Annotated in this window: 48 protein-coding genes and 1 tRNA gene (2 of these 49 only partly in view); 26 read left to right on the forward strand and 23 right to left on the reverse strand. The window is 60.2% G+C overall.

The genetic code is table 11. From position 1 onward, the window contains the following. From BJ985_RS07245 to BJ985_RS07255, 3 genes are all read left to right on the forward strand, one after another. On the forward strand, positions 1-3,002 hold the 3' portion of the coding sequence (locus tag BJ985_RS07245) for a bifunctional proline dehydrogenase/L-glutamate gamma-semialdehyde dehydrogenase (protein ID WP_179387054.1). Its footprint begins 442 nt before the window's first position; 3,002 of the gene's 3,444 nt are visible here — the last part of the coding sequence; the start codon falls outside the window, past its left edge; it ends in the stop codon at positions 3,000-3,002. 119 nt (positions 3,003-3,121) lie between these two features. After that, the gene (locus BJ985_RS07250) at positions 3,122-4,495 is read left to right on the forward strand and encodes an AI-2E family transporter (RefSeq protein ID WP_179387055.1); all 1,374 of its coding nucleotides are present in this window, start codon (positions 3,122-3,124) and stop codon (positions 4,493-4,495) included. A gap of 204 nt (positions 4,496-4,699) precedes the next feature. Then, on the forward strand, positions 4,700-5,227 hold the full coding sequence (locus BJ985_RS07255; protein WP_179387056.1) for a hypothetical protein: 528 nt from the start codon (positions 4,700-4,702) through the stop codon (positions 5,225-5,227). Here the strand turns inward: BJ985_RS07255 and BJ985_RS07260 are convergent. Next, positions 5,224-5,814: a nucleosidase gene (locus BJ985_RS07260; protein WP_179387057.1), complete on the reverse strand. Its 591-nt coding sequence runs from the start codon at positions 5,812-5,814 to the stop codon at positions 5,224-5,226. The two genes, BJ985_RS07255 and BJ985_RS07260, sit on opposite strands and share 4 nt — an antisense overlap. A gap of 23 nt (positions 5,815-5,837) precedes the next feature. Continuing rightward, positions 5,838-6,821, reverse strand: coding sequence for a hypothetical protein (locus tag BJ985_RS07265; RefSeq protein WP_179387058.1), 984 nt, complete (start codon positions 6,819-6,821; stop codon positions 5,838-5,840). 764 nt (positions 6,822-7,585) lie between these two features. Here BJ985_RS07265 and BJ985_RS07270 point away from each other — a divergent pair. The 4 genes from BJ985_RS07270 to BJ985_RS07285 all read left to right on the forward strand — a co-directional run bounded on the left by BJ985_RS07270 (position 7,586) and on the right by BJ985_RS07285 (position 10,184). Next, the gene (locus BJ985_RS07270) at positions 7,586-8,179 is read left to right on the forward strand and encodes a hypothetical protein (RefSeq protein WP_179387059.1); all 594 of its coding nucleotides are present in this window, start codon (positions 7,586-7,588) and stop codon (positions 8,177-8,179) included. Positions 8,180-8,302: 123 nt separating this feature from the next. Beyond that, positions 8,303-8,992, forward strand: a complete 690-nt coding sequence (locus BJ985_RS07275) for an LppP/LprE family lipoprotein (RefSeq protein ID WP_236587123.1) — start codon at positions 8,303-8,305, stop codon at positions 8,990-8,992. A gap of 102 nt (positions 8,993-9,094) precedes the next feature. Beyond that, a complete protein-coding gene (locus BJ985_RS07280) occupies positions 9,095-9,796 on the forward strand; it encodes an LppP/LprE family lipoprotein (RefSeq protein ID WP_179387060.1) in 702 nt (233 codons plus the stop codon). A gap of 199 nt (positions 9,797-9,995) precedes the next feature. Then, the gene (locus BJ985_RS07285; protein WP_179387061.1) at positions 9,996-10,184 is read left to right on the forward strand and encodes a hypothetical protein; all 189 of its coding nucleotides are present in this window, start codon (positions 9,996-9,998) and stop codon (positions 10,182-10,184) included. Here BJ985_RS07285 and BJ985_RS07290 read toward each other — a convergent pair. The 3 genes from BJ985_RS07290 to BJ985_RS07300 are packed head-to-tail and all read right to left on the reverse strand — an operon-like array spanning position 10,181 to position 13,148. After that, positions 10,181-11,464: a sulfate adenylyltransferase subunit 1 gene (locus BJ985_RS07290; RefSeq protein ID WP_179387062.1), complete on the reverse strand. Its 1,284-nt coding sequence runs from the start codon at positions 11,462-11,464 to the stop codon at positions 10,181-10,183. The two genes, BJ985_RS07285 and BJ985_RS07290, sit on opposite strands and share 4 nt — an antisense overlap. Next, positions 11,464-12,363, reverse strand: coding sequence for a sulfate adenylyltransferase subunit CysD (cysD, locus tag BJ985_RS07295; RefSeq protein ID WP_086588811.1), 900 nt, complete (start codon positions 12,361-12,363; stop codon positions 11,464-11,466). Before cysD ends, BJ985_RS07290 begins: the two co-directional genes overlap by 1 nt. Further along, positions 12,363-13,148: a phosphoadenylyl-sulfate reductase gene (locus BJ985_RS07300; protein WP_179387063.1), complete on the reverse strand. Its 786-nt coding sequence runs from the start codon at positions 13,146-13,148 to the stop codon at positions 12,363-12,365. Before BJ985_RS07300 ends, cysD begins: the two co-directional genes overlap by 1 nt. Positions 13,149-13,320: 172 nt before the next feature. Between BJ985_RS07300 and BJ985_RS07305 the strand changes: the two genes are divergently transcribed. Further along, entirely contained in the window at positions 13,321-13,740 is a 420-nt protein-coding gene (locus BJ985_RS07305) for a methylenetetrahydrofolate--tRNA-(uracil-5-)-methyltransferase (RefSeq protein WP_179387064.1), read from the forward strand. A gap of 205 nt (positions 13,741-13,945) precedes the next feature. Here the strand turns inward: BJ985_RS07305 and BJ985_RS07310 are convergent, their stop codons facing one another. Genes BJ985_RS07310 through BJ985_RS07320 form a run of 3 tightly spaced genes read right to left on the reverse strand, consistent with a single transcriptional unit; the run spans position 13,946 to position 15,571 of the window. Then, positions 13,946-14,539, reverse strand: coding sequence for a hypothetical protein (locus BJ985_RS07310; protein WP_179387065.1), 594 nt, complete (start codon positions 14,537-14,539; stop codon positions 13,946-13,948). Next, positions 14,539-15,003: a DUF6114 domain-containing protein gene (locus tag BJ985_RS07315; RefSeq protein ID WP_179387066.1), complete on the reverse strand. Its 465-nt coding sequence runs from the start codon at positions 15,001-15,003 to the stop codon at positions 14,539-14,541. The genes BJ985_RS07310 and BJ985_RS07315 overlap by 1 nt, the downstream gene beginning before the upstream one ends. Further along, positions 14,993-15,571 carry a DUF6230 family protein gene (locus BJ985_RS07320; RefSeq protein ID WP_179387067.1) on the reverse strand — a complete coding sequence of 193 codons (579 nt, stop codon included), beginning with the start codon at positions 15,569-15,571 and terminating at the stop codon, positions 14,993-14,995. The genes BJ985_RS07315 and BJ985_RS07320 overlap by 11 nt, the downstream gene beginning before the upstream one ends. 244 nt (positions 15,572-15,815) lie before the next feature. On the opposite strand from BJ985_RS07320, the gene BJ985_RS07325 reads away from it, so the two are divergent. The 5 genes from BJ985_RS07325 to BJ985_RS07345 all read left to right on the forward strand — a co-directional run bounded on the left by BJ985_RS07325 (position 15,816) and on the right by BJ985_RS07345 (position 23,179). Next, positions 15,816-18,575, forward strand: a complete 2,760-nt coding sequence (locus tag BJ985_RS07325; RefSeq protein ID WP_179387068.1) for a (Fe-S)-binding protein — start codon at positions 15,816-15,818, stop codon at positions 18,573-18,575. Between the two features lie 34 nt (positions 18,576-18,609). Continuing rightward, positions 18,610-19,887: a cation:proton antiporter gene (locus BJ985_RS07330; protein WP_179387069.1), complete on the forward strand. Its 1,278-nt coding sequence runs from the start codon at positions 18,610-18,612 to the stop codon at positions 19,885-19,887. A gap of 57 nt (positions 19,888-19,944) precedes the next feature. Further along, positions 19,945-20,586 (forward strand): DUF1707 SHOCT-like domain-containing protein, encoded by a 642-nt coding sequence (locus BJ985_RS07335; protein ID WP_236587124.1) that lies wholly within the window; start codon positions 19,945-19,947, stop codon positions 20,584-20,586. A gap of 55 nt (positions 20,587-20,641) precedes the next feature. Beyond that, on the forward strand, positions 20,642-21,871 hold the full coding sequence (locus BJ985_RS07340) for a pyridoxal phosphate-dependent aminotransferase (RefSeq protein WP_179387070.1): 1,230 nt from the start codon (positions 20,642-20,644) through the stop codon (positions 21,869-21,871). Between the two features lie 144 nt (positions 21,872-22,015). After that, on the forward strand, positions 22,016-23,179 hold the full coding sequence (locus tag BJ985_RS07345; protein ID WP_179387071.1) for a YibE/F family protein: 1,164 nt from the start codon (positions 22,016-22,018) through the stop codon (positions 23,177-23,179). Positions 23,180-23,250: 71 nt separating this feature from the next. Here BJ985_RS07345 and BJ985_RS07350 read toward each other — a convergent pair whose 3' ends face one another. After that, positions 23,251-24,573: a UDP-glucose dehydrogenase family protein gene (locus BJ985_RS07350; RefSeq protein ID WP_005329402.1), complete on the reverse strand. Its 1,323-nt coding sequence runs from the start codon at positions 24,571-24,573 to the stop codon at positions 23,251-23,253. A 42-nt stretch (positions 24,574-24,615) separates the two neighbouring features. After that, entirely contained in the window at positions 24,616-25,179 is a 564-nt protein-coding gene (gene dcd / locus BJ985_RS07355; RefSeq protein ID WP_005329405.1) for a dCTP deaminase, read from the reverse strand. Between the two features lie 65 nt (positions 25,180-25,244). Here dcd and BJ985_RS07360 point away from each other — a divergent pair. From BJ985_RS07360 to BJ985_RS07370, 3 genes are all read left to right on the forward strand, one after another. After that, positions 25,245-25,318: transfer RNA gene (locus BJ985_RS07360), tRNA-Gly, on the forward strand. A 47-nt stretch (positions 25,319-25,365) separates the two neighbouring features. Further along, the gene (locus BJ985_RS07365; RefSeq protein ID WP_005325457.1) at positions 25,366-25,554 is read left to right on the forward strand and encodes a hypothetical protein; all 189 of its coding nucleotides are present in this window, start codon (positions 25,366-25,368) and stop codon (positions 25,552-25,554) included. Between the two features lie 107 nt (positions 25,555-25,661). Continuing rightward, complete coding sequence (locus BJ985_RS07370) at positions 25,662-26,591, forward strand: class C sortase (protein ID WP_005329407.1); 930 nt, start codon at positions 25,662-25,664, stop codon at positions 26,589-26,591. Positions 26,592-26,675: 84 nt separating this feature from the next. Here BJ985_RS07370 and BJ985_RS07375 read toward each other — a convergent pair whose 3' ends face one another. The 7 genes from BJ985_RS07375 to BJ985_RS07405 form a co-directional block, all read right to left on the reverse strand. Beyond that, positions 26,676-30,185 (reverse strand): DUF6923 family protein, encoded by a 3,510-nt coding sequence (locus BJ985_RS07375; RefSeq protein ID WP_179387072.1) that lies wholly within the window; start codon positions 30,183-30,185, stop codon positions 26,676-26,678. After that, positions 30,185-31,036 (reverse strand): SpaA isopeptide-forming pilin-related protein, encoded by an 852-nt coding sequence (locus BJ985_RS07380; RefSeq protein WP_083312490.1) that lies wholly within the window; start codon positions 31,034-31,036, stop codon positions 30,185-30,187. Before BJ985_RS07380 ends, BJ985_RS07375 begins: the two co-directional genes overlap by 1 nt. Positions 31,037-31,040: 4 nt before the next feature. Continuing rightward, complete coding sequence (locus BJ985_RS07385; protein WP_049378962.1) at positions 31,041-31,949, reverse strand: class C sortase; 909 nt, start codon at positions 31,947-31,949, stop codon at positions 31,041-31,043. Positions 31,950-32,142: 193 nt separating this feature from the next. After that, on the reverse strand, positions 32,143-33,627 hold the full coding sequence (locus tag BJ985_RS07390; RefSeq protein WP_005325453.1) for a SpaH/EbpB family LPXTG-anchored major pilin: 1,485 nt from the start codon (positions 33,625-33,627) through the stop codon (positions 32,143-32,145). Positions 33,628-34,272: 645 nt separating this feature from the next. Continuing rightward, positions 34,273-36,054 carry an ABC transporter ATP-binding protein gene (locus BJ985_RS07395; protein WP_005325452.1) on the reverse strand — a complete coding sequence of 594 codons (1,782 nt, stop codon included), beginning with the start codon at positions 36,052-36,054 and terminating at the stop codon, positions 34,273-34,275. Between the two features lie 3 nt (positions 36,055-36,057). Continuing rightward, the gene (locus tag BJ985_RS07400; protein ID WP_179387074.1) at positions 36,058-37,743 is read right to left on the reverse strand and encodes a VanW family protein; all 1,686 of its coding nucleotides are present in this window, start codon (positions 37,741-37,743) and stop codon (positions 36,058-36,060) included. A 34-nt stretch (positions 37,744-37,777) separates the two neighbouring features. Further along, positions 37,778-38,938, reverse strand: coding sequence for a glycoside hydrolase family 3 N-terminal domain-containing protein (locus BJ985_RS07405; protein WP_179387075.1), 1,161 nt, complete (start codon positions 38,936-38,938; stop codon positions 37,778-37,780). A gap of 58 nt (positions 38,939-38,996) precedes the next feature. Between BJ985_RS07405 and BJ985_RS07410 the strand changes: the two genes are divergently transcribed. Genes BJ985_RS07410 through BJ985_RS07420 form a run of 3 tightly spaced genes read left to right on the forward strand, consistent with a single transcriptional unit; the run spans position 38,997 to position 42,794 of the window. Further along, the gene (locus BJ985_RS07410; protein WP_005329423.1) at positions 38,997-39,503 is read left to right on the forward strand and encodes a universal stress protein; all 507 of its coding nucleotides are present in this window, start codon (positions 38,997-38,999) and stop codon (positions 39,501-39,503) included. Positions 39,504-39,525: 22 nt separating this feature from the next. Beyond that, positions 39,526-39,723: a DUF2613 domain-containing protein gene (locus BJ985_RS07415; protein WP_005325448.1), complete on the forward strand. Its 198-nt coding sequence runs from the start codon at positions 39,526-39,528 to the stop codon at positions 39,721-39,723. A 2-nt stretch (positions 39,724-39,725) separates the two neighbouring features. Beyond that, entirely contained in the window at positions 39,726-42,794 is a 3,069-nt protein-coding gene (locus tag BJ985_RS07420; RefSeq protein WP_236587125.1) for an alpha-(1->3)-arabinofuranosyltransferase domain-containing protein, read from the forward strand. Here BJ985_RS07420 and BJ985_RS07425 read toward each other — a convergent pair. Then, positions 42,715-43,875, reverse strand: a complete 1,161-nt coding sequence (locus BJ985_RS07425) for an acyltransferase family protein (protein ID WP_179387076.1) — start codon at positions 43,873-43,875, stop codon at positions 42,715-42,717. The two genes, BJ985_RS07420 and BJ985_RS07425, sit on opposite strands and share 80 nt — an antisense overlap. A 9-nt stretch (positions 43,876-43,884) precedes the next feature. Here BJ985_RS07425 and BJ985_RS07430 point away from each other — a divergent pair, with 9 nt between their 5' ends. Both BJ985_RS07430 and BJ985_RS07435 read left to right on the forward strand, forming a co-directional pair. Next, positions 43,885-45,039: a PorA family protein gene (locus BJ985_RS07430; protein WP_179387077.1), complete on the forward strand. Its 1,155-nt coding sequence runs from the start codon at positions 43,885-43,887 to the stop codon at positions 45,037-45,039. Beyond that, positions 45,029-46,447: an MmpA family trehalose lipid delivery protein gene (locus tag BJ985_RS07435; RefSeq protein ID WP_179387078.1), complete on the forward strand. Its 1,419-nt coding sequence runs from the start codon at positions 45,029-45,031 to the stop codon at positions 46,445-46,447. Before BJ985_RS07430 ends, BJ985_RS07435 begins: the two co-directional genes overlap by 11 nt. Here BJ985_RS07435 and BJ985_RS07440 read toward each other — a convergent pair. After that, entirely contained in the window at positions 46,362-47,471 is a 1,110-nt protein-coding gene (locus tag BJ985_RS07440) for a glycosyltransferase family 4 protein (RefSeq protein ID WP_179387079.1), read from the reverse strand. The genes BJ985_RS07435 and BJ985_RS07440 overlap by 86 nt on opposite strands. A 24-nt stretch (positions 47,472-47,495) precedes the next feature. On the opposite strand from BJ985_RS07440, the gene BJ985_RS07445 reads away from it, so the two are divergent. Continuing rightward, positions 47,496-48,263, forward strand: coding sequence for a class I SAM-dependent methyltransferase (locus BJ985_RS07445; protein WP_179387080.1), 768 nt, complete (start codon positions 47,496-47,498; stop codon positions 48,261-48,263). On the opposite strand, the gene BJ985_RS07450 is transcribed toward BJ985_RS07445, so the two are convergent. The 4 genes from BJ985_RS07450 to BJ985_RS07465 all read right to left on the reverse strand — a co-directional run bounded on the left by BJ985_RS07450 (position 48,244) and on the right by BJ985_RS07465 (position 53,249). After that, complete coding sequence (locus tag BJ985_RS07450; RefSeq protein ID WP_179387081.1) at positions 48,244-48,897, reverse strand: ABC transporter ATP-binding protein; 654 nt, start codon at positions 48,895-48,897, stop codon at positions 48,244-48,246. The genes BJ985_RS07445 and BJ985_RS07450 overlap by 20 nt on opposite strands. A 4-nt stretch (positions 48,898-48,901) precedes the next feature. Beyond that, positions 48,902-50,866 carry a bacteriocin-associated integral membrane family protein gene (locus tag BJ985_RS07455; protein WP_179387082.1) on the reverse strand — a complete coding sequence of 655 codons (1,965 nt, stop codon included), beginning with the start codon at positions 50,864-50,866 and terminating at the stop codon, positions 48,902-48,904. Positions 50,867-50,932: 66 nt separating this feature from the next. After that, complete coding sequence (locus tag BJ985_RS07460) at positions 50,933-51,298, reverse strand: lactococcin 972 family bacteriocin (RefSeq protein WP_005325431.1); 366 nt, start codon at positions 51,296-51,298, stop codon at positions 50,933-50,935. 127 nt (positions 51,299-51,425) lie between these two features. After that, entirely contained in the window at positions 51,426-53,249 is a 1,824-nt protein-coding gene (locus BJ985_RS07465; protein WP_179387083.1) for a phosphoenolpyruvate carboxykinase (GTP), read from the reverse strand. 349 nt (positions 53,250-53,598) lie between these two features. Between BJ985_RS07465 and trmB the strand changes: the two genes are divergently transcribed. The 4 genes in view from trmB to BJ985_RS07485 are tightly spaced (at most 12 nt apart) and all read left to right on the forward strand, a layout consistent with a single transcriptional unit that may run on beyond the window. Beyond that, the gene (gene trmB, locus BJ985_RS07470; protein WP_005325428.1) at positions 53,599-54,375 is read left to right on the forward strand and encodes a tRNA (guanosine(46)-N7)-methyltransferase TrmB; all 777 of its coding nucleotides are present in this window, start codon (positions 53,599-53,601) and stop codon (positions 54,373-54,375) included. Continuing rightward, positions 54,376-54,969, forward strand: a complete 594-nt coding sequence (locus tag BJ985_RS07475) for an NYN domain-containing protein (protein ID WP_005325427.1) — start codon at positions 54,376-54,378, stop codon at positions 54,967-54,969. It abuts the gene before it with no gap. 12 nt (positions 54,970-54,981) lie between these two features. After that, the gene (locus BJ985_RS07480; protein ID WP_179387084.1) at positions 54,982-57,135 is read left to right on the forward strand and encodes an MMPL family transporter; all 2,154 of its coding nucleotides are present in this window, start codon (positions 54,982-54,984) and stop codon (positions 57,133-57,135) included. Beyond that, a protein-coding gene (locus BJ985_RS07485) for a lysylphosphatidylglycerol synthase transmembrane domain-containing protein (RefSeq protein ID WP_179387085.1) crosses the window boundary here: on the forward strand, positions 57,136-57,671 show its 5' portion. It continues 481 nt past the right edge of the window; only the first 536 of its 1,017 coding nucleotides appear in the window; it begins with the start codon at positions 57,136-57,138; its stop codon lies off the right edge, out of view. It begins immediately after the preceding gene.

Consider the following 57,671-nt stretch of genomic DNA (forward strand, 5'->3'; position numbering starts at 1 on the left):
AGCTCAACCTCAACCTGCTGGGTGAGGCCGTGCTCGGTGAGGAAGAGGCGAAGTCCCGCGCGGAGCGCACCCTCAAGCTCATCCGGAACCCACGCGTAACCTACGTTTCGGTCAAGGCTTCCTCCATGGTGGCCCAGCTTAACCACTGGGATATCGATGGCTCGGTAGAGCGCCTCAAGGAGCGCCTGCGCCCGCTGTACCAGGCTGCGGCCGACCGCACCGACAAGGTCTTTATCAACATGGACATGGAGGAATACCACGACCTCCACCTGACCATCCGCCTGTTCAAGGAGCTGCTCAGCGAGCCGGAATTCCTCACTCTGGATGCCGGCATCGTGCTGCAGGCTTACCTGCCCGATACCTTTGATGCGCTCAAGGATATCGCTGACTTTGCTAAGGAGCGCGTGGCTAAGGGCGGCGGCAAGGTCAAGGTGCGCATCGTGAAGGGCGCGAACCTGTCCATGGAAAACGTGCAGAGCGAGGTCCACGATTGGCCGCTGGCTACCTACACCAACAAGCTCGACGTAGACGCTAACTACTACCGCCTGCTGGATTTCATCCTGCGCGAGGAGTACGCCGGCAGCATCCGCATCGGTGTAGCAACCCACAACCTCTACACCGCCGCAATGGCCTACGAGCTGGGCAAGAAGCGCGGCGTGCTGCACATGATGGATTCGGAGATGCTGCAGGGCATGTCCCCAGCACAGCAGGCAGCGGTGCGCAAGGTCTTTGACGGCCGCCAGATCCTCTATACCCCGGTTGTCCACGCAGAAGACTTCGACGTCGCCGTGTCCTACCTGGTACGCCGCTTGGAGGAGAACTCCGCGCCGCAGAACTTCCTCTACGCCCTCTTTGCCCCAGGCGAGGAGCCGCTGGCGGACCAGGAAGAGACGTTCCGTCGGGCCGTCGCCAAGCGCTGGGACACCTTCGCTGGCGCCCGTCGCACCCAGAACCGCCTCGAGGAGGACGGCCGCCAGGCACCGCGCACCGGCCGCTTTACCAACGAGGCCGATACTGACCCGGCTCTCGCCCCGAACCGCCAGTGGGCGCAGGAAGCGCTCAAGCGCAATCCGGGCGAGCACGGCATCGCGGAGGTTACCGACCCTGCCGCGGTCGAAGGTCACATCGCTCGCGCCAAGGAGCTGGGCACCGAGTGGGGCAAGCGCCCTGCCGCCGAGCGCGCCGCCGCACTAGAGGCCGTGGCAGATCAGATTGCGTCCCAGCGCGGCAAGTTCATCTCCGTGGCTGCGTATGAGGCCAATAAGACTGTTACCCAGACCGACCCTGAGGTCTCTGAGGCGATTGACTTCTGCACCTACTACGGCCAGTCCGCGCGCCTGCTGGAGGAGTCCTACTCCGAGTTCACCCCGCACACCGTCACCGTGGTAACCCCACCGTGGAACTTCCCCATTGCCATCCCGACTGGCGGCATTGCGGCATCCTTGGCGGCGGGCTCGGCGGTCATCGTCAAGCCTGCACCGCAGGTGGTTCACTGCGGCAAGCTCGTGGTGGAGGCCTTCCGCACCGCCCTCGAGGCACAGGGCCTAGATCCGGACCTGGTGCAGCTGGTGCTGACTGATGAAGCCGCGGCCGGCAAGGCCCTGCTCTCTCACGATGACGTGGACAATGTCATCCTCACCGGCGCCTCCGATACCGGCGCGCTCTTCCGTTCTTGGAAGCCGAAGATGAACATTATGGCGGAGACTTCCGGCAAGAACGCGCTCATCATCACCCCAGCCGCGGACCCGGATCTGGCCATCGATGACCTCTACAACTCCGCCTTTGGCCACTCCGGCCAGAAGTGTTCGGCGGCCTCCCTGGTTATCTTCGTCGGCGCGGCCGGCAAGTCCGAGCGCCTGCGCACCCAGCTGCTGGACGCGGTCAAGACCCTTAAGCCGGGCCCGGGCTTCGATATCACCACCACCATGAACGGCCTAGCGGAAGAGCCGAGCGAGAAGCTCCTGCGCGGTTTGACCCAGCTCGAGCCGGGCGAGAAGTGGCTGCTCAAGCCGGAAAAGCTCAACCAGGAAGGCACCCTGTGGTCCCCGGGCATCCGCGATAATGTGCAGCCGGGCTCTTGGTACCACAAGAACGAGTGCTTCGGCCCCGTCCTGGGCATCATGTACGCCGATACCTTGGAAGAGGCTATTGCCTGGCAAAATGACACCGGCTATGGCCTGACCGGCGGCATTCACTCGCTTGACGACGCCGAAATTGAGTACTGGATCGACAACGTTGAGGTGGGCAATGCCTACGTCAACCGCGGCATTACCGGCGCGATTGTCCAGCGCCAGTCCTTCGGCGGTTGGAAGAAGTCCGTCATGGGACCGGGCGCCAAGGCTGGCGGCCCGAACTACGTGGCACAGATGGGTGAGTGGGCCGATGGCGAGCTCAAGCCGCGCAACGTGGATATCGCCCCAGCAAGCCTCGCCGCGCTGCACCGCCTGCGCGATAACCTCTCTGGCAAGCTCACCGAGGAGGACATCACCTGGCTGTGGCGCGCCGCGGAGCTGGACCAGGTGGCGTGGCAGGAAGAGTTTGGCCGCAACCACGACCGCACCGGCCTGGTCTCTGAGGCCAATATCTTCCGCTACCGCCCGCTTTTGACCAAGCTGCGCGTGCGCGTGGGCGAAGGCTACGAGCTGCGCGAGGTTGCTCGCCAGGTGCTGGCCGCCGCAATTACCGGCACCGCCACGGAAATCTCCGCCACCCCGGAGGTTGCCACCCAGCTGCAGGACCTCGGCTTCGACGTCAAGGCCATCACCGACGAGGCTTTTGCTACCGACGTGGCCAATGACGCCTCCTCCCGCGTGCGCGCCCTAGGCACCGTGCCGGATTCCATCTACGAGGCCGCGGTGCGCTCCAACTCCGTGGTGCTGGACCAGCCCGTGCTTGCCGACGGCCGCCGTGAGCTCATGCCTTACCTGCTTGAGCAGGCAGTTTCGGTTACCATGCACCGCTTCGGCATTATCCGCAACGTAGGTAACCTGCGTGACGAGTAATTCTCGGCCGCGTCAGCGGACGCGTTAAAGGTACTGAAGGGAGGTAGCGCCCCGCCCGTGGGCCGCTACCTCCTTTTTCGTATATGCGCTGCGAGTTTTATGTGGCATAGTGGTAGACAATGTCTACGTCACATAATTCGTCTTCCCGCGACGAGGCCAAGCGCCCGTCTGCGCAGGAAAAAGGCAACGCAACACAGATCCAAAAGCCGGGCGAGGAAGATTCGCATACCCTCGTCGCTTATGATGATGCGCACCTTGGTGCAGAGGCTGCCAGCGAGCACCCTGCCGAGCGCGACGATAAATCCGCCGTCTTGGCCAAGGATTTCCGCACCATGGCCAAGGTCTCGGTAGTCTTCATCCTCATCGTCGCCGGCCTAGCGCTGGCCGGCTACCTGCTCAAGTTCATTTGGGTAGGCCTGCTGCCGGTCTTGCTCGCCGTCCTCGTCTCCACGGTGCTCTACCCCATCAGCGCGTGGCTGCGCAGTAAGGGATTCCCGCGCTCGCTCGCGGCGGTAAGCACCTTGCTCGGCCTCATCATTGTCTTCTGCGGAGTCTTTGCCGCCATGGCGCCCGTAGTCACGAGTCAAAGCCAAACGCTCATTAATCAGGCCGAAGACGGCATCAACCAAATCACGGAGATGGTGGAAAAGTCCCCCATCGATATCCAAAGCGACCAGCTACAGTCCGTGCTCGAAGACGTGGTTAAGTTTGCCAAGGGCCAAGCCTCTACCATCGCCACCGGCGTTATCTCTGGTTTCTCGATGGCCAGCTCCATCGTCGTGGCCGCGCTGATCATGCTCTTTGTCACCTTCTTCATCATTAAAGACGGCGACAAGTTCCTGCCGTGGCTGCGCAAGTACACCGGCAATTCCACCGGCTGGCACATCACCGAGCTGGGGGCGCGCATCTGGAAGACCCTGTCCGGCTTTATCCAGGCGCAGGCCGCGGTGGCCATGGTGGACGCAGTCCTCATCGGCCTTGGCCTGTGGGTGCTGCAAGTTCCGCTCGCGCTCGTCATCGCCGTGGTGACGTTCTTCGCCAGCTTCATCCCGATCATCGGTGCGGTCACCGCTGGTGCCCTCGCCATCATCATCGCGCTGGTCTCCAATGGCCTGACCAACGCGCTGCTGGCGCTTGCACTTATCATCATCGTCCAGCAGGTGGAAGGCAATGTCCTCCAGCCGATGCTGCAGTCCAAGGCAATGGGCCTGCACGCCGCCGTCGTCCTGCTTTCCGTGACCGTCGGCTCCACCCTGGCGGGCATCGTCGGCGCCTTCCTCGCCGTCCCCGTGGCCGCAACCATCGCCGTTGTGGTGCGCTACCACGCCGAAATGGCTGCGCTGCGCTCCGGCGAAGTCGAGCCCTCCGATATAGACATCATCACCGGCTCCAAGGACGATCCTGAAGACTTCAGCGACTTCACCTACGAACACGATGAGACCCCACGCGACAAGGTAGAGCAGCTCTACCAGTCCATGAGCCCGCTGAGCTAAGACTCAGCCACCACTAGCAGCGCGCCGGCCCTCCCCGGCGCGCTTTTATTTTCCCCGACACACTTACCCCTAAAAGAGTGCAATTGGGCTGCGCACAAGACATTTCCTCCGCTTGCAGTTGCGGCCGCCTCCCGTGAAATTAGCATTGTCAACGGGCCCAAGAAGACGCCCATTTCTCTTTCTATTTCATATCAAGGAGTATTCATGCGTAAGCAATTTGCAGGCGCTCTCGCCGCCGCTCTCGTAGTATCGTCCATCGCTGTTCCTGCCGCACAAGCAGATACGTTCGAGCGGGCGAACGGCGGCTGCTGGGCAATTTCGGAGAACGATGAATTCGTAGTTCCCGAGGAGCTGATCGGCCAGCCCATCGAGTGGGGCCCAGACAAAGAAAAGAACTTCCTCAGCGATGATTACATGCGCTGGAATATTAGCAAGCACGACGATCTCATCGGTTGGTCCAATAAGCAGATCGCTACCTACCAGCGCAATGGCGTAACCCCTGACGAGCAGCGCCGCATCGACCGTATTAAGATTTTCCGCGGTCAGCTGCAGACTCAGCGCAATGATATGAACGCCTGCCTGCGCGCTGGCGCCAAGGATCCGATCTCTCAGCTGTCTTCGCAGTTCGGCCTGCCGACCATCGCTCAACTGCAGGCGCAGTTTGAAGCGCAGATCCGCCAGGCTGAAGCACAGCTGCGCAAGATGGCTGCGCAGTTCGGTATCAAGTTCTAGCGCAGAAAGCCTAGGTCCGTAGCGGCCGAGGCGAGCTGGCGCGCGCCACGGTCAAGCACGTTGGCCCAGGTGCCCTTAGATTCCTCATTGGCGGAATCGGACACCTGCTTAAGCAGGGTGCAGGGCACATCGAAGCGCTGGCATACTGCGGCGATGGAATAGCCTTCCATGTCGCACAGCTGCGAATTCTTGGCCAGCTCGGTGCGCAGGGCGGTATCGGAGACAAACATGTCGCCCGTGGCCAGTCCGCGCACCGGCAGGCGGCCGGAGGTCCCTAGCTCGATGGCCTCTGGCAGCAGGTAGCGGTTGATATCGGTAAGCACTTCTAGCTTGAAGTCATGCTTGGTGACCTTATTGACTTCGAAGACGCCGGCCATGCCGTCGACAAGCGCGCCGGCCGTGCCGATGTTAACCACGCGATCGGGAAGGGCGCCGTTCGCGCGGGCGTCGGCAAGAGCTTCCGTCAGCGCAATGGCCGCCGGAACCGTTCCGATTCCGGTGATGAGCAGGGGTTCGCCTTCCGGAATGTGGGCGGCTTCCGCATCCACGGCGGCGACGAAAAGGGTGCGTCCGTTGAGATTCTCCATGCCTGCGAGAATACCTGCCCGCCCTAGTCAAAGTTCAATGTGCGGTTCTTTTGGCGCAGGCGAATCGTAATGTTTTTCTGTCCGGCGCCGAGCGCAATCATTTTCCCGCTGAGCACTCGGGCGACAGCCAGGTCCTCTTCCGTCGGTGCTTCGGCCGCGACCCGCGCCGTAGGCAGCCAGGCGTCGTGCGGGTCTGGCGCGCCGAGGTGAATGAGCCGTTCGCGCTCCACGTCGATCCAATAGCCCTCCGTGGCCATGAAGCGGTCGTGGCTCCCTTCGAAGGAATCGCGGCGCCACCCACCCTCGGCCACGCGGAAGACAAAGGGGCAATAGCCAAAACGCGAAGGCACGATATAACGCGTCTGGGGGCTGACGCGCCAATGGCCGCGCGCGGAACTCCACACCTGGCGGTATGTATCGGCCAGGCTCATGCCCAACCGCAGGCGCTGCTGCCGGTCCTCCTCTAGGCCAGCATCTTCTACCTGGGTATTTAGCTCACCAAGCCGCGTGGCATCGGCCACGTACATGCCCAGCCACGCCTCCTCCGGAGTGGTGTACGGGCCGGTGATATCACGGTGAAAGGAATCCGGCACGGCCCGTTCCGCGTCCTGGGGCAGGCGCTGACGGGCGGCAAAAGCCCACAGGCGCGGATGTCCCATGCGGTACAGCATCACCGTCGCCCGCGGCAGGCGGTCGTGCACCTGCTGGCGCGTCAGATAATCCCCCGCGCTGATGCGCCGCAGCAGCTGCTTAGCGACGTCCCCCTCTACCTGCTGCTCCACACCCGGCGCGACCTCCAGCTCCGGCAGCTGGCTCAGCAACATCAAATCGATGATGTCTCCCAAATCAAAGACCTTGCTCAATTCCGTCTGCGCCTCTGGGCCAAAAGCCTCGATGGCGTGATATCCCAGCGCACCGCCCAAGCGGCGGATGAGATCCGGGGACACGCTCACTCGGTTGCGGGTCGCATGCAATTCCGCGGCGTTGAGATTACGGTCTAGGCCCACGAGGGCTCCTTTCTCCCCCTCATCGGGGATTTAATTCTTGGTCATGCTTGGGATTAAGCCGGACATTGGTCTTACCCGGTGTCCTTCATTGGAGTCTTGTCGCGGAAAAGGGCGTCAGATAGAAGCCCTTCTAGGAGATTTTGGGACTCCTCAACTTCGTCGCTGTTGGTTCTCGGTCACGCAGCTGATGACGTTCTTAATCCCTACGAGTTACATCGAAGAAAAGTAGCGCGTTACAAATACCCCTTTCATAGTCCCATTCGAGAGAATTCTTGCAACTCTTATGCCTATAGTATGACGCGGAATGATTCTTAATCATTCCCTTTCTTTCGCATTTCTCTTTCTGGACAGCGCACAAAGGAGCCTCCCCTTTGAACGACAAGAATTCTTGGGGTTCATCTGACTCAACCCCATATTCAGATTCGAACGGACCTGCATCCCCTATGCAGGACTCCGGTACTGAAACCAACGCAGAATCTTCGGGCAAAGGCACGCGCACCGCCATTATTGTCGTTGCGACCCTCGCCATCATTGCGCTTATTGGCGGTGGTACCTGGGCACTAACGGGAAACAAAGATTCTGATGAATCGAGCAGCGCTGAACCGAATTTTCATTCTCAAGAAAACAGCAGCGAGGAAACCACCGAAAGGGCGACTTCTGAGAAAGAATCCACGCCTGAGAAGAAAGCTGCGACTACACAAGTTAAGGGCTCTAGGCCTGGACCTTCCGCAGAGGAGAAGTGCGGAACTCTAGCCAATAACAAAATGGACGCGCCTGGTGACACGCTTCAGCTGTTTTGTGACGGCACCTGGCTGTACCTCGCGCAAAAGAATTCCTCGAATTACGGACTTTTCTATTGGACCGATAATGAGTGGAAGTTGTACCGGCCTGACAATACGACTGGAGACTCCGTCAATCAGTGCTACGACAAGGGCAAGTTGGACAAGGCAGGCGCTCCGAGGGAGCTGACCAACCAGCTCCAACTCTGCGACTCTCAAGCAACGCCAACCCCCAAGGTCCGCGACAAGCCTATTACCGCCGAGGAGGAATTTCCGCCCGAAGATTATTGGTATGGCGAATGCGATGGTAGCTACGTGCTCATCGTGGAATCGGTCATCATCCCGCCGGCAACTGATCCGATTTCTGAGCCCTACCGAGTGCACAAGAAGTACCCAGGCTCCAAGATCATCCGGGGCGGCGCATGTAGTTCCCTGCGCAGCCACACTGAAAGCGGCCCTATCTATGCCATCATCTACGAAGCCGGCCACAGCGTGGACAAGGTCTGCGAGCTTAAGGCCAAGTACGGCGGCAATGCCCGTTCCCTCAATAACGACGCGGATTTCTCTGACCCCTGCTAACCCAGATTCCGCGCTCAATTCCCTGTCACTCCCCTTCTGCTGCGTTGACTCCCTACCCCGCTACAACGCAGCGTGCGCCCCTTTGACCTTTCATCTACCGCCTCAATGTGAAAGCAATATTTTATGCCTAAATCATCTGCCCACCTAGGCCGAATTAGCCGTATAAGCATTGCGGCGAGCGCCGCCCTCATTAGTTTCTCCCTGGCTTCCTGCGATGACGAAACATCGGATACAACCGCACAGGAGTTTTCAGTTGAGTCGACGACACTGTCCACTACAGAAGTAAACAGCGATGCCAAGCCGGAAGAATCGCCCACTGACTCTGCTGCGACGGAAGAAGAACCTACTCGGCCGGTGCCACCGAACGTCGTGATGGATGACGAGCAGCCGAGTCCAGAAGCCGACACCACTTCGTCGTGTGGCGCAGCTGATGCCCAAACAGCATTCACTGAGGGAGTATCCCAAGTCGCTCCGTGGGGCACCATTGGATGGGAGCTCTTTGACTCCTCCGGCTATGACCCCTGCGCATCCCTATCGTGGGAAACCCTGATGATTGAGGGAGGAACCAGTTCTTCGCCTTTCCACATCATGCTGTTTAATCACGGCGAATACTTAGGCACCGCAACGGCAAAGCCCTATGGATTCGCCCCCACTATTGAGCGCGTGAGTGATTCCGAGATCGCGGTAACCTACCACTGGCCGCGCGAAGGTGAAGGCAATGCCAACCGCTCAGGCACAACCAACGCAGGCTTCCGCTGGGATGAAGGACAGCAAAAGGTCATCATGTCCGGCGACGTACCGCCAACGGGATAAAGAATCTAGGATTGCCATTTCGGCTTTTCTTGGCCAGCGCTGTTGCTATTGTCGGGTTTGACTCGGCTTCCTGCTAATAGTCCCGCGAAAGGAAACTCGACCATGCTCAACAGCCTCGACCATTTCTTGCTTCAACTGCGTTCCGCAGCAGCAGTGGCTAGCGCCGGTGTTCTCTGCCTTTCCTTAACAGCCTGTGGAAGTGATTCTGCGGATCCAGAAGATTCGCCTTCTTTCTCTGCTGCAAAGGAAAGCGCTCCAGAAGCGAATCAAGCTCCCTCTTCCGCCGACGGAAATACTGAAGAAAAGCCCGCACAAAAGACCACTACCGTAGTCGAAACTCCTCCAGAGAAGAAGCAGGACGAGAGTGCACCTAGCCGGGGTCAAGACAATGGTGGCTCTTCTGAGTGCAGCTCCGACAATGACGAGAGTGCCTATGAAAAGGCAATCGCTCAGGTCGAACCATATCCAGGACTTGATAGGCCGTGGAGGCCTTTTGACTCCAATTTTGACCCGTGCGCAGATCTTTCGTGGATAACCGTCACGCTTGAAGGAGCGACCGCTTCCTCGCCATATCACATCCTGCTTTTCCACAATGGCGAATACCTAGGAACGGCCACTGCAAAGGCATACGGGTTTTCGCCAAAGGTCAGCCGAGTGGATGATTCCGAGATTGCAGTCACCTACCGCTGGCCAAAGGAAGGTGAGGGCAACGCTGAGGCATCGGGGACAACACAAGCCGGCTTCCGCTGGGATGAAGGTGCGCAAAAGGTAGTCATGTCCGGCGACGTACCGCCTATGCAATAGCTCGATGTAAAACAAGCACGTTTCGCTAAAATTTCACCAGTTAGGCGGCGAAACGTGCTTGTTTTGTGCGCTGCGTGACGCCAAGCGACTGTGGGGCATCAAGGGGGTGCGGGAAGCCAAGAAATGGCCGCGTTCTAGGCTTTCGCGGGGAGCCAGGGGCGGTTATCGTGGCCGTAACGTAGCCGAAGGAGAGATAGGAATGAGCGAGAAGACGTTTCAGCAGAAGTTCGGAGCTTTCGCGCTGGTGGCGGCGGTTATCCTGCTGATCGTGAACTTGACCGTAGTAGGGCCTACGGTGTTCGGTATCTCCACGCCGCTGCTGCTCGGCATCACGGGCATCATAATGATGCGCGGTGAGAGTAGCAGCAGCGGTGCAAAGGGTGATTAGCGCAGGCGGTGGCCTACGAAGCCGGCGGCAAGGGTGTTGCCGGAGGATTGATCGATGAGCAGGAAATTGCCCACCGCACCGCGGGCGGCATAGTCCTCGACGGGGAGCTCGGCCTGGGTCTGGATGGTGATGTGGGCGATGTCGTTCATGGCGACGGACTCGGGGTCCTCGGCATCGGAAACGCCATCGAGATCCAGGGTGCGGGTGACAGCGGCAACGCGGGCCTTAACCAGGGAAGAGCCATAGCGCAGCTTGAGCATCTGGCCGGGCTTAATGTCCTTTTCGGTCAGGCCTACAACGGTGGCGTCGAATTCGCGAGTGGCCGCGGGGCGCTGGGGGCCGGTGAGGAGATCGCCGCGGGCGAGATCGACGTCGTCGGCAAGCAGGAGCGTCACGGAGTCACCGGTGGCGGCGGAGTCGGCTGGGCCGTCAGCGGTGTCAATCTGGGTGATGGTGCTGGTGCGGCCTTCAGGGAGGCGGACCTCGTCGCCCACGGAGATGGAGCCCGCCTTTACGCGGCCGGCGTAGCCGCGGTAATCGGAGGCGTGCTCGCGGATGACGTACTGGATGGGGAAACGGAAGTCCAGCTCATCGGCGCGGCCGGTGGCCACGGGGACGGTCTCGAGAACCTCGAGGACGGTCGGGCCGGTATACCACGGCATAGTGGTGGAGCGCTCGACCACGTTATCGCCCTTGAGGGCGGAAATCGGCACCACGGTGGTATCGGTGATACCCAGGCGGGTGGCGATCTGGTTGAACTCGGACTCGATATCGCGGAAGACCTGCTCGTCGTAGTCCACCAGGTCGATCTTGTTCACCGCGAGGACCACGTGGCGCACGCCGAGGAGGGCGGCCACGTTGAGGTGGCGGCGGGTTTGTTCGACAACGCCATGGCGGGCGTCGATAAGAAGCACCACCACCTGGGAGGTGGACATGCCGGTGACCGTATTGCGGGTGTACTGCACGTGGCCGGGGGTATCGGCGAGGATGAAGGTGCGCTTATCCGTGGCAAAGTAGCGGTAGGCCACGTCGATGGTGATGCCCTGCTCGCGCTCGGCACGCAGGCCGTCGACAAGCAAGGAAAGGTCCATACCGTCGAAGCCGCGGTCGGTGGAGGTGCGCTCCATGGACTCGACCTGGTCCGCGAGCACGGACTTGGTGTCATAGAGCAGGCGGCCGACGAAGGTGGACTTGCCGTCATCAACGGAGCCGGCAGTGCACAGGCGCAGGGTATCGCGCTGCTTGAGGGCGCCAACATTGGGCGCGAGGGTCGTGGTCATCAGAAGTAGCCTTCCTTCTTGCGGTCCTCCATGGCGGACTCGGAAAGTTTGTCATCGGCGCGGGTGGCGCCGCGCTCGGAAAGGGTGGAAATGGAGATCTCCGCGAGCACCTCGTCCGGGGTCGAAGCGGTAGATTCCACGGCGCCGGTGCAGGACATATCGCCCACGGTGCGGTAGCGCACGGTGCGGGTTTCCAGCTCCTCGCCCTCGGCCGGGCCGCCCCATTCGCCAGGCGCTAGCCACATGCCATTGCGCTTGAATACCTCGCGCTCGTGGGAGTAGTAGATGGAGGGCAGCTCTAGTTCGCGGGCGCCGATGTATTCCCAGATATCGGACTCGGTCCAGTTGGAGATGGGGAAGACGCGGACGTTTTCGCCGGCCATCTTGCCGCCGTTGTAAAGGTCCCACAGCTCGGGGCGCTGGCGGCGGGGATCCCAGCCGCCGAAGGAATCGCGGATGGAGAAGATGCGTTCCTTGGCGCGGGCACGTTCCTCATCGCGGCGGGCGCCACCGCATACGGCGTCATACTCGCGCTCGGCGATGGTCTCTACCAGCGGCACGGACTGCAGCGGGTTGCGGGTGCCATCGGGGCGCTCTTGCAGGTCGCCGCGGTCGATCCAGTCCTGGACGCGGGCGACGTGGAGGCGAGCGCCGGATTCTTCCACGAGGCGGTCGCGGAAATCGATGACCTCAGGGAAGTTGTGGCCGGTATCGACGTGGAGCAGCTCAAACGGCACCGTGGCCGGGGCGAAGGCGCGGCGGGCTAGCTCGAAGACAACGACGGAGTCCTTGCCGCCGGAAAAGAGGATGCCTACCTTGTCGAACTGCCCAGCCACCTCGCGCAGGATGTGGATGGACTCGTTTTCTAGGTCTTTTAGGTGTGGAGAAAGTGTGCTCATTATTCGTGTAACCCGCATTCTGTCTTGCCGTCTGCAAATACGCGCCCGGACCGGGCATCTTCGCCTTCACCAACCGGGAAGGTCAGCGGGGCGCAGCCGATGGAGCGGTATCCCTGCAGGGTGAGTGGGTGGATGATGAGGTCGTTGTCCTCGATATAGCGGTCCGTATCGTCTAGATCCCAGGTAATGATGGGCGAGATCTTCAGCCGACCGGTGCGGTCGAGACTCAGCGCCGGGGCGGTGGCGCGGTGCTCGGAATCGGCGCGGCGCAATCCGGTAACCCAGCCGGCATAAGGATCCATGGCCATGTTCAGCGGCTCGACCTTGCGCATGCGGTTATAGGCCGCGGTATCGCGGGCGTAGAGGCGCGGGCCGTATACCTCGTCTTGTTCTTCTGGGCTGAGCAAAGGCAGCACGCGAACAAGGGGCAGGTCCGGGTAGCGCTTTTCTACCTCGTCGGCTACCTGCAGTGTTTCCTGGAAGTGCCAGCCAGTATCGATGAAAAGCAGGTCTGCATCGAGCCCGGCGCGGTGGGCGAGCTCGGCCAAGACCGTGTTCTCCATGGACATGGTCACGGCCAGGCGGCCGGGTGCGTGCTCGGCGGCCCATTCGGTAATGGTTTCCGCTGAGGCGTCATAAAGCTTATCCGCCCACTGGTCCACCAATTGCTGGTTGCGCGCGGCTACCTCGGCGTCCAGCGGCGCGGTATCGCGCGTGCCTTCCGGGGAGATGCTGGGGTCGCGGTAGTTCTTGCCACCGTCCAGCAGGTTCGTCGTTGGGTTCATGCCGTCACACATTAGGCAAAACCCCGAGGCGGCGCAGCGGATTCTGGGCGAAAAGCCGCTGAGCTTGGCGGGAGGTGCGAATAAAAAGTTTCCAATCCGTACCAAGCGGACTAGATTTACAGACAAGACAGTCTATTGCGGGTGTGCGCGCCCTACACAAGGAGGCACTTTCATGCAGCGTATAGCCATCATCGGGGAGGGCCCGGCAGCCCTATCCACCGCCGAAAAGCTTATCAGCGCTGGCATGTGTGTGGACCTTATTACTCAATGCACCGCACCATTCGGTCTACTCCGCCGCTTTGCGGGCTTGGCTGGCGTGCTGGGCGACGCCGTCACGGGCTCCCACTGCGGCCCCGGCACCACTCCCCGCTTGCGCCTTATCGGCAACGTGCGGGTAGGACCAGACGGCGATATCACGCATAACGAGATCCACCGCCTAGCTTCTTCTGGCGACCGCGAGCTGCTCTTGCTCGAGCTCAAGGCCCGGGGCGTGGCCGTTACCACTTGGGAAGGGCTGTGCGCTCCCCTCGAAGACTTTGAGGATTGGCACAGCGTCATCACCCGCGCGCAGCTGGCTCACGTGGGGATTTAGCAGCATCCACCGACCAGCTCCCCAACCAAAGCATGTCAGAGGGCGCAGGTCCATGGATCTGGTTCACATTCTTATTACCCGGTTTGGAGCTGCCTGCGCGTGCACTCGATAAGGCTCGCACCACAAGCGCCTTGCGGCTCAGGGAGCGTACTGGTGCCTGTATCAGTCCCAGTTCGCTCAAGGGTAGACCTTCCCCGGCGGCGAGCTACTCCAGCCCTACCGTCACGGTCGGCGCGTTGAAGTGGGCGCCCTTGAGGTTCACCAGCTCAAGGGTGACATCGCGCAGCTCAATGTGGTCCATGATTACGTCGGGCACCTCCGCATCGGGGACGGGGTGCGACTCTGGAACACCGAGCTTGTCCAACACGGCATTGATATCGTCGCGGCTTAAATCGATTTCCGCCCGGGGTGCAGAAACCTTACCCACCGCCGGGGTGGCCTTAAGCTCGGTAGCCATAATGGTCACCGGTCCGCCGCGTACCTCGGTGGTATCCCCGCCCGTGGTCAACATGCCATCGCCATAGCGGCCAGGCAGCGTAATGGCGAGGTTGTCGATGTCGAGGTTTTCGCCCTTCAGCTCCAGGACCCGCACATCACCGCTGGCGGTGGGGAAAGTACCCAAAGATACGGTGACATTCTTCGTCAGCGTCACCTTATCCGCAAAGACGGTACTGAAATACGGAACCGCCGGGGCATTTTGCGCATTAACCCGTTCGGAACCGCTCACACCGCCAACCGCCAGCGCGCAGGTCAGTACGGCCAAGCAGCTACGCGCCGCCCGCGGCATCGCCCTCGTCATTATTCCGCCGCTTCCTTGGTGCGGCGCTTTTTCTCCCCCGGCTGCCACGCAAAGGTAAAGGCCCCACCAATGATGCCGAGGAGGGAGCCGATGATGAAGCCGCCCAAATTGGACGTCGGCAAGGCGATAATGGCCACGATGATGCCTAGCACACCGACATAATTCGAGGTTGCCGGCTGGAACCAAGCGCCAAGGCCGAACATAGCCAGCAACACGCCGATAAGCAGCGTAGAGACGCCAGAGATGGTGGAAATCATGACCAAAAGGTCAGAGATGCGGATGGTGATATAGGCCGGCGCGGCAATGATGATGCCGGACAAAATAAGCAATAGCCCGGGAAGGAAGGGCCGACCACTGCGCCAGCGGCGGAAGCGCTGCCACAGGCTGGGCTTAGATTCCTCCTCGCCCGTTACCTCCGCCGTCGGGAGGGTCTGTGTTTCTTCCGCGGTGGACTCAGCAGCCATTATCGGACCCCCTCCTCACCGTCACTCCCACATTCTTGGCAGAAAGGCGCTGCGCGCCTACGGAGGTGGCCTTGACATCATCCGCCTTGAGGGAGACCTGCTTGGAATACAGGCCCCACGCGCCAGGATCCGCGGTATCGCTGAGCTGATTCGCATCGATGCCCACGTTGACATCCTGCATGACCAAAGAACCATCCACGTCGGTCGCACCGACCAGCAGGCTATCGGACTCCACGCTACCCTCGCCCTCAGCCTTCAGCGCTAGGGTGGCCTCCCCACCAACGCCGGGGACCTTGGGAACCGTCACCGAAAGGCAAAGATCAGAGACCTTGGCGTGGTCCAGCTTGATGCGGGCGACGGGAAGGTGCTCTTCGGCCTTTTGATCATCATCAACAAAAAGCGAAAAGCCTTCTCCATCCAAGTGCCCCATGGTGATTTTAAAGAAGCTACCGGAAAGGGCCAGGTTCGCGGTCAAGCCGCCCTGCGCCACGGCGAATCCAGTAACACCAAAGGCAGCAAGGCCTGCGGTCAAGGCCACCGCGGCCTTGGTGATATTGGTTTTGCCCATGGCGGTTTACCCTTTCTGCGGCAGTCTCGGTCTTCTTCTTGCCCGGCCACATTACGGACGCCGACACTGTATTATTCCGCCGCCGTGCACAGCACGTTTAGCAGAATATGGCGGCCGAGTTTCTCATCTTGACAGTGTACAGCCCACCCCGCCGTGATACCGCACTGAATGCAGACTCTCTGATTTCCACCCCTAGGCTTTAAGGTAGATAACAACGTGGAGCATCAGTATTAAAGGAGCACGCATGACCACCGTGTTCGGTTGGATCGCTGTAGCCGCATCGATTCCGGTGTGGCTGTACTTTTTCACCCGCGTATGGGCCCTCTTTAAGTTCATCCGCTCCGGCGGACCCACCCAGCTCAAGCGCACCGATAGCCTAGGCAAGCGTTTATGGCGCGTTATTGCGGAAGTCTTTGGTCATTCCCACTTCAAGGGTAAACCGCTGGTCAATGCCGCCCACTGGCTGGTGATGGTGGGCTTCCTTTTCGGCATCCTGGTGTGGTTTGAGGCCTATATCCAAACCTTCGCGCCGAATAAGGGCTGGCCGTGGCTCAGCCACTGGCCGGTCTACCACTTCGTTGAGGAAGTCTTGGGCATCGCGACGGTCCTAGGCATCGGCTTCCTCATCAGTGTGCGCCTCAAGCTTGGCGATACCGAGCGCGGCAGCCGCTTCTTCAATTCTCAAACCGCCTCGGCGCGCTGGGTAGAGTTCATTGTCTTTTCTGAGGGACTCGGCATGATCCTGGTGAAATCCACCAAGATCGCCACCTACGGCGGCGGCTCCGCCTGGGCGGATTTCTTGAGCATCCACTTGGCCAAGCTCTTCCCCGAGTCACCGGCGCTGGTGAGCTTTTTCGCGCTATTCAAGCTGCTATCCGGCATGCTGTTTATCGTCTTCATTTCCCGCAATTTCCAGTGGGGCGTGATGTGGCACCGCTTCACCAGCTTTTTCAATATTTTCTTCCAGCGCAACGCCACCGGTGAAAAGGCATTGCAAGAACTGCCCACCCCGGACTTAGAAGAAGACATCACCCCGGGTAGCTGGAAGATGCTGCTGGATTCCACCTCCTGTACCGAGTGCGGCCGCTGCCAAGAACTATGCCCGGCGTGGAATACCGAAAAGCCGCTGAGCCCCAAAAAAGTCATGATGGACCTGCGCCAGGGCGCACTGGATAACTACAACCCGCACGAGGGCCTGGACGTGCTGTCCATGGCCGGCGTTATCGATGATGACGTGCTCTGGTCTTGTACCAACTGCGGTGCGTGCGTGGATCAGTGTCCTACCGATATTGAGCACATCGATCACATTGCGGACCTGCGCCGCTTCAAGGTGCTTGCGGAATCGGACTTCCCTTCCGAGCTCACCGGCTTGTTCAAGAATATGGAAAACAAGGGCAATCCATGGGGCCGGAATAACTCTGAGCGCCGCGCCTGGATCGATGAGGCCCGCGCCGATGGCATCGACGTCCCCATCATTGGTGAAGACGAGGCCGATTTCTCCGATATGGAATACCTGCTCTGGGTGGGCTGCGCCGGTGCTTATGATGACGATGGCCGCCGCACCACCCGTGCCGTAGTAGACCTGCTGCATACCGCAGGCGTGAAGTTTGGCGTGCTCTCCACGGGTGAGACCTGTACGGGTGACCCTGCCCGCCGCGCCGGCAACGAGTTTCTTTTCCAGATGATGGCGCAGCAAAACGTAGAGACCCTCAACAACGCCTTCGACGGCGTACCGGAGGGCCAGCGCAAGATCATCACCACCTGCCCGCACTGCTTTAACACCATCCGCAATGAGTACCCGGACTTTGACGGGCACTTCGACGTCTTCCACCACACCCAGCTGCTCAACCGGCTGGTCCGCGAGGGCTTGCTCAAGCCGGTGCCACGCACGCCGGAGAACCGCAAGCCCATTACCTACCACGATCCGTGCTTCCTCGGCCGCCACAATAAGGTCTTCGATCCTCCGCGCGAGCTGCTCGAGGCCACCGGCGTGGAGCTGCGCGAGATGGACAAGAACCGCGACGAGGCCTTCTGCTGTGGCGCCGGCGGTGCCCGCATGTTCATGGAGGAAAAGCTCGGCACCCGCATCAATGACTTCCGCACCGAGCAGGCCCTAGAGACCGGCGCGGAAGAAATCGCCACCGGCTGCCCCTTCTGCAATGTCATGATGACCGGCGGCGTGAAGTCCTTGGCGCAGGATTCCACCCCCACCACCAAGGTCAATGACGTGGCGGTTATGCTGCGCAATTCCATCGCGCTCGACGAGTCCGGCACCCTGCCGGAGCCCCACCCCAAGGCGTTCCTGGCCACCCCTGTGCGCCACCAAAAGTCCGAGGGCACCACTGACGCCCCGCTTGCCGACGCCCCTACTTCCGCCACCCCAAACACCACCCACACCCCGGCCGCATCGGCACCAGCACCAGCCCCCGCCGCTCCTGCAGCACCAGCCGCACCCGCAGCGCCGGCTGCACCGCAGACTCCCGCGGCACCAAGCGCACCCACCCCGCCAAGTGCTCCAGCAGCACCTGCGCCCAAGGCACCAGCAGCTCCAACACCGCCTAGCGCACCCACAACGCCCGCGGCCCCGGCCGCACCAACTGCGCCACAAGCTCCCCAGCCACCAGCAGCACCAGCGCCCAAGGCACCAGCAGCTCCAACACCGCCTAGCGCACCCGCAACGCCCGGGGCCCCGGCCGCACCAGCTGCACCGCAAGCTCCGCAAGCACCAGCGGCTCCAGCCGCTCCCGCTGCACCGAGCGCACCCACCCCGCCAAGTGCCCCAGCAGCACCTGCACCCAAGGCGCCAGCCGCACCGACGCCGCCTGCAGCGCCAGCAGCTCCGGCAGCACCAGCCGCACCGGCGGCCCCGAAACCTCCACAGGCTCCTGCTGCGCCCACCCCGCCAAAGGCTGAGCCGCCAGCCGCACCAACCCCGCCAGCACCTCCGGCGGCTCCGGCACCACCGGCGTCGGAAAGCGTGCCAAAGCCACCTGAATCTGAGTAGGCGCGCAGGGGCATTGGTGCGTACGCTGTAGTCCATGCATTTTAATGCGGGACTCCCCACCGATGCCCTGCTGCTGGCGGCAGGCGCGACCGAAAATACAAATTCCCTCGTCTCTTTCGCCTGGATTATGGCCGCGGCTCTACTCGCGCCGCTGGTCTCTTATATGTTGGGCTACCGCCTGCCGTCGGTGGCCCTTTTGCTGATTTTCGGCATGATTATTGGCCCTTCCGTCCTCGACCTCGCGGCCGAGGATGAAGGCATCGAAATGCTCAAGGAGCTCGGCGTGGGCGCGCTGTTCCTCCTCGCGGGCTTTGAGATTCAAATCTCTACCCTAAAAACCAAAGAAGCCGGGACGGCACTATCTACCTGGATCATCTGTGCCCTCGCCTGTGGCGTGGGCGCCTACTTCTTGGTGGATAACGTGCCCGGTGCCATCGTCGTTGCCTTGGCGCTGACATCAACGGCGCTGGGCACGCTCACGCCGATGCTGAAACAGGACCGCATTCTGGGCACCAAAGTGGGCAACTCCGTGATGATTCACGGTGCTATTGGCGAGGTCGCCCCCATTACCGCCATGGCGCTGTTGCTGGGTACTCGTTCCACGCTGACGACGATGATCATTTTGTTATTCTTCATCATCATCGCCGTTGCCGTCGCCGTCATGCCAGCGGCCATCGCCTCGGCCATCCCTTGGGTGAAGACCGCCTTTATCTCCGGTGCGGGCTCCACCAACCAGACGATCTTGCGTCTTATCATCCTGATTCTGGCCATCCTCATGGCGGTTACGGCAGTCTTTGAACTCGATATCGTGCTCGGCGCCTTTGCCGCTGGCATTATTTTGAACCGCATCATCCCGGATGAATTCCACCGCCGCCTTGAACACCGCCTCGATGTGGTGTTTTATTCGATGCTTATCCCAGTCTTCTTTGTGGTCTCCGGCATGAGCATTAGCTGGGATACCATCGCCAACAATCCGTGGAAGGTGCTGGGCATTCCAGCCCTTATTCTGGTGACGCGTGGTCTGCCGGTCTTCCTGCGCGAAAATGTAGCGCATACCGGATCCGATATTGAAACCATCCGCGAGCGCCTCCAAGTGGGCTTGTATTCCGCCACCGGTCTGCCGATCATCGTGGCGGTGACCACCTTGGCGGTGAACTCCAAGATTATGGAACCCGAAATTGCCTCCATCTTTGTCTCCGGCGGCGCACTTACCGTCGCCCTCTTCCCATTCCTCGCCAGCCTGGTGGGCGGCAAGAAACAGCCCGAGAAGAAAGACGAGGCGAACTCCACCACTGAGCCCAAGGACCTATAGGCAGCGTTCGCTAAGAGCACGTCCCTAGCAGGGAGGAAATTTCCTAAACTGGGAAGCGTGAGTAATAGCTTTGGTTCTTCCCCTATCAATCGGACGATGCGCCTGTCCGATTCCGAGCGCAACGATGCCATCAATGACCTCGCCCGCGCCGTGGGTGAAGGCCGGTTAACCATGGAAGAGTTCGAGGATCGCTCGGACGACGTCATGCGCGCTAGCACCCACCAAGACCTCGTGCCCGTCTTTCAAGACATTCCGGCGCGTGGTTCCCACGAGGTCAAGGTTTATTCTCGCGGTGAGGTCACGCGCGCCCATAATGCGGGCAAGAAGCCAAAGTTTGCGACCGCTCTGTCCGGCTCCGTGGTGCTTGCCGTTGCCAGCCCAACGCTTATCGTGATGAGCGCGACTTTAAGCAGCCCATGGCTTTTGCTGGGAGGCGCGGTAGCAGCCGCGCTCATCCCTATCCTGTGGATTCTGCTCTACGTTGCCAAGGTGGGCCCTTCCTCGTGGCACGCCCCATCCGTGCGCCAAATTGAAAAGGAGCAATTACGCGAGATTCGCGCGCTCACGGCACATGAGCGCGCACAGCAAAAAATGATCGAAGAAAAGATGTGGGCCGATCGCCGCATGCAAGCCGGCGAAATTACCGGACAGGCTATGGATCTGGCCAAGCGCAAATTCAGCGAGTGGAATAAAAAATAGTCATCTCCGCTGTTAAAGCGTTTTGTGTGGCTGTGAATCGTGGCACAATATTCCCATGACTTCTCCGAAACACCGCATCTTTGACCAGTCCGACAAACTCAAGGGCGTCGCGTATGACATTCGCGGCGAGGTCTCTGCGGAAGCGGAACGCATGGAGCTCGATGGGCACACCATCTTGAAACTCAACACCGGTAACCCAGCCGTCTTTGGCTTCGAGGCTCCCGATGTCATCATGCGCGATATGATCGCTGCCCTGCCTACTTCCCAGGGCTATTCCACCTCCAAGGGAATCATTTCTGCTCGTCGGTCCATTGTTACCCGCTACGAGCTTGAAGATTTTCCGCCCTTTGATATCAACGATGTCTTCTTGGGCAATGGCGTCTCCGAGCTCATCAGCATGACCACCCAGGCGCTGCTTAATAATGGCGATGAGGTTCTCATTCCGGCGCCGGATTATCCGCTGTGGACCGCAGCTACGTCCCTGGCAGGCGGTACCCCAGTGCACTACCTGTGCGATGAGGAGGACGACTGGAACCCATCGATCGAGGACATCGAGTCTAAGATCACGGATAAGACCAAGGCCATTGTGGTCATCAACCCGAATAACCCAACGGGTGCTGTCTACTCACGCGAAGTTTTGCAGAAGATTGTCAACATCGCCCGCGAGCATAACCTGCTCATCTTGGCTGATGAGATCTATGACCGCATTCTTTACGACGGCGCGCAGCATATCTCCATTGCTTCGCTCGCCCCAGACCTGCTCACCATCACATTTAATGGCTTGTCCAAGGCCTACCGCGTGTGTGGCTACCGCGCTGGTTGGATGGTGCTCACCGGCCCTAAACACCACGCCCGTGGCTTCATCGAGGGATTGGAGCTTCTCGCCGGAACGCGCCTGTGCCCGAATGTGCCGGCGCAGCACGCTATCCAGGTGGCGCTAGGTGGCCGGCAGTCCATCTACGAGCTCACCGGTACCGGCGGGCGCCTTTTGCGCCAGCGCAATATTGCCTACGAAAAGCTCAACGAGATTCCGGGCGTTTCTGCGGTAAAGCCCATGGGCTCGCTCTACCTCTTCCCGCGCTTGGATCCGAACGTGTATGAGATTCATGATGATGCCAAGCTCATGCTGGATATTTTGAAGGCAGAAAAGATCCTCATGGTGCAAGGCACCGGCTTTAACTGGCCGAACCCGGATCACTTCCGCGTGGTGACGCTGCCGTGGGCATCCCAAATCGAAAACGCCATTGAGCGCCTAGGTAACTTCCTAGTGAGCTACAAGCAGTAGTTTCCCACCAGTTGCTAACGATAGTGATAATCCATAACAATATGGTGCATGGGAAGACATTCTGCGGGACCTAAATCTCAGCCGACCCCTAGTTCATGGCGTCGGCTCTCTGCTTCGATAACTCAGCATCCATGGCGATTAACTTTGCTCGGTGTGCTCGTCACAGCGCTTATTGCCACCATTGCGGGCATGGCATTGCTGTGGCCTCAGAGTCCAGCTTCCGAGCACACCTCCACTGAGTTTCAGCAAACCTATGCCCTCAACCACCCACAGGTGGAGGGCACGGTCGATACGACAGACCACTCGGCTTGCCAATCGGAACTTACTGGTCAGGCCTTCGATACACCGCCACTTATTCCTGGGACTGAGGAAGTGCAGTGCGACCGTGCCCTGGTCAACATCACCTCCGGCGAGGACGAAGGACGCATGACCCAATTGGTCACCTACGGCAATGCCGGCGATCCGCAGCTTAAACCGGGCGACAAAATTGTTCTTTCCAAAGCAGATGACCCTTCCGGCGCTGCGTCCTATGCTTTTGCTGATTATCAGCGCACCAGAAGCCTAGCTCTGTGGGCAGTTATCGTGGCCGTCGTCATTATCGCTTTTGCGGCCTGGCATGGCGTGCGCGCCCTTATCGGCTTGACGCTCAGCCTAGGCGTGATCTTTGCGTTCCTCGTCCCCGCTCTTATCGACGCCCATAACCCCCTCTGGTCCGCCCTTGTTGCCTGTTCCGCCATCATTCTGTTCGCCGTTCCTCTCGTCCATGGACTGAATTGGAAATCGGCATCGGCGGTGGGCGGCTCCCTTATCGCTCTCATTCTTGCAGCAGCGTTAGCGTGGGCCGCTATCGATAGTTCGCAGCTACAAGGCTATAGTTCCGAGGACAACCTGAAGCTACTTCTTTATATGCCCAACGTGTCCATCGTGGGCGTGCTCTTATGCGGTTTTGTGGTCGGTGCCTTGGGCAGCCTTGCCGACGCCGCCGTGGCCCAAGCATCCACCATTACCGAACTCCACGGAGCGGACCCTGATGCTCGCCCTTCACAGCTTTTCCTCTCCGCAATGAAGGTGGGCCGCGACCATATTGCCTCAATGGTTTATACGCTAATTCTGACCTATACCGGTGCGACCTTGCCACTGCTCATGTTGATCACCGCAGCGGAGCGCCCCGCAGGCCAGATTTTAAGCAGCGATCTCGTCGCAACGGAGCTGCTGCGTTCCGGAGTAGGTGCGATGGCATTGACCCTCGCGGTTCCCATCACTACAGCCATTGCAGCTTTCACAGTGCCACAGCGCGCACAATCTTAGGGCCCTTATGCAGAACGCTGAGCAGCGCAATAATCACGCTGCTCAGCCTTTGTATCTCAGAAGTAGAGGACCTAGAGGGTGCGCCCCAAGGCCTCGACCTTCCAGCCCGCCTGCTGCCAGTCTGCGACAGGCAGCACATTGCGGCCATCGATAATGTGCTTATTGTCCACAAGCTGGCCCGCCTGCTGCGGATCCAATTCTTTGAACTGCTTCCACTCGGTAGCCAAAATCACCAGTTCAGCCTCGCGCAGGGCATCATCAGTGTCCGCGGCGTAATCCAAGGTGGGGAATACCTTCTTGGCGTTGTCCATGCCTTCTGGGTCATAGACGGTTACTGCCGCGCCAGCCAGCGACAGGGAACCGGCTACGGCAAGGGCGGGCGAATCGCGCACGTCATCGGAATTCGGCTTAAACGCACAGCCCAACACGGTCACGCGGTGGCCAAGCAGGGAGCCATTGAAGGCTTCCTTGGCTAGGTCCACCACACGGTCGCGGCGGCGCATATTGATAGCGTCCACCTCGCGCAGGAAGGTCAGCGCTTGGTCGGCGCCAAGCTCGCCGGCGCGGGCCATGAAGGCGCGGATGTCCTTGGGCAGGCAACCACCACCAAAGCCGAGGCCAGCGCCCAGGAACTTGCGGCCGATGCGCTCGTCGAGCCCAATGGCGTCGGCAAGAGCGGTAACGTCCGCGCCTGCAATCTCGCAGATTTCGGAGACAGCGTTGATAAAGGAAATCTTGGTGGCCAGGAACGCATTAGCGGAGACCTTGACTAGCTCGGCGGTCTGCCAATCCGTCACGATGAATGGGGTGTCCTGCGATAGCGGCTGCGCATAAACCTCGCGTGCTACCTCTTCGGCACGGCTTTCGCCCTCGCGCACGCCGAGAACAATGCGGTCTGGGGTGATGGTGTCCTTGACGGCGTAGCCCTCACGCAGGAACTCTGGGTTCCACGCGATTTCCACGGTGGTGCCTTCTGGGGCAAGCTCATTGGCTAGCTCTTGGAGCTCCGCAGCCGTTCCCACCGGAACAGTGGACTTACCAAAGATGATGTGATCACCCTTGAGCTTGGGCACCAGATCCGTGATGACGGCCTTCACGTAGGTCATATCCGCTGCGTAGGAACCGCGGCGCTGCGGGGTACCTACGCCCAAAAAGTGCAGGTTGCCGAACGCGGCTGCTTCTTCATAGTCCGTGCTGAAGTCAAGACGGCCGGCCTCGATATTGCGCTCGAGAACCTCCGGTAGGCCCGGTTCATAGAACGGAACCTTGCCCGATTTAAGAGCGGAAATTTTATTGTCATCTACGTCCACGCCTAGTACTTCATGGCCGAGCTCGGCCATGCAGGCAGCATGGGTTGCACCCAAATATCCGGTGCCGATTACAGTCATACGCATAAAGCCCCATATTAGAGGCTCTATGTGAATGCCGGTTTAAGCCTATCGAAAATTCAGGTAAGACTTCGATGGCGTCGGGCCGCGCTGCCCCTGGTACTTCGAGCCCAGCGAGCCGGTGCCATATGGGCTTTCCGCTGGTGAAGTCATCTTGAAGATTGCCAGCTGACCCACCTTCATGCCCGGCCACAGGGCGATAGGCAGGTTGGCGGTATTAGAAAGCTCGAGCGTGATGTGGCCGGAAAAACCTGGATCAATAAAGCCCGCGGTGGAGTGGGTCAACAATCCCAGGCGGCCGAGGGAAGACTTGCCCTCCAAGCGACCGGCCAAGTCTGCCGGCAAGGTGAATTTTTCCAGCGTGGCACCGAGCACGAACTCGCCTGGGTGGAGGATGAAGGACTGATCTTCTTCTACCTCCACCAAGGTGGTGAGGTCCGGCATTTCCTCTTTGGGGTCAATATGCGTGTACCGCGAGTTATTGAAGACTCGGAAATACTTATCCAGGCGCACATCTACGGACGAGGGCTGGATAAGTTCGCTGTCGAAGGGCTCGATGCCCAGTTCTTCGGCGTCAATGGCGGCACGGATATCACGATCTGAAAGAAGCACGGCCCCAATTCTACTCATGCCGAAGGCCGCGGTGTATAGTAGGCCGGAGCGTGCAAGCGCGCAGTGCCGACGTAGTTTAATGGTAGAACTGCAGCTTCCCAAGCTGCTGGCGCGGGTTCGATTCCCGTCGTCGGCTCCACTTGTTTTCCCATTTCATGGACTAATTTCATACCTACAGGATGGACCATGACAGCCCCTATCTTCACGCCTAAAACCACAGCGGATCTTCGCGCTGAGCGTGAGCATGTACTTCAAGATCTTGCGCCCCGCACAATCGATGAGCTCCACGAACAGCGCGCGGTTGATCAAATCTTGGTCATCGACGAGGCAACTCTGAATCGGTATGAAGCCCTGTGCTTTGTTATCGGCGACTAGACAGACACGTTTTCTCTCAGAGCTACATCGTCCCTAGCCTGAGATTCAAAAACTACCCCCACGTCAGTACCAGGGCGTGCGGTCACAAACCCCACAGGCAGGACACAATGGGCAAGCACGAACCAGCGGAAATCATCGACGCACCCAAGAAGAAGCGCGTCAACCCCAACGCCATCATTGCGTTAATTCTGATCCTCGTCGGCCTCGGTGTCTTGCTCTACCCCGTCGTGGCCACGCAGTGGAACAACCACACCCAATCCCGCGCCGCGGAGGAATACGCCAAGCTGGAAAAGCAAGCCCCGCCTGAGGTACTGCACACCGCGTGGGACGAGGCGCAGTCTTACAACGCGCAGCTGGGCCAAATCAGTGTGGAAGACGCTTGGACCACCACCGATGACGAAGACTCCCCCAAGTACCAGCGCTACCGCCAATACCTGTCTGTGCTGTCGGAGACCGATGCCATGGGCCGCATTGTTATCCCCTCCATCGATTCCGATCTGCCCATTTATCATGGCACCTCAGAAAAAGCACTCTCCCGCGGCGCTGGCCACCTCTACGGCACGGACCTACCTGTCGGCGGCGTCGGTGGTGGAGAGGGCCGGCACGCAGCACTTTCCGCTCACACTGGCCTACAAAATGCCACGCTGTGGGACAACCTCACCAAGGTCAAGAAGGGCGATGCTTTCTACATCGCCGCCGGCGGCGAGAAGCTCAAGTACGAGGTGCACGATATTCGGGTCGTCGAGCCTGCGGACACCAGCTCGCTCCACCGTGAGCCAGGCCAGGACCTCGTTACGCTCATTACCTGCACCCCCTACGGTGTAAATACCCACCGCTTGCTCGTCACCGGCCACCGAGTGCCAATGGATCCGGAAGACGAGGCCGCATTCAACAGCTCTGGTATTCACTGGCAGTGGTGGATGTGGGCCATTCTGGCTGCCGCTGCCATCATCGTGCTTCTTCTCATCTACTGGTGGCGCAAATATGTGGGCAACGGCAAGGGCGCCGCGCTTGACGACGACCCGCAGGACTCCTAACCGACAATGAGCATGCAATAAGGCCCGCCCTTCCCTGGTTATTGGAAAAGCGGGCCTTTTCTAAAGTTGCCGCAAGCGGTGGTTCTATGCCCAGCGGCGTCGCAAAGCGAGGCACCCTGCCGCGACAATCGCGCCACCAGCGAGCGCCCACAGGCCTACGCCCTCACCACCGGTCTTGGGCAGTGCACCCTTGGTGATGTCAGCGACCTGAAGGACGCCGATTTTCTTCACACAGTTGGCAGAGGTGTCAGATTCAGCGCACCTATTACTGGTGATCGCGGTCCCCCCGGAGAGCACCTTGATGACTGCATTGCCATTCTGATCCCACTCCGTCGAGAACTTGATCGGCGCGGGCAGCAGATTATAGCCGTTCGGTGCCTTGGTCTCGATGAGGTAATAAACGCCAGGGGCGTCCAAGCCTTCGAGCTTGACGCGGCCTGTGGTGGTGGTCGTGGACTGCTTCACCACGGGGTTAGCATCAGCGTTGACGCTGCCATCCGCGTTTAGCTTCAGGTTGCCGTTAGCATCACCGCGGTGGACGGTGAACTGCGCGCCGCCAAGCAACCCGTCGGTTTGGATCTCGTCCGGGTTGTCCGGATTATAGCTCGCCTTTTCGAGCAGGACGTCCATAGTTTCCTTGGTCTCCAGCGGGATACAGTCAGTATCCTTCCAGCCGCCTATTTCTGCCTCGTTCATGAGTCCAAAGTTGGGCTCGTGCAGGCCATCCTTGGTGTAGCAGCGGGTGTTTCCTGCAGGTTGGCTCGGGTACCCGGCGGGTACAGAGGTGCTGTCCAGCTTTGAACGATCCAGCTTGAAACGCACCGTCACCTCGTAGACATGCTGCCCTGTACTTCCGCCAACACCCTTGGATTTAGGTTTAATGATCTTCGGAGTGTCATTCTTGTTGAGTTCGTACGGACCGGCGCCCAGGTACGACTGCGGCTGGCTGGTCCTGTTGAACTCATCCTTGAAGACCACAGTGGCTCCAGTCACCGTGGCAGCACCAACGAACTTCGGGGTGTCCGTGAGCTTGCCGTAGATCACGTCGTTGGTGTCGAAGCCAGGTGCGTCCGGTGCCTCAACTACGACGTTGTACTTCGCAGTGTATTCATTCACTGCACCAAGAACAGGTTGCGGTGTGTTGTCGACAGCAACCTTATTCAAGCAGGCTTCAGTAGCAACGTTGTCATCTTCAGCCGGGCTCGACTCCCCGTCCGTGGCCTGGAAGGCCACCTTGTTGGGACTACACACCGTCTTGAGGTTGCCGTTCTCATCTTTTCGCACCGGCGCAGAGACGACATACTCTACCTTCGCGTGTCCGGGAAGGGTACCCACGTAACCCTTCATGTACCCCACCTCACCACTTGTGGCTGACGGCACGTCCATCCCGGCGTAAATGCCGCTCTCAGGTTTGATCTCATTGGGCCCCGGACCACGGCCGTTGACCACGGTAGATCCCGGACCAAAGCCCTCAAACTTTGCCGTGGGGTCGGTAGCGTTCACACCATAGTGAGTATCCGTTGGTAGGTATTCCCAGAACGTACCACCCGAGCTGGCATTGTCCGTAGTGTTTTCCACGGAGATAGTCCAAAAAGTCCGCACCTCACCGTCCACCACCTTGGTCTCGGAGCGTTGCTTCTTCACCGCAATGTTTGATTGCAGCGCTGGCGGTGGCGGAACTAGGTCGGAGGCCGCGTCCGTGTTAAATGAAGCAGGCAGGTTGTTCATTATGTTGACCAGCTCGAACTTCGGGCTATCATCATCTGGGTTGGTGATCTTTAGCTCAAAGCCCAGCTGATTCGCATTCGCACTACCCGAGCCAAAGCCCAGGTTTCCATTGGAGTAGGTCCACGCCTTGCCCCAAGAAGCAGAGGGGTTCGAGATCGTGCGCCCATCGAAGGTCTTGATGCCGGTGAGATCCCAGGTCCTGATGTCGCCGGTCTGTGTGTCAATGCGTTCAAGGATAAGCTTGTCGCCTGCCTGAGCCTTACTCTGGAAACCCCACATATACTTCTGGGCCTGCGGGAGCACCGCCCAGTCCTCCGAGTAGGACTTCTGGCTTCCTAGCACGCGTTGAGCCGTGACTTTGTCGACGTCGACCTTATAAAGGTGACGGCTACCAGAAGTGGACGTGTTGGCCACAAAGAATCCCTCGCTGGTGTACACGCCAGCGTTGAGGACATCCCGGTCGCCGCTCGTTTCAAACGGGGTACCGGTACTTCCGGCCTTTAAAATAGGCCCAAGATTATATACTTCACCGGTTGCCGGATTGATCTGAAGGAGATTTCCTGCCGGGTAGCAAGGATCACCATTTCGGCCGCGACTCTGGCTCACCGCATAGAGCCAGTTATCACTCGAATCAAAGGCTAGAGCATTGTACACCCAGGGAGTGGACTCTCCCACCTGGCGAAAGTCTCGGCCTTGGTTGACTTGACGGCTCAGAATGGAAGTGTCTCGGCGAAGATCCTTAGGTTCACTGGTTACAACGTAGACAGGGCTACCGTCGGCAAATTCAGCTGGGGTGAGATCGCGCTTTGGCTGTCTGCTTGTAACCGGATCTTGGCACTCCTCTTTCGCAGGAACGGTGAAGGAAGCTGTAAACACTGTATCGGCTGGCCCGCGGTGAACACCCTTAAACTGAATCTGTGCGGTGCCACCAATAGTAATCTGCGGCAGGATGACTTGGTATTCCTTGGCGCTAATCCTTTTGTAGGTCACCTTCGCCTCATACCAACCTCCGTTGGCACCGGTGTAATAGATCGTCAGGTCATCAGGGTTAGTCGATAAATAACTGTTAACGCTGGATTTGAGGGTAACCACCGTGCCTTGCGGAATGGACAGCTGGCCGCCAAAAAGCTCACCGGCCGGAATCTTAAAGTTCGGGATATAGCGGCTTCCCTTGAGCACGTATCCATCGTTTACCATCGTGATGGTGCGGTCGCCTGCAGCGTACGGGGTAATGTTCGGCGCCGCCATCAGACGGGCTGGGGCCGCGTCAACGTCAGCAATATCAAGCGGCTCAGTCACCTCCGAAGGGGCTTCTAAGGCTTCGCTGGATTCAGGTGATGACGTGCTGGTAGTCTCCTCGGCTACTCCACGCACGTCGACGGACATCCCGCTCAGTTCGGATTCCTCTGCGACCGCTGGGATCTTCAGTGAGAAAGCTGCCCCTGCTGGCACGTCAGTAGAAAGGCCAGCGATTCGGAAAGTCACTGAAGAACTGGTTGATTTTACAACGAGGTTGTCTCCTTCGCGGACGGGGATCACTTCGCCGTCGATAGTCAGTGTGTAGGCCGAGCCGTCGAACTCCAGTCCTGCAGTCTCAACAGTGAATTCCAACTCCTCCACGGTTCCGGCGTCAACAAAGTGGCCTTCAAATGTTGCGGAGTCGCCAACAGTCAGGCTCAGTTGGTCTGCGGAATCGAGCTTGGTGCGCAGGGTTGTGGTTTGTGCTTCGGCTACGGCACCAACGATTCCGGGCAGAGCAGCCGGTGCAGCAACACCAACAACGAGAGCCAGTGCAGCAATGAACGCCGCAAGAGCACGCCAGCGGTACACAACCGGCTCGACCGGATGAGAATCTGTCCAGGACATTAGCGTCCCTCGCTTTCTGAATTCTTCCTACGGCTAAAGGCAATCATCACGAAACCAGTGGCAATCAATGCCAACGCTGCGGCTACTACACCGATTACCTGTGCACCGGTCATCGCCAATGAGCCACCATTGCCCGACGACGTTACTGGGGTTGAGGTCTTACCGGCACTTGGAGTACCCGGCGGCGTTGTCTCGGGTTGGTGAGGTGGCTTCCCTGGTTTAGTCGGTGGATAGTTCGGAGGTGTTTGCGGGGTATCCGGGCGTGACGGCGGAGCGCTCGGAGCAGATGACGACGTGGGTGGCGTCGGCGTTTCACCCGGTTTGTGGGTCTTAGCCACGATTACTCCTGGTACTGGTTTCGGGTTATCTACCACCGTGTGGAATGGAACCGCCACCACAAACGGGTTTATCTCTCGGTAGGAATCATCCGGCGCTGTAGACGTCACCACATAGAAGCCATGAGCTAGACCATCAAACGTCACCTCGCCATTGGCATTGGTGACCAGATCCACGTGCACATCGGTGCGCCAATCACGAACCTCGTCGAGATTCGCGTTCCGTACGCGGGCTGCGTCGTCAGCGTTGGTCGGGTCCAAGCCGGCAAGCCGGTCCAGATGAATTGTGACACCTTGGATTTTTCCCGAGGGCGGCTGGCCATCGTCGTTGGGATTGCCTTGTGTCAGCCGGATTGTCACTGTATCCGTAGCCGAAGTGCGTTCCGCACCAGTGGACTGCTGCCCGGCAACCTGCACCGCTTCTGCAGCAACGACGCCCGGCCCTGCGAACGCAACCGCACACGCTACTCCGACGGCAACCACTCGGGCCGACCATGCATTTGTCAACCTCTTCATCGCCTTACTCCCGCACGCTACTTTCCTTATTAATAACTTCTTGCACCCCGGTAGCCGCCTTCTGGCGACGCAGCCACCACACCAGCCAACACCCAATGACAATCACCGCAGCCAACAGCGCGTACATCCACCATTGCCAGCCCGGACCATGGGAGTTTTCAAACACCGACTCCTCCCCAGGCTCCATAGGAACCTGATGGCCACGCACCAGCAAGCGATGCGTGTTGATCCCGTACGGGGTGCACGTAATCAGTGTGACGTAATCCTGATCAGCGACTGGCCGTAGGCCATCTACCTCGCTCGGCAGCACAACTTGAATGTCGTCTACGACGTACTTCAATTTGTGGCCAGCAACCTGGATATAGAACACATCTCCCTCGGTGGCAGAGTCGAGGTGATCAAACATCGTCGAATTTGCCAGACCCGTATGCCCCGTAATGACGGAATGGGTTCCTGATCCACCGACCGGCAGGTCAGAACCATACAAATGCCCCAAACCACGCTGCAGTGTCTTATCTGCGGTGCCATGAAACACCGGAAGATCAACGTCTACTGCTGGGAACACGAGGCGGGCCATCGCTTCGGTCTCACCCAACTGCTTCAAATAAGCCTCATAGTCGGGATTGTCTACCCCGATACGGTTCAGCCACGGATCCAAGATCGGACCCGACGTATGTTCTTCGTTGTATGCATGTGCAGCATCCCACACCGAATCCTGCACCTGCGCCGGTGTCTCTTTATCCAGTCGCGCATATTCCTGCGCCACTCTTGAGGCGTTCCAATTGTTCCATGCGGTCGAGACCACTGGGTACAGCATCACCAACAACCCAACGACAACGATTACCGCCGGAAGGACTAGGCCTCCACGGCGCCTGTGCCGTCGGCCTGCATTTTGGCCTACCACCGTAGTCAACGACCCGCACCACCCAAAACAATACCCCACGCGCTAGCGCAGCGCGACCGGGATTACAACGAAAGAGAATGAAGGGGACTGAAGTCTATACCTAGCCCAGTCCCCTCACTGGGTCGAGCACCATATTTTGATTACCCGACCCGCAGCGCAGACCATCATGGACAGTCTGCGCCACCGGAACTACGCCCGGCTATTAGTTGCGCGCGGTACGACGAGCGAACCAAGCACCAGCAGCAACAATTGCTGCGCCAATAGCAGCCAGGATGCCCACACCGGCACCACCGGTCATCGGCAGGTTCGGGGTGTCGCGCTTGATGTTTTCAATTTCAGAAACAAGGGTGACGGCGTCGTCACCCTCGAGCTCACCAGTCTTCGCGATGTTCTCGCGGGTGAACTCAATTTCGGTAACAGGGTTTTCCGGCAGTGCGTAGCCCGCTGGAGCCTTGGTTTCCTTCAGACAGAACTTCTTGATGTCGGTGACCTGTGCGTTATCTGCGAAGTCGGTGACGTGCAGTCCGTCGATGGTGATGGTGCCGTCAGCACCGGTGGTCCACTTGTCCTGCTCCTTGACGGTCAACTTACCGCCCAGCTTATTTGCCGCGGTGCACTGGTATAGCTCGAACTCAGCACCTTCCAGGACCTTACCGTCCTCCTTGCCGTCCTTCTTCACAACCTTCAGCTTGCCGTGGTAGGTCACGACCTCATTGGTCTTGTTCTTGACCTCGTTGCCGGTGTTCGGGTTGTTGAAGATGACGTCAGCCTGGTTCTTCAGCTCAGTGGTGTCGCCCACTTCCTTGCGCTTGACCTCGAAGGTCAGAGACATCTTGTCACCGGACTTAACCTTGGCAAGGCCCTGGTCGGTCAGCTTAACGACGAGCTTGTTTCCGTTCTCAGCCGGATTGTTGACCTCGTAGTCACCGGCACCCAGAGCGGTCTCTCCAGCCTTGACCTCGGTGACCTTCTGGAAGTCCAAACGCTGGTCCAGCTGATCCTCGAAGCGGAAGGCGGTCAGGCTCTTACCCGCACCCCAGGTCGGAGCATCCGCGTTGATGGTGTAGGTGTACGCGTCCTGGATGTTCTGATCTGCATCCTTGACAGTCTTCTTGGTCTTGGTTTCCGTGTTCTTCGGGTACGCGATGACGTCGTAGTTCCAGGCATCCGATGCCTCGTTAACCATCGGCACCGACACGATGAACGGAGCACCGGCAACGATGCCGTCCGGAGCGTTAGTTTCCTCTACCAAGTAGATGCCCAAAGGCAGATCAGTGAAAGCTGCCTTGCCATCAGTGCCGGTGGTTTCTTCCTTGGTTTCCGCAGTCTTCTTGTCGCCCTTGACGTCAGCAGCCGACTTCGGGAACGCCGCCCAATCATCCTTCTGCAGGTCGTAATCGAGCTTGGTGATCTTGTAGGTCACGCCAGACAGAGCCTCACCCGGAACGCCTGCCATTTCCTTACCGGTAGCCGCAGTACCAGACTCAGCACCCTTCTTCTTGAAGAGGGTGATAGAGCCCTTTTGGTTGAAATTGATGTTTGCCTTGTTCACGGCGCCCTGCTCAGCAGCAGGCTGTGCATCGACAGCACCGTCTTGCGCCAGGGCCCCCGGAGCGGAGATACCCATAGAGAGGCCAACGACGGCAGCGAAAGTAACCGAACGAGCGGTACGAGAGATCTTGTTCACGGAAACTGGTCCTTTACACGAGTTCTGAAATGAGGCACCGCGCCTCATTGGCTGTGTGCAATCCATTCCCCACGGTTCACGCACCATGACCTGACTCGTTGCTAAGAATCTTTCGCCTGCCGAGAGTAGGAGTAGTTTTCAGGTGGAAACGTCTACGCAGGCCCCAACCTTAACTAACGATAGCCTGTGGATTACATAACTAGATTCTACCCCAGCGTGTTGGGCAAAGTCCCCGACTAAAGCTCCTCCCCCGCAAAACCGGCTAAACTTCTCAAGAATCCGCACGGTCCACCCAAACGTGAAGACTCCTTCTGCAGTTCAACTAATGCTTTCGAGACGTCATCTAGTTTTGTGTGAAACTGAACACATTGCCCCTTTAAGGGGGTAAGCCTGCTCGATTTTACACCCGTTACATAGAATGCAAGCTTCACGCAGGAGAGTAGCTTCCCAGAGAGCACCTTCCAACGACGACGAAACGAACCATATATGCTGCCAATACCACCAGGTAGAACATCCCCTTTGATGACCCATAAAAGGAAGCGTCACCAAGAGCGCTCAAGGTACCCTGAACTCATTTAGATTCTCAGCCTTCAACAGCCCACGTACCAAAGAGTTAATAGCGTTAAGATTCCTGACAAGAGCTCTCTACGTACTCTGAGCCTCGTCGACAGCACGAAGAAGCGCCGCATAGGCACCGCCGCACGCAAGCAGCTCGGCGTGGGTGCCGCGCTCGACCACGCGGCCAGCGTCGAGGACGATGATCTGGTCGGCATCGCGGATAGTGGACAGGCGGTGGGCGATGACCAAGCGGGTAGCATCCGCGCCAAGCACTGCCTCCTGGATGGCGCGCTCCGTCTCGTTGTCGAGGGCGGAGGTGGCCTCATCCAAGATGAGCACCCGTGGTTGGCGCAGCAACGTGCGGGCAAGCGAAAGGCGCTGCTGCTCACCGCCGGAGAAGCGGTAGCCGCGCGAGCCCACCACTGTGTCCAGACCTTCCGGCAGCGCGGCGATGACCTCGTCCACGCGCGCGGCGTTAAGCGCCGCCCACATCTGTTCCTCACTCGCATTCGGCTGCGCGAAGAGGAGGTTCTCCCGCACCGTGCCGTGAATCAGGTAGGTCTCCTGGGAGACCACGCCAATGACCTCCGCGCGCTGCTCAGGTGGAATATCGCGCAGGTCGACCCCGCCCAGGTGCACGGTGCCTTCGGTCGGATCGGCAAGGCGCGCAAAAAGTGCGGCCACCGTGGACTTGCCGGACCCGGTATGCCCCACTAGCGCGGTGGTGGTGTGGGCGGGGATGGAAAGGGAGACGTCGGAAAGCGCGTCGGTGTCGGTGCCGGGGTAGCGGTAGGAGACGTGCTGGAGGGTGAGGGAGGCGTCGGCAAGCTGGGCGGGCTGGGTGGCCTCGGTGAGTTCGGGCTCCAGGTCCAGGTACTCGAAGATGCGGCTAAACAGCGCCATCGACGCCACCCACTGCGCGCCCACGTTGAGCAGGCCGGTAATGGGACGGAAGATCTGGGTCTGCAGGGTGGAAAAGGCGATGAGCGTGCCAATCGTAATGCCCGGGCGCAAGCCGGCCGCCAGGTAAATCAGGGCCGGCATCACGCCGAAGATGATTTGCGTCAGCGCCATGCGCCAGCGCCCGGCCAACTGCGATTCCAGCTCCAAACGGATGAGGGAGCGGGAGGTTTTCTCAAAGCCGTCATAGACGCGCTCCTGCGCACCCAGCGTGGCCGCCAGGCGCATGCCGGACACGGACAGGTTCTCCGAAATGGTCTGCTGCAATGTTGCCTGCGCGCGGCTGTTTTTCTCCATGAGGCTGCGGCGCAGAACGGCGGCGCGGCGGGTCAGCCACACTGCAGGCGGCAGTACCACCAGGGACAAAAGCGAGAGGGTAGGCGAAAGCGCCACCATCGCCACCAACGTAGCCACAGTCATGGTGAGGTTGCTGGCCACGGATGTCGCGGTTGTGGTCACCATGCCGCGCATCGCCGCGATGTCATTGGTCAGGCGCGACTGAATCTCACCGCCGCGGTTATTGGTAAAGAACTGCAGCGACTGGCGCTGCAGGTTGGCAAAGACCTGCGTGCGCAGCTCGTGCATGATGGTGTGCCCCACCCGCGCCGACAGAAAGGACTGGATAACGCCGATGGCCTGGGAGACCACGGTGATGGCCAGCATGCCGCCGACGAGCCACAGCAGCAGCGCGGTGTCGTGTTCAGGAATGGCCTCATCCACGGTGCGGCGCACCAGGAAAGGCTGCACCACCGTCAGCCCGGAGGTGGCGATGATGAGTGCCACCACCAGCAACAGCGTGCCGCGGTGCGGGCGAAACAGGCCGGCGACGCGGCGGAAGGCAACCGGGTGCTGGGCCAGCTGATCGATGTCCGCCGGGTCCTTCACCGCGGTGTGCATCGGCCGGGTCATGGCTTAACCGCAGGTAACGATGGGCTGCGGGTCGTAGACCGTGGTGGTGGTCTCCCGGGAGATCTCCTTGCCGGAGAGGTCCTTGATCACGCGGGTATCCGAGGTGGTGAAGCCCGGCGCGCCAGACGACGGCGAGCAATCCTCGCTCACCGACTTGCGCTGCGGCTCCGTCTTGGCCCAGCGGCCGTTGTTCACAGACTCAACGTCGACGGTCTTAGTGCCCTTCAGGCGCACGGTGATCTTGCCGCCACCAAAGTCGGTCTCAATGCGGACTGGGGTATTGAAGGTATTGGTGAACTGCAGGTCGATGGCGCCCTCGTACACGGTGGCCTCGCGGCCGGCTGGGTAGCGGGAAATGTAGTACGAGTGCGGGGTGTGGGCGGTGTCTTCCATGCCCGCAAAGTAGGCAGCGTTGTACAAGGTGGTGGCGAACTGGGAGATGCCGCCGCCCACGGCGGAGCCGGAGTGGCCATCGATAATGATGCCGGACTCAACGTAGCCCTGTGCCGTGCCGCGAGGGCCCGTGTGGCCGTTGAGGGAGAAGGTCTCGCCTGGGTTGACCACGGCGCCGTTGACCTGTTGGGCTACCAGCTCGATATTCTTGCCGGAGGCAGCGGAGTAGCCCTCAGTGGTGAACTCGCCCACGGTGTCGTTGAAGGTCGCCTTCTTGGCATCGTCGGTGGTGAACTCTGCTGGGTCCGGCTTGTAGGTAGCATCCCACTCGCGGTCGTCGCCGGTCACGCGCTTGTCAAAGTCCTTCATGGTCGGCTCCCAATCGATGATCTCGCCATCTTCGGACGGGGTGATCTGCTTGTCGTTGCCGTTGAAGGAAATCTTGGCATTTACGCCGGGGACATCGGCGCCCTCGGAGCGCTCGGCCAGCAGCTCCTGCGCGCGGTTGGTATCCACGGCGAGCTTAAGCTTGCCGTCCTTCTTTTCAATGCTGGTGAACTGGGAGATTTCCGGCTTATTCAGGGTAGCGCTGACATTATTCTTGGCCTTCAAGGTAATGGGATTATCCAGCGCCTTGGCGGCATCGCCGGTGCGCATGGCCTCGATGGCTTCATCATTGATGGCTGGTTCTACCTCTTGTGGGTCCACGTCTACGCCCTCGGAATCGAGCCAATTATCCGTAACCGCATTGTGCAGGGCGCCGGCATCCACGGTTTGGCCAAGCTTGGGGTCGGTGACCTTGAGCTCACCATTGTTGAGCTCCAGCATGCCATCGACTGGATCGGTAGAGAGATCTTTCTTCACGCGGTCCAGGGCCGGTTGCAGCTGGGCCTCATCCACGTTGGTCTCCACCGGAATATCCCGGGTGGAGCGGAAGAAGCTATACAGGCGGGTAAAAGGATTAAGGGAAGGCTCCTCAATATTGTCCACGGCGCGCTGGTTATCCAGGGCGAGGCCCGACTCGGAGGGAACGAAATCGGTGTGCAGGTCGCCGGAGGTAACGCTCACGGGCTCGGTTTCTACGCCCGCAAGCTCGTCTTCGAGCTTCTCCACGGCGGCGGTGCGATCCATGGCGGAGATATCCACGCCGTTGACGGAAACGGCGCGCGGAATCTTGTCCTGGTTTGCTGCGACATCCCAGGCATAAGCAATGCCCGCGATTAGGACAAGGCCGACCAATACGCCGAGCGCGATGAGCCAGCCTTTAGCACCGTTTTTTCCTTCTGCCTTTTTCACGCCTTAAAGGTTAACGGTTTTAGTGGCATTTTTCCTAGTCCTGTGCGGGCTCGGGTGCAGCGCCGGCCGGGGGAGCGCTGACATGGCGGGCGGCGTCCGCAAGTCGTTCGAGTGGCAGGCGGCCTTGGTCGACGGCGCCAACAACGGCGTCGATCACCGCATTAATGTCACTTTCGGTGGACCACAGGGGCATGTCGGCACCGGCATTGAGGGAGGCCACGACGGCGTCGGCAAGCGGGAGCGAATCCGCAATCGCCTTCATGCCGCCGATATCATCGGTATAGATGGGCCCGTCGTACTGCAGGGTCTCGCGGGCTAGGCCATAGGCTTCCGGCAGGATGGAAGCAGGCGTCTGACCATCACCCAGGCCGGGCACGGCGAGGTGGCCCATCATGAGCGCGGCATTGGGCGCTTGGGGAAGAGCGGTTTTAAAAGGAATGAACTCGTGGCCTTCTAGTTCTTTCAACGGCGGGGTAACGGCCTCGGCCAGGTGGGTATCACCAGAGGCGCGGCCGTGGCCCGGGAAATGCTTGAACACGGCCTTGACCCCAGCGGAATCCAGCCCGCGTGCAAAGGCCGCGCCATACTCGCCTGCTTGGACCGGGTCGGTGGAAAATGATCGATCGCCCACAACTTCTAGGCCGTTGCCATCGACGTCGAGCACCGGTGCAAAGTCCACGTTGATACCGTGCACCTTGAGGCTCGTGCCAATCTCGTGCGCGAGCTGCTCCACCTCTTGTGGGGAACGCTCGGCCGCCATCTGTTGCGGCGCGGGATACTCGCCCAGGATCTCCGAGAAACGTTGTACGCGCCCGCCCTCAAAATCGATGGAGACCTCAAAGTCGCGGCCCACCTCCTGGCGCAGGGCATTAATATCGCGGCCCTCTTCCTGCAGCAGGTTTGGATCCGCCCAGCTAGGGATAAAGATTCCGCCCACACCGGCCTCCAGCTTGGCCTTAGCGTCGTCGTAGTTGGTGACCGGCGGCATCAGCACCGAGGCAGCCATGGCGCGGATGTCCTGCTGCGGGGCCTCTTCCTGCGACGTCTCTTCGTGCGTCTCGTGCGTCGCGGCAGCTGAGCTCGACGCGGCCGCGGTGGTGGAGTCCTGGCTCTCATTGTCCTCCTGGGTGGAGGTAGAGCAGGCGCCCAAGGCCGTCACGAGGGCGAGGCTGGCAAGGATGCGCGGAGTTTTCATGCCTTCTAGTGTGCAATATTCCTCGCGTTCTGTCGCAAGCGGTGGGTAGACTAGTGACATGAGTAACGGCGAGACAATGCTAATTGCCTACGATGGCACCGAACGAGCCGGCCGCGCCCTCGAGTACGCGGCCCAGCTGCTGCGCCCCACCACGGTAGAAATCCTCACCGCCTGGGAGCCGGTAGCCCGGCAGACCGCCCGCGCCGTCAGCCGCACCGGAATACACCAGTCCACCGTCTCCCCGGATGGCGTCGAAGAGGATCCGGCCTATGAAGAGGCGCTAAAGATTTGCCGCCAGGGCATCGAGCTGGCCGAAAGCCTGGGCCTAGCCGGCCGCGCCCACTTGGTGGAATCCGCCACCACTATTTCCTCCGCCATCATTGATGCAGCACACGAGCTGGACGTGGATGTCATCGTGACCGGCACCCGCGCCCTGACCGGTTTCCGCGCCTGGTGGACTAACTCCACCGCCGATCAGATTGTGCGCAATGCCGGCCTTCCCGTCTTTATCGTGCCGCAGGAAAACGAGGATGACGCGGACGATGATGAGGCAGAATACTTCTAAATAGCTGCTAGTATCTTTAGCCATGGCTCTGGAAACCGATTCTTTGAACAAGCGCACCCTTGGCCCTGCCATCGGTAGCGCTGTTGTGGGCATCGCGCTCGGCGTCATCACCATCATCGGCATCGCACAGTTCTCCGGCACCGATACCGTGCCAGAAGGCAATGCGGTTTCTGCTTCCGATGCGGTTTTGGGCGGCCCTGAGTACGGATCCCGCAACTAGGTGTGCGTACCCTCCGCGGGCGGCTTGCCCGCCCCTACCCGCTGGGGATCCTTTCACTAGCGCTCATCCTGCTCGTGCAGCCGTGGGGGTTGACGGCCGCCGATACCAAGCATGATCTGGCGGCCGAACCGCTGCATTTTCTCCGCGGGGCGCTCAGCGCCTATACGGATACCTTTACCCTGGGGCAGCTACAGAATCAGGCCTATGGCTATCTCTTTCCCCAGGGACCATTCTTCGTTTTAACCCAGCCCCTGCCCGATTGGGTGGCCCAGCGCCTCTGGTGGCTACTGGTCTTAAGCGTCGGCTTCATCGGCTTCCATAAGCTCGCCTGCAAGGTGGGCCTGCGCGGAAGGTGGGTCTGGGTGGCAGCGATGCTCTACGCGCTCTCGCCGCGCACGCTTTCTACGCTGACCGCCATTTCTTCTGAGACCTGGCCGGTCATGCTCGCCCCCTGGGTCATCCTGCCCTTCCTCAATGCCAAGCTCACCTGGCGCGATGCCGCCGCGGCCACCATCCCCGTAGCGCTGATGGGCGCGGTCAATGCCACCGCCACCATCGCCGCCTGCACCCCGGCCGCTGTAATCCTGCTCTACCGCCGCGCCTTCACACCCGGCGCGGCCTGGCTCTTAGGCTGCCTGGCGGTATCGGCGTGGTGGATCGGCCCGCTCGTCGTGCTTGGCCGCTATGCCCCGCCGTTTACGGAATTCATCGAATCCGCCCGCGTAACCACTCGCTGGCTCAACTTGCCAGAGATTCTGCGCGGCACCACGAGCTGGACGCCGTTTGTCGATACCGAACGCGTGGCCGGCTACGAACTCGCCACCGAGTCCTTCTTTGTGCTGGTCACCATGGGCATCGCGGCCGTGGGCATGTACGGGCTCACCAAACTGCCGCGCGTGTGGTCCGTCATGCTGGTGGTGGGCATCGCGGTGCTGGGCTGTCAAGCAGCGTGGTACCTCGATGCGCTCGATGGACCGCTGGCCGCGCTGCGCAACCTGCATAAATTCGATCCACTAGTGCGCATCCCGCTGCTGCTGGGCGTCGCGCGCGCCTGCGCGCACCTGCCACTACCGCACAGCTTGCGGCCTACCAAGAAGCAGACAGTAGGCGCGCTCACGCTACTGCTGTGCATCGCGGTCATCTCCCCGGCATGGTCACAGCGCTTGCTGCCGCTGGGTGCCTATAAAGAGGTGCCCTCCTATTGGCACGAGGCCACGGACTTTATCAATACCCATGCCGCCGATACCCGCACCCTTATCTACCCAGAGGCGTCCTTTGCCCGGCAGACCTGGGGGTGGACGCGCGACGAGCCGGCCCAGCCGCTGCTCGATGTCCCTTGGGCCGTGCGCGATGCCATCCCGCTCGTGCCGCCAGAGGCCATCCGCGGGCTCGACGGCGTCATGGCCGCACTCAAGGAAGATCCGGCTACCGGCGTGCGCTCCCTGCAGCGCCTGGGCATCGGCGCGGTCATGGTGCGCCACGATCTCTTCACCGGCGAGGACGAGGCGCTGGCCAGCAAGTTTGGCGACGAAGTCCATCGCTTCGGCGAAGTCGATGTCATCCTGCTCAACCACGCCGGCATGTCCTTAGGACCTACAGATCCAGTGCGCGTGGCCGGCGGTGGGGAAGCCCTGGCGCTTCTCGACGCCCACTCCACCCCCACCACCCGACAGCTCGTCGATCGCGACGCCGATATCGTCACCGATACCCCGACGCTCACAGACCGCAACTACGGCACCCTCGATGGCCCCATTTCCGCACCCCTGGCGGCAGACGATCCCAGCCACGTGAATAACCGCCTGCGCGATTATCCCTCCGCTGGTCCGCTTACCCAGGTGGAAACCCACGGCGGTTCGGTAGCGGTCTCCTCCTCGGCCGCCGATGCCACCGCCTTTGGCGGAGCCCAGCCGGAAAAGTCCGCCACGGCCGCGGTGGATGGGGAAAACTCCACCGCCTGGTGGCCCGCGCCGGGCGATGATGCCGGGTGGATTGAACTGCGCGGCGAATTCACCCAGCCGCGCCTCAAGCTCATGGCCACCAGCGCCACCACGGTGACCGTGCGCTCTGGCAGCGCGGCCGTAGACGTGGACTTACAGCCCTTCCGCTCGCAGGAAGTCCGCATTCCCGGCGGCGATACCGAGGCCATCCGCGTAGAGCTATCCCACCGCACCGGCATCGCGGAGTTAGGGGTGAAAGGCCAGCCGGTCGAGCGCGTGGTGACCGTCCCGGATACCTCGCCTGACGTGCACCAATTCTTCTTCCAGCGCATGCTGCAGGATACCGGCGTGCTCATCCGCGATTTCACGGCGCCGCGCCCCATGCGCGTGGCGGTGGATTCCACCAAGCCCGTGCTTATCGACGATCACCGCTACTCCCCCGGCGAATCCCTCACCCTCAGCCCTGGCACGCACCGCGTGCGCACCACGGGGCCGTGGGTGAGCCTGCGCGAGGAGGGCTGGCAACCAGCAGGCTCTTCCGAGCCCACCGGGTACTCGATTGCAGCCGCTGATGAGGATCGCCTCTTGGTCACCGGTCGCGCCTTCAATAAGGGCCTGCGCGGCTACCTAGGCGAGGAAGAGCTCACCCCGCGCGAGATCGATGCAGCCACCCAAGCTTTTGTCATTCCGGCCGGCCGCTCCGGTGACTTCCGCATGACCTTTAGCGCCCAACCGGTTTACCGCGCCACCCTCCTCTTCGGCGGCGCCGTGGGCTTGCTCACCCTCGGCCTGTGCATCCTGGCGGCCACGCGGCGCCCGTCCCAGCCCACGTGGCGCGCGCCGCGCGGCGGTGCCGCCTCGGCCGTGGTCGCGCTCGGCGCGCTGGCCCTGACCGGCTGGCCGGCCGCGGTGGCGGCCGTTGCCGCTTGGTTAGTGCTGCGCTGGACCACCATCCCGCGCGCCTACCTCGCGCCCGGTGTCGTAGCGGCGGCCGGGGCGATCCTCGCCCGCGCGCCGTGGACATCGGGCTCCTATGCGGGCGATTCGCTCCTGCTTAGCTGCTTGTGTGCCGCGGGCGTGGCCTGTCTTTTCGCCTCCGACCGAGGAGAAAATCCCGGCCGGGACGCTCGATGAGTGTATAGCTCGCGGCCGAGACCACCACGGTGGCCACCACCGTTACGGCCAGAATCACCCAAAAGTCCAGGGGCTTCCCGCTAAACAGCGGCACCCCGGTAAGCGGAAACGCCAGTCCCAGAATGGCCACATGCCACAAGAAGATGGAATAGGACCACGCGCCCAGTGCCTGCATGAGCGGAGTGGTCAGCCAGGACTTGTCCCGCGGAGCAAGCGCTACCGGTATCACCACGGCTGCGGCGAAGGCCGCTCCCGCAATGATGCGGCGGGAAAATTCGCCCGGTCCTGGATGCACCAGCCCCTGCGGCCCGAACCACTCGCGGCTGGAAATCCACAGCACCACCGCCGCCGCGAGCCACCACGCCCAGCGCGGCCGCAGCACGCGCTGCACTCGCCCACTGATGCCGGCCTCTTCGCATTCGGCGGCCAGCATTCCCACGGCAAACCACGAGGCATACGCCGGCGGCCAGATCTGCGAGTTGACCTGGCCCTTGGTGTAATCGGCTACAAAGGGCACGAATCCCCACGCCCAGCTGAGCACTCCTGCCAAGACAATGGCGGCAATGCGCCAGCGCCGCGGCAGCGTTCCAAGCAGCCACACCAGCACAGGTAAGAAGAGATAAAAGAAGAATTCCACGCACAGCGACCACAGATGGGTAAGACCTGGGGCCAACCCGTCGACCACATAAATTTGCGTGGAAGTCAGGTTGCTCAGCAGTTGGGTGAGGGTGAGCGAGTGGGCGTCGGGAAGCAGGAGCATCACCGCCACCACGCAGGCAAAATAGGCTGGCAATAGGCGGGCCACGCGCGAGCGCGCATAGCCGGATAAGGTGTGCAAGCCGCGGCGACGCCACAGCAAGAAGGCACTGAGCGCAAAGAAGACGGCGACGAAATAATCAAAGCGCCCGGCAAACCCCCACCCGGTTCCGGTCTGAAAAGACACGTGGGTGACAATGATTCCAAGGGAGGCGACCGCGCGTAGACCGTCCAGCTCCGGCAGATGCTGGGGTACGCTTTTCACAGATGCCTGCGGCTGCACGCTTGCTCCTAACCCCGGATCGACCTGAAACTGATTGGACATACTACTGCAATGAAACGCTACCTTTGGCCACGCTCGCCACTGGCGTGGGTTGTCATTGCCGCCGTCATTTTCTTGGTGCTGGGTACCGTGGTGCCGCCTCTGTATAACAACCAAACCCGGCCGCTGGCCTTCGACCAAAACATCAACACTGTCACTGCACCGTCCACCGGCGTGTGGATGGATGCGCCCGCTTTTATCGCCGGCGCCAAAGCCACCGGCGATAGCAAAGACCCGCAGTGCCAGGAAAAACAGGCGCCCATGTGGTGCTACCTGCACCACGACCTGCTTACTATCGAGCGCAATACCACCACCTCTGAGGTGGCAGAAGATGATGCGCTCGCTAACTCCGATTCGCTCTCTCGCCTGCTCGCCGGCGATACTCCCCTTGCCCAAATCACGGAGCATTCCGTGTTGAACCGCGAGTCCACCTACCCGGTTGCCGCGCCAAAGGATAAATGGAGATTTGTCCTACCGGCGCTGGATACCGGCATGGCCCGCACCGACTTCGAGCGCGATGGAATCAACTACTTCTTTCCCTCCGGTACCGAGCAGCGCTCCTATCCGTTTTTCGATCTAGCGACGCAATCCTCCACGGCGGTGGACTTCACCACGACGGAAAAGCTCGATGGTATCCCTACCTATTCTTTCCACCACGATATCCAGCCCATTTCCTTGGCTGATATGCGCAAAAGCATTACCACCGAGGTCGATACCGGCACCGGCGATAACCAACTAGCGGCCGAGGATTTCCGTATCTCCGGGCCAGCGAAGCGGTTCTACGACGCCGAGTCGCGCGAGCTCCTCGGCTTGGATGCCACTGACCGGGTCACGGTGGAGCCCTTCTACACCATCGGCCGCGATATCTCCGTCGAACCCACCACCGGCACCATGGTGGACCTGCGCGAGAACATCAAGATCTTCTTCGCCGCAGACGAAAAGCAGGCCGGCACCATGGTGGCGAATGATGATACAGAGGACCGCTCCATCTTCGCCGCCGATTTGCGCTGGTCCGATGGGACCCGCGCGGAGCGCCTTGATGAGGTGCGTCCGGTCATTCGCACCATTCGCGCCTTGATGGTGATCGGCTGGGCCGGCAAGGCCATCGGCGTTGGTCTATTGCTTTGTGCCGCCTATATGTACATGCGCCGCCACCGTGAAGGCTAAGCGTCTTTTACTCCTTATCTGGGGCACCCTCCTCGTGGCCGCGGTGTGCTGGCCCTTTGCCTTACCCGGCGAGTTCTTGTGGCGCGATATGGCGTTGCTTGACCATCCGGCCCTTTCCCCTTCGGCCTTTGGTGGCGGCAGTTTGCCCGCCCGCAACGCACCGCAGGACGGTTTCCTCGCTCTCGTGGGCGGCGCGTGGGCCGCACGGGTGCTCATTTTTGCCGCCGCCGCGTCCTCCGCGCTCACCGCGGCGCGCTGGGCGCGCTCTACAGTCGCCGCGGTGAGCGCGATGGCGGTGGCGGTGGCCAATCCCTTCGTCATCGAGCGTCTCCTGCAGGGCCAGTGGTCGCTTGCGGTGGCTGCGTGGCTGCTGCCGGTCATCGCGTGGGCAGGAAGAAGGCACAGCTGGGTGGCGTGGCTGGCCATGTGGGGAGCATCGCTTACCCCTACGGGTGGTCTCTTTGCCGTGGTGACCGCGGCGGTGACCTGCCGCAAGCGGGTAGCCCTCGGCGGCGTGATTCTGTGCTTGCCGTGGGCCATTCCGGGCATGTTCAATCCCGCCGCACCCGGCGATACCGCAGCGGCGGTGGCCGCGTTTGCCCCGCGGGCAGAAGACTACGTCGGCACCGCGGGCGCGCTGCTGCGGCTCGGCGGCATCTGGAATGCGGAAGCAGCCATCGGGTTCGCCGTGTGCGGCGTCATCGTGGCGGTCATCGCTCTGCTCGGGGCGTGGCGAGTTCCCGCGCGGTTAAGCGTCCTCGCGGCAATGGGGCTCGGCGGGGCGATGTTCTTCTGGCTGGTTCCCGGCGCTCTGGTGTGGTCCATCGATCACGTACCGGGGGCGGCGCTGCTGCGCGATAGCGGGAAACTGACCATGTTGGCGTTGCCGCTCTATGTAGCCTCACTAGGAGCGCTGCCGAATCTGCCGGCGGCACTGGCCACCGTGGCGGCGACCGTGCAGCTGCTGCCCGTTCCAGGACGCCTCACGGTGCTCGCGCCGCGGGATACAGGAATAGATGAGCAGCTGGTGCGCGCGATTGACGGCCGCGTGGCCTTCTTTCCGGAGCGCGCCAATCTTGTGGAGGTACCCAGCGGCGTGGCCGTCGACCCCTACTCCAAGGCGGTGGCCATGGTGGAATCGGGGGAATTAAGCGTAGACGGGACCGTGGTGGACCAAGCCTCGCCGCACTACCGGGCGGCGCTGCGCGCGTGGGAAGAGCACGATATGAACCGGCTGGCCGAGATCGGCGTCGGTGTGGTCGTGGTGGACGGTGCCATAGCCGCGGAAACGAACGCGCCCCGGCCGCAGGTTCCGTGGGCGCTTACCGCTTTGTGGATGGCGTGTCCGCTACTAGCCCTTGCAGCAATTCCGCGAACTGCTCGCCGGTCTTCTTCCACGAGAAGCTAGCGGCAAAATCCCGCGCGTTGGAGCCGAGGGTGCGGCGAAGGGGGGCGTCGGCAAGCAGCTGCTTGGTGGCCGCCACGAAATCCTCTTCGCGCTCTACCAGAATGCCGGTCCTGCCGTTGATAACGCTGTCACGCAGGCCAAATGTATAGCCAACGGCGGGCACCCCATGTTGGGCCGCCTCCATTACTGCCAATCCCCACCCCTCTTTGCGCGAGGGCATGAGCAAGGCATCGGCGCGGGCGAGCAGGGCGTGCTTATAGTCCTCGGTCACCTGGCCGCGAAAGCGCACGCGATCGCTTACCCCATGCTCCTCGGCATAGGCACGCAGGTTAGCCTCCCACCAGCCGGAGCCGATGACGTCCAAGACCGCACCCGGGGTCTGCGCCACCGTATCCATGGCATGCTCGATCTGCTTATGCGGCACTAGGCGCGAGAGCGTGACCAGGTGCACCTCGGCCTCTCGTTCCAGGGAAGGAACGTGATCCGGAACCGGGTCCAGGCCATTGGCGATGATGTGCGCGCCCTTAATGCCCAGCGCCTCCAAATCCTGGCGGGAGGCCTCAGACACGGTGACATAGGGAGCGCCGCGATACACGCGCGGAGCTACCCGGGACTCAAGGAACCAACCGAGCCGGCCCAAGAGGGGACCCGCCACCGGCCACTGTTCACGGTGGCAATGGTGAGTAAGCAGCACCGTCGGTGCCCCGGACACCAGCCGAGCGAAGAAGGGGATGCCATTTTGTGTATCAATCACCGCATCCACGCCGCGCAGATCTCCCAGCCCCAGGCGGCCGGCCAGCATCGCCGCCCAAGCACGCGGATACACGCCGAATTTGGCGCCGCCGCGGCTATAGCGCACGCCGTCGCGCACCTCGCGGTGAGCGGCATTCATGTGCTTGGAGGTGCGAAAGACCACCTCGTGGCCCTGAGACGCCAGGTACTCGCCCACTCGCTCCAAGTAGCGCTCCGAGCCACCGCCTTGCGGGTGGGTGGAATCGCGCCAGCATAGTAAAAGAATCTTCATCGTGAGGTATTAGCCTAGTGGGTTATGAGACATACCCGTGAGATGGCCACGCTGCGCCGCTCCTTTCAGCTGCTGCGTTCCTTCCGCTTCGAGCAGACGCGCCCGGAGATTTTCTACGGCGGGCTCGCGGAAGATACGGCCGCGCTGGTGGAGAACCTCGGCCGCGACCTAGGCGTGCCGCTTTCTGGGGCACGGGTGCTCGATGTCGGCGGTGGCCCGGGCTATTTTGCGGATGCCTTTGCCCGGCGCGGCGCCCGCTATGTGGGATTGGAGCCGGATGCCGGCGAAATGTCTGCGGCCGGCATCCACTTGAGCAATTCCGTGCGCGGCGATGGCACCAATCTGCCCTTTGCCGATAATTCCTTTGACGTGGTCTATTCCTCCAACGTGGCCGAGCACATCCCCAATCCCTGGGATATGGGCGAGGAAATGCTGCGCGTAACCCGCCCCGGCGGCCTCACCATTCTGAGCTACACGGTGTGGCTCGGCCCCTTTGGTGGCCACGAAACCGGCCTGTGGGAGCACTACATTGGCGGTGGCTTTGCCCGCGACCGCTATACCCGCCGCCACGGTCACCCGCCCAAGAATGTCTTTGGCACTTCGCTTTTCGACGTCCCCTGTTCCGCCGGCCTCCACTGGGCACAGCGCACCGGCGCACTCAAACTCGCCTTCCCCCGCTACCATCCCAGCTGGGCTTGGTGGCTCACCCGCGTGCCGGGTGTGCGGGAGTTTGCGGTGTCTAACTTGACGTTGGTATTGCAACCTAAAAGTTTCAATGGCAATACGCGCTGAGCTCGAATACCTCGCTACATTGATCCCGGACTCGATCATCGTGGGTAACCACGACGACAGCAGCACCAGCAGCGGCTTGCTCCTGCAGTAGGGACAGCACGCGGTCGCTGTTCTTACTGTCGAGAGCCGCAGTTGGCTCATCCGCCAAGATGAGGCTCGGGGTGCGTACCAAGATACGGGCAAAAGAAGCTCGCTGCTGTTCGCCACCGCTTAAGGAAAATGCTTTCTCCTTCTCTCGCCCAGCTAAGCCCACCTGCTCCAGCGCACCGGAAATAATTTCTGACTTCTTAGCCTGCGGCGTCTTAGGAGGCAATGCTACAGCCAAATTATCGGCAACCGAATCGGTATCAACCAGAGCAAAATCCTGAAATAGATAGCCAATATCGTTGCGACGCACTTTTCGCGCCTGCCTTTCTTTCATACGCGTAGCATCGTGACCGAGCACTTCCATGCTTCCGCCGGTGAGCGAGTCCAGAAGACCTAAGCAATTTAATAGCGTGGTTTTTCCGCAGCCCGAAGGCCCAGTTAAGGCGACTACTTGCCCTGGCGCGATATCTATATCCACGCCGGACCACAAGGTGCGTTTAGCAATGGAGTAGCGACCTTCCCGAATCTTTATTACGGCCTCATTCATTCTTCTATCTCTTTCCTGCCCGATATGAGATGTGCACCATTGTCATTACTGAAACGACAGCCACAAGAATCGAAAGCCCAACCCCGTAGGCCATTGCTTCTGACGTTACTTTCAGCTGAGCGACGACGGCGGGCATACTATTCATGCGTTCTAGCTCTCGTGCTTGGCCGCCTTTGAACCATAGATAAGCGATGGTGACGCAACAGATTGCGGCGTCAGCAAGCCATAAATATCGATACGCCCGAGTCATGGGGATTCCCATGAACCGGTAGACGCGAAGCCGCTGTGCAAACAACTTTCGATACAAAAAGCCCGCAATGACCGCCATGGTTAGCGCAATCAGAGCCGCAGCAATGACACCGAGGACCAACGCAACGGTATCGGCACGCAGCGATGCGTTTCCCTTGGCCCATAGATGTGCAGCCGAGTTGGTCTTCAAAACGAAGTTGCTAAGGTCCGGATCACCGCGAAGCTCAGGCGGAACCCCACCCAGAAAGCCAGTGCCATTCTGAGTCATGCCGGCAACAATGGTTCTATCTGACGGCAGCTGGTCGTCCGGATAGATGGTCATCACCGGCCCCGCAGTTTTTATCTGTTCTCCCCAACCAGTTTCATCTATCTGCCAAGTAGCTACGTCAAAGTCATCACTATCGAGGATCTCCACTGGGCATTCGTGCTCGCTGCAATAGAAGTCCTTCGGGACCGAATCTGCAATGCCTTCCAGTCCTCGCGGAATATACCTCGTGGGCTCGTGCGGCGGATTATTCTGCAATTCCTCGCGCAGTGGGCCTTCCACCGAACGCATCGCTGCCGTGTAGTTGAAACTGAGCATATCCCGGCCGACTCCACCGAACTCTGCCGGTGAGTCCTCAGAAAACTGTACATATTGAAACTGACCAACCGCAGATTTAGCCCGCGCAAGCTCGGCTAACTTGTGTGTTGAATCTACGATGCCATCGCTATCACGCGCCCCTGAAAGTTCCAGGAGCTGCAAATCATCGGCTTGCTTCCAGAAGTTACCAACGCCATTTTGCACCTCCACTTCATGCAGGTGGTTTAGTGCTGGGGCTATGAGTCCTACAGCTGCAATGCAGGGCACGAGTTTCAACAAAACCACAATTGCCACGGTACTGCGCTGCGGCAGCTTCCCTTTGAGCCGATCCCTCAACGCTAGCTTTTTACACGCCCATGTAGTCAGGAGGAATGCCACCACCATGACAACGAGAAGCGGAAACAGAAATACTGCCGAGTAGCGCATAATCCCTAGCATCACTCGTGGTGAAACTAATATTGCGCATAGCACCAACGCCACCGCCCCGATGGCCAGTGCACTAAGAAATGCACTTGCATAAGAACGCCGAAACTCACGTGCAAATATGACGCTAGGCGATAGTCCCATGAGCTGCCACACGGCATAATCCCTCGTTCGCGCGATCGCGCCGGCCACGACGACAGCAAAGCACGTGGCCAGAATCAAAAAATAAATTCCGGCTAGCGCGGTATCCGTAAAAAGGAACGACCACTCTAGGCTTTCAAGTTCCTGATGCTGCGCGCTGTAAGCATCCAGAATCCCATACACTGTATTTTTGAAATCCTCGCCTCCGGACAGTTGCAGAAGCTGACGCGGATCCTCATCCGGTAATTCCGACAGATCGTGTACGCGAACTGGACTGCCCGGCGCAATCGTGTCGTACCAACTGCTACCAAAGTCCCCTGCGGCGTAGATGTCGGTATGATCCGGTTGCTCGAGCTCCACTGCAATGCGCTCACCCTTCGATTGCGCAGCCTCATCGAGTGCAGCAAGAATTTCAGAGCCCTGGCCATCATTCGATCCGACGTTGATAAAAGAGCCGGTTTCAAATATTCCCTCCGACTGCGTCATCGCAAACGCCCAATACCCCAAGAACAATGCGGATAGTACGCAAAATGCGGCGAGAATTCGTTGAGAAAGGCTAACGCCTTCTTTCATGAAATACTTTCCTTAACTAAAGCAAGGGTCGCCCATGACGGCGACCCTTGTGACGCTTACCTTCTATTAACACAAGCGGTAATAAGCGCCATCCGCCCCGAGCCAACGAGATGATGCCTGCGCACGGGCCCACGTATTCGCTGGCTGGCAGCCAGAGTCAACGTACTTGTGGCCATTCACGGAACTACCGTGATTAACACTGGGATGGTGGTAGTTCGACCACACTCGTCCTCCACCCTTACCGTGTTCCCACATACCTCCATCGACAAGTTCTCCTGCCAAAGCAGTTCCCCCAAGTGCACCAGCACCTAGTACAAAAGCAGCGGCTGCGGAAGCCAGACTTTTTTCCGCATCTATTTCTCTCCTTTTCCGAAATGAAATACCCGTTTTCCGGGCCGATAAAATAATTTCATAATTATTAATAGTTGTCATCGTTAACGATAAAGAGTTTCATTTTTATTAACTAAGATTAACTTATTGTTTACTTTTTATATCTAGGTAAGGCAATACGAAACCCCCAGCGTCAATGACGTCGCTGGGGGTTGGCTGAGCCTAGTGCTTAGGAGGCGTTTTCTACGCGCTCCTTCAGGGCATGGAACTGGTCCCATACCTCGGACGGCACGCGGGAGCCCAGGAAGTTGAGGTAGCTAGCGTTATCTTGCATATCGCCTTCCCAGTCCTTCGGGTTGACGGCAAGAGCGGCGCGAACGTCCTCGATATCGAAGTCGATGCCCTCGAGGTCGATATCCTCGGCACGGGCGGTGTGGCCCACGACGGTTTCCTCGGCCTCAACGTTGCCCTCAATGCGATCAATGATCCACTTGAGCACGCGGGAGTTCTCGCCGAAGCCCGGCCACAGGAAGCGGCCGTCGTCGCCACGGCGGAACCAGTTAACCAGGAAGATAGACGGCATGCGGTCGCCGCCCTTTTCACCCATATCGATCCAGTGCTGCAGGTAGTCACCGGCGTTGTAGCCGATGAACGGAAGCATAGCCATCGGATCGTGGCGCAGGGTGCCGACGCTGCCCTCTGCTGCAGCGGTCTGGCCGGAAGCCAGCAGGGCACCGATCATGGTGCCGTGGTTCCAGTCAAAGGCCTGGGTTACCAGCGGAACGGTGGTCTTGCGGCGGCCGCCGAAGAGGATGGCGTCGATCTTCACACCCTGCCAGTCGTCGTACTCCGGAGCGGCGCTCGGGCACTGGGAAATCGGCACGCAGTAACGGGAGTTCGGGTGCGCAGCCTTAGTGGAGGAGGACGGAGTCCAATCCTGACCGGTCCAGTCGATGAGGTGCTCCGGCGCCTCCTTGGACATCTCCTCCCACCAGACATCGCCGTCGTCGGTAAGCGCAACGTTGGTGAAGATGGTGTTGCCCGGCTCCATGGTCTGCATGGCAATCGGGTTGGAACCGTAGTTGGTGCCAGGGGCCACGCCGAAGAAGCCATTTTCCGGGTTAACTGCGTAAAGGCCGTCCTCGCGCAGGTGCAGCCAGGCAATATCGTCACCGACGACCTCGGCCTTCCAGCCCGGAATGGTCGGGGTAATCATAGCCAGGTTGGTCTTGCCGCATGCCGAAGGGAAAGCGGCCGCAACGTGGTACTTCTTGCCCTCTGGGTTGGTGAGCTTCAGGATGAGCATGTGCTCTGCCATCCAGCCCTCTTCCTTGGCCATGACAGAAGCGATGCGCAGCGCGTAGCACTTCTTTGCCAGGATAGCGTTGCCGCCGTAGCCAGAACCGTAGGACCAGATTTCCTTGGTCTCCGGGAACTGGGTGATGTACTTGGTGTCATTGCACGGCCACGCCACATCTTCCTGGCCCGGCTCCAGCGGAGCACCCACGGAGTGCAGGGCGTGGACGAAATCGCCGTCGGTACCAATCTTGTCCAAGGCTTCCGCACCCATACGGGTCATGATGCGCATGGAGAGCACCACATAAGCGGAGTCAGTCAGCTGCACGCCCAGCTTTGGTTCCGGATCGCTAATAGGGCCCATGCAGAAGGGAACCACGTACATGGTGCGACCCTTCATGGAACCACGGAATGCCTCCGTCATCTCTTCCTTCATCGCAGCTGGCGGCGCCCAGTTATTGGTCGGGCCGGCGCCTTCTTCATTCTCGGTACAGATGAAGGTGCGGGATTCCACACGGGCAACGTCGGAAGGATTGGAGCGAGCCAGGTAGGAATTAGGACGCTTTTCCTCATTCAGCTTGATAAGCGTGCCCTTTTCCACCAGCTCTGCGGCCAAACGGTCAGCCTCGTCCTGGGAGCCGTCTACAAAGACCACCTGGTCCGGCTGGAAAAGCTCAACATTCTCGCTGATCCAGCCGATAAGCTTTTCGTTTTTAGTCGGCAGCTCTCCGACGAGCCCTGGGATAGTGGCGGTCATTAGTAATTCTCCTGAGGGTGGGTGTGAAAATTGGGGAAATAAATCCCCAACTGTGCCTTCCACCTCAAGATTAACGTGCTTGTCCGAATAATTTGCGCAGATTTTGTCACACCGGTTATATCCACCGCGTTTACCAGAACTTCACCAAGCGCAACCACAGATACTGTGTTAAAAATCGCCTTTTCCCATCCCCCTGTCTGGGGGTCTATTCCCCTCCCTAGCGGCAACCAAAACGATAATCTTCCACCCCCAACCGGGCCCACTGGTTATACCAGGATTGGCTTCGCCACACGTGATCCCCGGCGCGGCGTATTGCTTGGCAAGGCTAAGCAGGGAAAAATAGGCCGCAATGAATAACACAGATAACTCTCAAAACACCCGCGCTGGAGAAATGCCTCCAGGGCGCCCGCCACAGACCGATTTCAATGCCGTATTCGACAACGAGCTTGACTACCCACGCCTGGGCAACGTCACCTTCCGCCGCGGCACGCTGACCGAAAATCAGCATGAGCTTTTTGAAAAGCGCTGGCCAGAACTAGGCCGCACGCTGGAAGACGAGGTCATTGACCTCGATGCCTGGTTTGGCCGCAGCGGCGCCAAGACCATCGTGGAAATCGGATCCGGTACCGGCACCTCTACCGCCGCCATGGCGCCGAAGGAGGCCGATACCAATATCATCGCCGTCGAGCTCTACAAGCCGGGCCTGGCCAAGCTACTGGGCCAGATCGAGCGCGAGGGCATCGACAATATCCGCATGATTCGCGGCGATGGCATCGAGGTCATGGTGCGCATGTTTGCGCCGGAATCCCTTGATGGCATCCGCGTCTTCTTCCCGGATCCCTGGCCAAAGGCCCGTCACCACAAGCGCCGCATCATCCAGTCGGGCACACTCAACCTTTTTGCGTCCCGCCTAAAGAAGGGCGGCGTGCTGCACGTTGCTACCGACCACGCCGGATACGCCGAGTGGATCGATGAACTTGTGGACGTAGAGCCGAGCCTGGATTACAAGGGCTGGCCATGGCCAGAGTGCCCGCAGTTGGTGGATCGTCAGGTCATCACCAAGTTTGAGGGCAAGGGCCTAGATAAAGAACACGTCATCACGGAGTATCTCTGGGAGAAGAAATAAATGAGCACCTACCTACTTGTCTGGGATGCGCCCAATATGGACATGGGCCTGGGCTCCCTGCTCGGCGGCCGCCCCACCGCCGCACACCGCCCGCGCTTCGACGCCATCGGCCGCTGGCTGGTACACCTTGCCCAGGACGTTGATGCGGAGCCGCGCGCCGATGTCTTTACTAATGTCACCCCGGGCGGCGCCGATGTCATCCGCCCATGGGTAGAAGCCATCCGCAACGTGGGCTTCGGCGTTTTTGCCAAGCCCAAGATCCACGAAGACGACGACGTGGATCCGGATATGCTCGACCACATCGAAAGCCTCCGTGAGGATCTAGCCGGCGTGATTGTTGCCTCCGCCGATGGCCAGAATTTCCAGGAACCATTGGAAGAGCTCATCGCAGAAGGCCTTCCGGTAACGGTCCTCGGTTTCCATGAGCATGCCGCCTGGGCCGTAGGCCACGCGGATATCAATTTTGTGGACCTGGAAGATATCGAGGGTGTATTCCGCGAGCCGCTACCGCGCGTGAACCTGGATAATCTGCCGGAGGGTGGTGCATGGCTGCAGCCATTCCGTCCCCTGGCTGCGCTGCTTAATAACCGCTAGGAGGCTGCCCCAATGTTTGAAAAATGGGGACGTTTTTCCTATGCGCACCGCCGGCTCATCCCCGCCATCATCGTCGCCGCTATCCTTGCGCTCTTCATCGGCTTTGGCTTGCAGCTCGAAGACCGCATGAGCCAGGAGGGCTGGGAGGATCCCAATGCGGCGTCGACAAGCGCGGCCCAGATCGAGCAGGAAGCATTCGGCCGCGATAACTCCGGCGATGTCATCTTGCTCTTCCACTCCCCCGACGAGAACTTCGACGCCGCCAAGCAGCACTTGGCCCAGTTGAAATCGGAGTATCCGGACCAGATTGACTCGGTGACCAGTTACTTCGACACGAAGAACCCGAACCTGGTCAATGCTGATCATTCGCTGGCCTTCGCCGCCATCGGGCTGAAAGGCGATGATGAGCAGACGCTGAAGGATTTCCGCGCCATCGAAGGCGCGCTTACGGATACCACCGCACCGGTGGAGATTGCGGGTGCCACCGCGGTTGCTGATGCCCTGGATGAGGGAATGTCCCACGATATTTCCCGCGCCGAAAAGGCCGCCCTGCCACTGGTAGGCATCCTCCTGCTGGTGGTCTTCGGCTCGGTGGTTGCGGCCTGCATGCCGCTGGTGGTCGGTGGCCTCTCCATCTTGGGCTCTTTGGGAATCCTGTCCATCCTGGCCGGCTTCTCGCAGGTCAATGTCTTTGCCCAGGCCGTCGTCACGCTCCTGGGACTCGGCCTAGCCATCGATTACGGCCTCTTTATGGTTTCGCGCTTCCGCGAAGAGCTGGATAAGGGCCGATCCACCGAGGAGGCCGTGGCCACCACCACCGCAACCGCCGGCCAAACCGTGGTTTTCTCCGCGGCCATGGTCGCCGTTGCGCTTTCCGGCCTCTTCCTCTTCCCGCAGGCCTTCCTCAAGTCCGTGGCCTATGGTTCCATTTCTGCAGTCGGCTTGGCCGCGCTCCTTTCGGTCACCGTGCTGCCGTCCATTTTTGGCATGCTCGGCCCCAAGATCGATACCTGGTCCGTGCGCCGTACCTCGCGAACGGCTCGCACCATTCAGGACACCTGGTGGTATAAGCTTCCGCGCTGGGCCATGCGCCACGCCCGCGGACTGACCATCGCCGTATGCGGCCTGCTCATCGCGCTCACCCTGCCCGTGATGAGCATTACCTTTGGCGGCATCAACGAGTCCTACCTGCCGCCTGATCAAGACACTCGCGTGGCGCAGGATAAATTCAACGAAGAGTTCCCCGCCTTCCGCACGGAGCCGGTCAAGCTCGTGGTGGAAAATGCCTCGAACCAGCAGCTTGTCGACGTCGTCATGCAGGTCCGCAGCCTCGACGGCCTCACCGAGCCCATGGCGCCGACGACCGCCACCAAGGACGGCACTACCGTTCTTTCCGCCGGCATTGAAGACCGCGATGATTACGCAAAGATCGTGCACGAGCTGGAAAAGGTCAAGGCCCCTGAGGGTGTGAACCTCTACGTGGGCGGTACTCCCGCCATGGAGGTGGAGTCCCTCGATGCACTCTTCCACACGCTGCCGTGGATGGCGCTCTACGTAGTGCTGGCTACATTCCTGCTCATGGCTCTGGTCTTCGGCTCCTTCGTACTGCCGCTCAAGGCCATTGTGATGACACTGCTGACCTTGGGCGCAACGCTGGGCATCTTGACGTTGATGTTCGTCGCTGGCTTGGGCTCGGACATCCTCAACTTCACGCCCGGCCCGCTCATGAGCCCGATCTTGGTGCTCATCATCGCCATTGTCTACGGCCTGTCCACCGATTACGAGGTCTTTTTGGTCTCCCGCATGGTGGAGGCCCGCCGGCTCGGCGCATCGACCGACGAGTCCATTGCGGCCGGCACCGCGCATACCGGCGGCATTATTACCGCGGCGGCGCTCATCATGATCGTGGTCTCCGGCGCATTCGGCTTCTCCGATATCGTGATGATGAAATACATTGCCTACGGCATGATTTTTGCCCTGCTTATCGACGCCACCATTGTCCGCATGCTCCTCGTCCCGGCCGTCATGCACTTGCTGCGCGAAGATAACTGGTGGGCCCCTAGCTGGCTGCGCCACGCCACCACCACCTTGACCGGCGGTGCGACCCACCGCGGCAAGACTGTTCCCTTCACTGAGCTCAAACAACGCCTCGAAGGGGGTAAGTAAGTGAAGAATTGGCTGCGCCTTATCGCCTCGCTTATCGTCCTGCTGGTCTTGGTTTATGTCTTCCGCGATGAGCTGGACTTCCTGCGCGAAGGCTTCTCGCGGCTTTCTCATTCCAACCCAGCCGCGATAGCACTCGTGGTCATCGCCTCCATCGTGGCGGTACTCGCCATGGGCGAGGTCATGCGCCTGCTCATTCGCGCCGGCGGCGTCAAGGTACCGGCCTCAGAAACCGCGGCACTGACGTTGGCCGCTAATGCCTGGTCCACCACTCTTCCGGCCGGCCCAGCCTTTTCCGCCATCCTCACCTTCTACGTGCAACGCACGTGGGGCGCGTCCGTCATGCTGTGTGGCTGGTTCTTCGTGCTGTCCTCTGCCATTTCTACGATGTGGCTCGTGCTCATCGGCTTGGGCGGCGTGCTCTTCCTCAACGCGGATATGGCGCTCTGGTCCCTCATCGGCACCTTGGTGCTCATGCTGGCGCTTTCTGGCGGCCTGTTCTGGCTGACCAATCATCCAGATACCATTATCCGCTGGCT

The sequence above is a fragment of the Corynebacterium tuberculostearicum genome, from assembly GCF_013408445.1.
In the GTDB taxonomy this organism is placed as follows: domain Bacteria; phylum Actinomycetota; class Actinomycetes; order Mycobacteriales; family Mycobacteriaceae; genus Corynebacterium; species Corynebacterium tuberculostearicum.

Excerpts from the sequence above, each read along its gene's own strand:
- BJ985_RS07250 (WP_179387055.1), top strand. The coding sequence starts at position 3,122 with ATGTCTACGTCACATAATTCGTCTTCCCGCGACGAGGCCAAGCGCCCG.
- BJ985_RS07255 (WP_179387056.1), top strand. The coding sequence starts at position 4,700 with ATGCGTAAGCAATTTGCAGGCGCTCTCGCCGCCGCTCTCGTAGTATCG.
- BJ985_RS07260 (WP_179387057.1), bottom strand. The coding sequence starts at position 5,814 with ATGGAGAATCTCAACGGACGCACCCTTTTCGTCGCCGCCGTGGATGCG.
- BJ985_RS07270 (WP_179387059.1), top strand. The coding sequence starts at position 7,586 with ATGGACGCGCCTGGTGACACGCTTCAGCTGTTTTGTGACGGCACCTGG.
- BJ985_RS07275 (WP_236587123.1), top strand. The coding sequence starts at position 8,303 with ATGCCTAAATCATCTGCCCACCTAGGCCGAATTAGCCGTATAAGCATT.
- BJ985_RS07280 (WP_179387060.1), top strand. The coding sequence starts at position 9,095 with ATGCTCAACAGCCTCGACCATTTCTTGCTTCAACTGCGTTCCGCAGCA.
- BJ985_RS07285 (WP_179387061.1), top strand. The coding sequence starts at position 9,996 with ATGAGCGAGAAGACGTTTCAGCAGAAGTTCGGAGCTTTCGCGCTGGTG.
- BJ985_RS07290 (WP_179387062.1), bottom strand. The coding sequence starts at position 11,464 with ATGACCACGACCCTCGCGCCCAATGTTGGCGCCCTCAAGCAGCGCGAT.
- cysD (WP_086588811.1), bottom strand. The coding sequence starts at position 12,363 with ATGAGCACACTTTCTCCACACCTAAAAGACCTAGAAAACGAGTCCATC.
- BJ985_RS07300 (WP_179387063.1), bottom strand. The coding sequence starts at position 13,148 with ATGAACCCAACGACGAACCTGCTGGACGGTGGCAAGAACTACCGCGAC.
- BJ985_RS07305 (WP_179387064.1), top strand. The coding sequence starts at position 13,321 with ATGCAGCGTATAGCCATCATCGGGGAGGGCCCGGCAGCCCTATCCACC.
- BJ985_RS07310 (WP_179387065.1), bottom strand. The coding sequence starts at position 14,539 with ATGACGAGGGCGATGCCGCGGGCGGCGCGTAGCTGCTTGGCCGTACTG.
- BJ985_RS07315 (WP_179387066.1), bottom strand. The coding sequence starts at position 15,003 with ATGGCTGCTGAGTCCACCGCGGAAGAAACACAGACCCTCCCGACGGCG.
- BJ985_RS07320 (WP_179387067.1), bottom strand. The coding sequence starts at position 15,571 with ATGGGCAAAACCAATATCACCAAGGCCGCGGTGGCCTTGACCGCAGGC.
- BJ985_RS07325 (WP_179387068.1), top strand. The coding sequence starts at position 15,816 with ATGACCACCGTGTTCGGTTGGATCGCTGTAGCCGCATCGATTCCGGTG.
- BJ985_RS07330 (WP_179387069.1), top strand. The coding sequence starts at position 18,610 with ATGCATTTTAATGCGGGACTCCCCACCGATGCCCTGCTGCTGGCGGCA.
- BJ985_RS07340 (WP_179387070.1), top strand. The coding sequence starts at position 20,642 with ATGACTTCTCCGAAACACCGCATCTTTGACCAGTCCGACAAACTCAAG.
- BJ985_RS07350 (WP_005329402.1), bottom strand. The coding sequence starts at position 24,573 with ATGCGTATGACTGTAATCGGCACCGGATATTTGGGTGCAACCCATGCT.
- BJ985_RS07365 (WP_005325457.1), top strand. The coding sequence starts at position 25,366 with ATGACAGCCCCTATCTTCACGCCTAAAACCACAGCGGATCTTCGCGCT.
- BJ985_RS07370 (WP_005329407.1), top strand. The coding sequence starts at position 25,662 with ATGGGCAAGCACGAACCAGCGGAAATCATCGACGCACCCAAGAAGAAG.
- BJ985_RS07375 (WP_179387072.1), bottom strand. The coding sequence starts at position 30,185 with ATGTCCTGGACAGATTCTCATCCGGTCGAGCCGGTTGTGTACCGCTGG.
- BJ985_RS07380 (WP_083312490.1), bottom strand. The coding sequence starts at position 31,036 with ATGAAGAGGTTGACAAATGCATGGTCGGCCCGAGTGGTTGCCGTCGGA.
- BJ985_RS07395 (WP_005325452.1), bottom strand. The coding sequence starts at position 36,054 with ATGACCCGGCCGATGCACACCGCGGTGAAGGACCCGGCGGACATCGAT.
- BJ985_RS07405 (WP_179387075.1), bottom strand. The coding sequence starts at position 38,938 with ATGAAAACTCCGCGCATCCTTGCCAGCCTCGCCCTCGTGACGGCCTTG.
- BJ985_RS07410 (WP_005329423.1), top strand. The coding sequence starts at position 38,997 with ATGAGTAACGGCGAGACAATGCTAATTGCCTACGATGGCACCGAACGA.
- BJ985_RS07415 (WP_005325448.1), top strand. The coding sequence starts at position 39,526 with ATGGCTCTGGAAACCGATTCTTTGAACAAGCGCACCCTTGGCCCTGCC.
- BJ985_RS07425 (WP_179387076.1), bottom strand. The coding sequence starts at position 43,875 with ATGTCCAATCAGTTTCAGGTCGATCCGGGGTTAGGAGCAAGCGTGCAG.
- BJ985_RS07430 (WP_179387077.1), top strand. The coding sequence starts at position 43,885 with ATGAAACGCTACCTTTGGCCACGCTCGCCACTGGCGTGGGTTGTCATT.
- BJ985_RS07440 (WP_179387079.1), bottom strand. The coding sequence starts at position 47,471 with ATGAAGATTCTTTTACTATGCTGGCGCGATTCCACCCACCCGCAAGGC.
- BJ985_RS07445 (WP_179387080.1), top strand. The coding sequence starts at position 47,496 with ATGAGACATACCCGTGAGATGGCCACGCTGCGCCGCTCCTTTCAGCTG.
- BJ985_RS07450 (WP_179387081.1), bottom strand. The coding sequence starts at position 48,897 with ATGAATGAGGCCGTAATAAAGATTCGGGAAGGTCGCTACTCCATTGCT.
- BJ985_RS07455 (WP_179387082.1), bottom strand. The coding sequence starts at position 50,866 with ATGAAAGAAGGCGTTAGCCTTTCTCAACGAATTCTCGCCGCATTTTGC.
- BJ985_RS07460 (WP_005325431.1), bottom strand. The coding sequence starts at position 51,298 with ATGACAACTATTAATAATTATGAAATTATTTTATCGGCCCGGAAAACG.
- BJ985_RS07465 (WP_179387083.1), bottom strand. The coding sequence starts at position 53,249 with ATGACCGCCACTATCCCAGGGCTCGTCGGAGAGCTGCCGACTAAAAAC.
- trmB (WP_005325428.1), top strand. The coding sequence starts at position 53,599 with ATGAATAACACAGATAACTCTCAAAACACCCGCGCTGGAGAAATGCCT.
- BJ985_RS07475 (WP_005325427.1), top strand. The coding sequence starts at position 54,376 with ATGAGCACCTACCTACTTGTCTGGGATGCGCCCAATATGGACATGGGC.
- BJ985_RS07480 (WP_179387084.1), top strand. The coding sequence starts at position 54,982 with ATGTTTGAAAAATGGGGACGTTTTTCCTATGCGCACCGCCGGCTCATC.